We start from the raw sequence: 57,308 nt of genomic DNA, 5'->3' as shown, positions 1-57,308 counted from the left end.
CCAGCCGGTCGGGGTGGCGCAGCAGCGTGTACGTGCCGAGCGCGATGAGCCCGACGGTGGTCTCGTAGCCGGCGACGAGCAGCAGGAACAGCATCGACAGCAGCTCGTCCTCGCTCATCCGGTCACCGTCCACGGCCGCCGCGGCGACGGCGCCGATCACGTCGTCGCCCGGCGCCTTGAGCTTGGCGGCCACCAGTTCGCGCGCGTATGCGGCCAGCTCCCGCATCGCGGCCGGTCTGGCCTCCCGCTCCCCCGGCTCGGACGACACCACGGCCGTCGTCCACCTCCGGAAGTCCGTACGGTCGCCAGGAGGGATGCCGAGCACGTCGCAGATGACGCCCGCCTGCAGCGGTGAGGCGAAGGCGGCGACCAGGTCGTCCCCCGGGGTCAGGCCGAGGGCGAGGGTGCGGGCCCGGGCCTCGATGCCCTCGCGCAGGCCGGCCAGCCGCCGGGCGGTGAAGTAGCGGGAGACCAGGCGGCGCAGGCGGGTGTGCTCGGGCGGGTCTGAGGTGAGCAGGTGGGTGCCCAGCCCCGACCGGTCTTCGAGCGGCCGGCCGCGCCCCGCCTCCTGCCAGTCGCGGGGCGCGTTCCTGGGGTCCTTGCTCAGCCGGGGGTCGGCCAGCGCGGCGCGGGCGTCGTCGTACCGGGTGACGAGCCACCCGTACAGGCCGCTGCGCAACCGCACGAGCCGCGGCGCGCCCTCCTCCCGCATCCGGGCATAGGCGGGGTACGGGTCGGGCGTCGACGCCCAGCTCTCCGGCGCCTCGGGTGTCGGTCGTCGCTCGATCATGCGGCCCCCCGGGTCGAGGTACGTCCCCCATCCTGCCGCCGGACGGGCCTACTTGCCGAGCTGGCCGAGGATCCAGTCGGCCAGGGCGCCGGTCACCTGGCCGTGTTCGGTGTCGTGGGCGTCGCAGTGGTAGTCGTCGAGCTGGCTGTGCTCGGGCGACAGCGAGGTGATGTCCGTGTACAGGTCCACCGGCCACTCCACCGGGTCGTACTGCAGGGCGACGGCGCTCACCGACGGCACGAAGCAGGCCGAGCGGAAGCGGGCGTCGATGGGCGTTCCGAGGCGCCGGGCCGGATGCGGGCCGCCGGGCGAGCTCGACGTCGATTCTCGCCGCCCCTCGTGTCGCCAGGATTCACACCTTTTCTCGCGGGTTTACCGGACGTCACCCCCGATCTCTCACCCTCCGTTTCCGAACGGCTGGATCTCCGTTTTCAGATTCAACTTTCCGGCCGGTCAAGGCCAGGCTGATACCTCCACCTCACCTCGCATTTCACGACAAAGCAAGCCATTCCTCCGACCACCGGTCAAGGAAAAGCAGAAACGCTGTCCGGCGATTGTCAGGCGGCGACGGAGTTACGGCGCGGCAGCAGGGCGAGAGCGCCGAGGTAGAGCACGGCGGCCACGATGAGCAGGCCCTTGTAGCCGACGACGAGCGCCACGTATTCGAGGCAGCCGCCGACCATGGCGCCCAGCAGGTTCGCGCCGAAGGAGGTGGTGGCGTCGGCGGTGTCGGCGAAGCGCTTGGCGAAGACCACGTTCGCGGCGAAGATCGGCAGGAACGCCACTGTGACGGCGGCCACCGCGCGCAGCGGCACCGGCAGCGCCAGCAGCCATTCGTTGGGCACCAGCCAGGCCAGCAGCAGGCCGGCGAAGAGCACGGCGTACATGACGGGCAGCGGCGGGGTGCGGAAGCGGCGGGTCACCTCGACGGCGGCGAGCACCGCGACGAGCACGCCGGCGAAGACGATCGCGTTGACCACCCACGTGGTGCCGAACAGCAGCGCGAACCCGGTGACGCTCTTGGTCTCCAGCAGCATGAAGCCGACGCCGAGCAGGAACAGGTCGGCGTACGGCCGCATCCGCCGGTACGGCCCCGCCACGGCGCGCACGGCGAGCAGGCTGACGACGAGGATCAGGCCGAGCGTGATCACGTAGATCGGCGGGATCGTGGCGTCCTTGAGGTAGAGGAACGGCCGGTCGTCGCCGGCGGGCTCGGGCGTGCCCGGCGCGGCGCCCGGCCACTCGCTCGCGCAGCGCTGGTCGGCGGCGGTCACCCCGGCGGTGATGACGGCCTGCTGCCCGGCGGTGCTGACGACGTCGACGCACGGCCGGTGGCCGAAGGCCCGCTGCATGGTGGCGGCCAGGCGGTCGACGAGCCAGCTCTCGCGGTAGTAGTTGTACATCGAGAACGTGCCGCCCGGCTTGAGGTGGGCGCGGGCGGCCCGCATGGCCTCCTCGGTGAACAGGTAGCTCTCCAGCCGCAGCGAGCTGGCGCCGGAGACGAGGGTGAGCGAGTCGGGCAGCGCGAAGAGGATCAGGTCGTAGCGGTCGCCGCTGCGCTCCAGGAAGGCGCGGCCGTCGGTGACGTGGGTGGTCACGCGCGGGTCGTCGTAGGGGCGGTCGGGGTGGGTGGAGCCGCCCAGCTCGCGCAGCTTGGGGTCGATCTCGACGGCGTCGACGCGGGTGGCGCCCTTGGACAGCGCGATGGCCACGTCGGTGCCGCTGCCCGCGCCGACGATCAGCACGTCCTTCGGCGGCTTGGTGGTGCGCTCGTACGGCAGGCCGTACTGGGCCTCCCACTGCAGGCGGGCGGCGGCGGGCACGGCCTGCTGGTGGGGGATGCCGTTGACGGCGATGTCGGTGACGGGGATGCCGAGCTGCACGAGCTGCCTGGTGGTGACCTTGTAGTAGGGCGACCAGATGGCGCCGGCGGTGAGCGTCTCGGCCAGCAGCAGCCCGACGACGGCCACGGCGGGCACGACGACGAGGCCGGCGTAGAGGGCGGGCGGCTTGGGCACGAGCAGCACGGCGTAGCAGCCGGCCGCGATCAGCCCCCAGAAGACGGGCGGCGCGCTGACGAACGACAGCAGCGTGAACACCGCGATGCCGGTGAGGCTGCCGATGAGGTCGTAGCGGTAGGCCTCGAGGCGGGGCAGCTCGGGGAAGCACCGGCCGACGAGCTCGGCGGGGCCCATGAGGATGACCGCGGCGGCGCAGAAGATGACCGGCAGGATCGCCCAGGCGGGCGGCCCGCTGGTGGACAGGCTCGTCCAGTAGAGGACGCCCTCGGTGTTCCTGTCCACCGTGACGGGGAAGGCCAGCACGACGATGACCAGCAGGGCGAGCACGACGGGCGAGTAGTAGGGCTGGCGTTGTGATCGGCCGACGCGCAGGAAGCCGAGCCCGATGCCGAGGAAAGAGCCCAGCAGCACGAAATTGGTGAAATAGCTCAGATGGACGATGTTGGAGCCGGTCCACCGGATCAGTGCCAGTTCGAGGAAGAGCATGAAGGCGCTGGCGAGGACGAGCCTCGGCCGCACCGCCAGCCAGTGGGCTTTTTCACCGTCGTGAACGGGCTTTTGCGCCTGCAGCGTCATAAGCCCTCACCGTAGTGAACGGACTGGGAACACGGAAGCCTGACGCCGCCGGGGCGAAGTCTAGGGATATGCCCGGTATGCGGTGTTCGCGCAGGTCAAAAGCCGCAGAATGGCTGGGGTGCTTAAGGGGTGGAGCAGGAATGTTACGGCCTTCGTTTCATGTCACCGCTCGCCCCGAGTCCGCTCGCCCCGGGTCCGCTTGCTCTGAGCCCGCTCGCCCTGAGGCGGCTCACGCCTGCTCGCGGTTGAACACGCGGGTGCCGATCGTGAGGCCGAAGACGGCGAAGGCGACGGTGACCGCCGCGCCGGCCGCCACGGTGCCGGTCAGGTAGTGGCCGTGGAACAGGTCGCGCAGCGCCTCCAGGACGTACCTGAACGGGCTGACGTGCGAGAGCGCGTCGAGCCAGCCGGGCGCCATCGACATCGGCAGGAACGAGCCGGACAGCAGCACCAGCGGCACCACCGCCGTCGTCATGACGGGCGGGAACAGGTGCTCGTTGATGGTCAGCGCGATCGCGTACGAGAGCGCGGCGAGGCTCGCGCCCAGCACCACGACCAGCACGAACGAGCCGAGCACGCCGGCGAGCGGCGCCCGCAGGCCGAAGGCGTAGGCCACGGCGAGCAGCAGCACGGTCTGCAGGACCAGCGTCACCACGTTGTTGAGCACCCGCCCGAGCAGCAGCGCCAGCCGGCTGGCCGGCGTGACGCGCAGCCGTTCGAGCACGCCCCCGCGCTTGTCGAAGACGATCCCGAACCCGGCCATGCCCGCGCTCATCAGCCCGAGCTGCACGATCAGACCGGGGACCAGCGTCTCCCAGGTGCCGATGGTGACGAAGATGGGCCCGAACAGCACGAGGAACAGCAGCGGCTGGATCGCCCCGATGACGATGCCGATCCGCTGTCCCAGCGTCACGCCCAGCCCGTGGCGGAACAGCACCCAGGTGTCGCGCAGCATCATGCCCCCTGCCCGATCGTCGCGTTCTCCTCGCGCAGCGACCTGCCGGTGATGTCGAGGAAGACGTCGTCCAGCGTGCGGCCGCCGGTCTTGAGCTCGGCGGGCGCGCCCTGGGCGACGATGCGCCCCTGGTCGATGATCATGACGCGGTCGCAGAGCGCGTCGGCCTCGTCCAGGTAGTGGGTGGTCAGGAACACGGTCATGCCCTGCCGGTCGCGCAGGGAGCGGATGTGGTCCCAGAGGTTGGCGCGGCTCTGCGGGTCGAGGCCGGTGGTGGGCTCGTCGAGGAAGAGCAGCGCGGGGTCGTGCAGCAGGGCGAAGGCGATGTCGAAGCGGCGGCGCCGGCCGCCGGAGAGGGTGGCGGGCGCCCGGTCGGCGAGCCCGGCCAGGTCGAGCCGCTCCAGCACGCCGGGGATGCGGGCGGCGGCGTCGGCGCGGCTGAGGCCGTAGAGCATGCCCTGCAGCTCCAGCTCGCCCCTGACGGGGGTGACGGGCGGCAGGCCGCTGCCCTGGGCGACGTAGCCGATGCGGCGGCGCACCTCGCGCGGCTCGCGTACGAGGTCGTGGCCGGCCACGGTGGCGGTGCCCGCGGTGGGGCGCAGCAGGGTGGTCAGCATGCGCATGGTCGTGGTCTTGCCCGCGCCGTTGGGGCCGAGGAAGCCGACGATCTCACCCGGCCGCACGGTCATGTCCACGCCGTCGACGGCGTGGACGCCGTCGTCGAAGGTCTTGCTGAGACTTCTGGTTTCGATCACAAAATTTAAGTAACCACAATTTTGGTGTCACTGCAAACTTGGTACGATGGCGGCATGACGGAAGGGCTGCGGGAGCGGAAGAAGCGCGAGACGCGGGAGCGCATCTCCGACGTCGCGACGGGCCTGTTCATGGCCAGGGGGTTCGACAACGTGACGGTGGCCGAGGTGGCGCGGGCGGCCGACGTCTCGGTCAACACGGTCTTCAACTACTTCAGCACGAAGGAGGACCTGTTCGCCGACCGGCAGGACGTGGTGGTGGAGCTGCCGCCCACGGTGCTGCGCGAGCGGCGGCCGGGCGAGAGCGTCGTACGCGCGTTCCTGCGCGACTACCTCGACGCGATCGACAGCCGCCACTGGCGCCACGGGCTCAACGAGGGCGCCGACGTCTTCGCCAAGATCGTCGCGGACAGCCCGGCGCTGACGGCGCGCATGCGGCAGGTGCACGTCGAACGGGAGGAGGCGCTGGCGCGGGCGCTGGCCGACGAGCTCGACGCCGGCGCCGACGACCTCACGCCCCGCCTGGTGGCGGCGCACCTGCTCGGCACCACGCGCATACTCAGCGAGCGCGCGATGGCCATGATGACGGCGGGCGAGGAGTGGGAGCGCATCGCCCCCATGCTGCGCGAGCAGGCCGAGCTCGCCTTCGGCCTGCTGGAGAAGGGGCTGGAGCCCGTCGGCTCAGGGCCGCGGGGATGACGAGAGCCCGGCGCGGCAGGCGGTGACCTGCGCGGCCGGGCTCCGGACGAACGTCAGTAGCTGCTGAAGCTCGCGACGAGCCCGAGGGTGAGGGCGAGGCCGAAGAGCACGACGAGGAGGATGAGCCAGATCGAGCCGATGATGCCGCAGATGCGCCCGGCCTGGATCTGGCCGCGGTTCTCGTAGACGTAGCCGCTGGAGTCGATCTCCTGGAGCGCCTTGTTGCCCATCACCCACGCGAACGGGCCCAGGACGCCGCACACCACCAGGCTGAGGATGCCCAGCACGAGGATGGTCGTGCCGTTGGGGTGGCTCTGCGGCGGCGGGCCGTAATAGCCGGGGCCGTAATCGCTGTAGGACATGCTGGTATTGGTCCCCTCACGTGGACAAGGTCAGGTGGGTTTATACCACAGTCCGCCTCTTGATCATGTTGCGTCATCATGGTGAGGCACATGTCCACCCCTGAGGAGTCTCCCCCGTGCGTGACAGCATTCGCGCCTTCCTCGCGCACCCGTATTTCCAGCGCTTCATCGTCGGCGTCATCCTGATCAACGCCGCCACCCTGGGTCTGGAGACCGTCCCCGCCGTGGTCGAGAGCTACGGAACGCTGCTGACCGTGGTCGACCACGTCGCGCTGTACATCTTCGCCGCCGAGCTGGCCGGCAAGCTCTACGTGGAGCGCACCGCCTTCGCGCGCGACCCCTGGAACATCTTCGACACCGTCATCGTCGCCATCGCCTTCGCCAGCACCAACGGCGGCCTGTCGGTGCTGCGCTCGCTGCGCATCCTGCGGGTGCTGCGGCTGCTGTCGGTCGTGCCGAGCCTGCGCCGGGTGGTCTCGGCGCTGCTGCGAGCGATGCCCGGCATGAGCTCGATCGTGGTGCTGCTCTCCCTCGTCCTGTACGTGGCCGCCGTGATGGCCACCAAACTCTACGGAGAGACCGCCCCCGACCGCTTCGGCAGCCTGCCGGACTCGCTGTTCACCCTCTACCAGACGATGACGGGCGACGACTGGGGCAACATCGCCCGCGAGGTGATGACCCGCCACCCCACGGCGTGGATCTTCTTCGCCTCGTTCATCCTGGTGTGCACCTTCGTGGTGCTGAACCTGTTCCTCGCCGTCGTGGTGAGCGCCATGGACGAGGAGAACGCCGAGGAGCGGGCGGCCCTGGAGCAGGACGCGACCGCGCAGTCCGAGCGCATCCTGGCCGAGCTGGCCGCGCTGCGCCAGGAGGTCGCGCAGCTGCGGGCGCTCCAGACGGCGGTGCCGGCGGGCGCCGCGCCGCCCAAGGCCAGCAGCCAGAACGGCAACGGCCACCGCACCAAGAAGGGCCGCCGGTGACCCCGGCGGCCCTCGTGTGAAGCCCGGTCAACGGGAGTAGAACTCCACCACGAGCTGCTCGTCCACGGGAACCGCGATCTGCTCGCGCTCCGGCCGGTGGGTGAGGGTGAAGCGCAGGTCGGGCAGCTCGACCGACAGGTACGCCGCGGTGCGCTCGTCGGCGTACACGCCTTCGGCGGCGGCCACGAAGGGCTGCATCCTGCGGGAGCGCTCGCGTACCGAGACGACCTGGCCGGGCCTGACCAGGTAACTGGGGATGTCCACCTTGCGGCCGTCCACGGCGATGTGCCCGTGGGCGATGTACTGGCGGGCCGCGTAGATCGACGGGGCGAGGCCAGCGCGCAGCACGAGCGAGGCGAGGCGGCTCTCCAGCAGCGTCACCAGCTCGGTGCCCGACGCGCCCGGCTTGCGCACGGCGAGGTCCCAGTAGCGGCGGAGCTGGCGTTCCGAGACGTCGTAGTACCAGCGCAGCTTCTGCTTCTCCATCAGCCGCAGCCCGTAGTCGCCGGTGGTGCGGCGGTTGGTCTTGCGGCCGTGCTCGCCCGGCGGGTAGGGGCGCTGCTCGAAGTAGCGGACGGCTTTCCTGGTCAGCGGGACGCCCGCGCGACGCGACAGTCGCACCTTCGGGCCGGTGTAGCGCACGTTCACCTCAATGTGGTTAGGTAGTCCTTACTTAGGTAAGGCTAACCTATAGACGTTGCTGCCCTCAAGGAGGCGCCCATGCTCCCGATCCCCGAGCGGGTCCGCACCCTCGCCGCGACCTCGAACGTCGCCAAGCTGTCCGTGGACGGCGCCCCCTCGCCGGCGCGCGGCGGCGTGGACGAGCGCGGGCGTCCTGTGCTGCTGGTGCTGCCCGGCGAGCCGCTGCACGGGGTGCGGGAGGACGCCGTCGCCGCGGTGAACCTGACGGCGATGCGGCAGCTCGGCACGGTGACGCATCCGCGCGGGCTGATCGAGGTGCAGGGATGGGCGGAGCCGGTGCCGCGGGACGAGGCCCGCGCGGCGGCCATCGCCGTCGCGGCGCTCTGCCCTGATGAGAACCTGTTCGACGCGCTCGAACGCTTCGGCGCGCCCGACGCGGCCCGGCTGCTGCGGCTCGACGTGGGCCAGGTCGTCTACCTGACCGGGCAGGAGTCGGGGCTGCTCGACGCCGACGACTACCTGGGGGCCGCGCCCGACCCGCTCACCGACGTCGCCGAGCGGGTGCTCGCCCACGTCAACTCCTCCCACCGGGCCCAGCTCGCCGCGGGCGTGTCCCGCCAGCTCGGCGAGCCGGCCGGGGACGTGTGGCTGTGGGAGCTGGACAGCCACGGCGCGACCGTACGGGCGGACGATTCGCTGATCCGCTTCCCCTGGCCGACGCCCGCGCGCTCCGGGGTGTGCCTGGAGACCGCGCTGCGCGGTCTGCTCTGCACCTGCTGAAATCAGGACATGCCGGCGAGCAGGTAGCCGAGACCCTCCTCGAACGTCGTGTCCCAGTCGTGCTCCAGCCCGTGCGCGGCCAGGGCGGGATAGTCGCCGGCCCGCTCGCGCAGGTAGCCGCCGGTGCCGGCGTCACTCCGCGCCCAGGTCACCTGCATGATGACCGACCCCATCACGTAGTTGGACAGGCTGTACGCGGCCGTCGTCGGCGCGGCGAACCCGGCCGCGATCAGCGTCTCGTACAGGAACTCCGTGCGCGAGAGCGCGTTCGGCCCGAGCAGCGGGCGGTCGAGCAGCGTGGCCGACCACGGATGCCGCAGCAGCGCCGCCCGCCAGCCGCCCATGAGCGCGCGCACCCGCGCCCGCCAGTCCTCCCCCGCGCCGCCGTCAGGCAGGGCGACCTCGCCGAAGACCGCGTCCATGGCCAGGTCGAGGACGTCGTCCTTGGTCTTGACGTGCCAGTAGAGGGTGGTCGAGCCGGTGCCCAGGCGCTCGGCGAGCCGGCGCATGGTGAGGCGGGCGACGCCCTCCTCGTCCAGCAGGGCGAGCGCCTCCGCCACGATCCTGTCGAGGGTGAGCCGCGGCTTGGGCTCGGCCCTGCGGCGTGACCACACGGTGTCCATCCGGCGATAATACGTTGTACGAGAACCGGATCGTTGGTCTAGTAGAGGAACAACGATCGAGCGGGAGGTCTCGTGGGGCACGTGGACGTGAGCGGGGTGACGTACCTGCTGCCCGATGGGCGGCCGCTGCTGCTGGAGGTGTCGTTCAAGGCCGGCCCGGGCGCCAAGGCGGCGCTGGTGGGGCCGAACGGGGCCGGCAAGAGCACCCTGCTGCGGCTGATCGCCGGCGAGCTGACGCCCGCCGACGGCCGCGTGACGACCGGCGGCGGGGTGGGCGTGATGCGGCAGTTCCTGGGCGCGGGAACCGTACGCGACCTGCTGCTCGGCGTCGCGCCGCAGCGCGTCCGTGCGGCGGTCGCCGCCGTCGAGGAGGCCGAGGCGGCGCTGGCCGGGCACGACGACGAGCCCCAACAGCTCGCCTACGCGCAGGCCGTCGCCGACCACGCCGAGGCGGGCGGCTACGACCTCGAAGTGGTGTGGGACGTGTGCGCCACCGAGGCGCTCGGCCTTCCGTACGACGAGGTGAAGGGGCGAAGCCTGGCCACGCTGTCCGGCGGCGAGCAGAAGCGGCTGATGCTGGAGGCGCTGCTGCGCGGCCCCGACGAGGTTCTGCTGCTCGACGAGCCGGACAACTTCCTCGACGTTCGGGGCAAGCAGTGGCTCGAACGCGCGATCAGCACATCGGGCAAGACCGTGCTGCTCGTCTCGCACGACCGGCGGCTGCTGGCCGAGACCGCCGACCGGATCGTCACCGTCGAGGGGCGGAGGGTGTGGGTGCACGGCGGCGGGTTCGCCGGCTACGCCGAGGCCCGCGCGCGGCGCAGGGAACGCCTGGAGGAACGCCGGCAGCGCTGGGAGGAGGAGCGCGACCGGCTGCGGCGGCTGGTGCACACCCTGCGGCAGCGCTCGGCGCACAACGACGCGCTGGCGGGGGCGTACAGGTCGGCGGTGACCCGGCTTGAGCGGTTCGAACGCGAGGGGCCGCCGCAGCGGGCGCCGAAGGAGCAGAACGTCCGCATGCGGCTGCGCGGCGGGCGCACCGGCAAGCGGGCGGTGGTGTGCGAGGAGTTGGAGCTGACCGGGCTGCTGCGGCCGTTCTCGACGGAGATCCACTACGGGGAGCGGGTCGGCGTGCTCGGCATGAACGGCACCGGCAAGTCCCACTTCCTGCGCCTGCTCGCCGGGGAGCCGATCGCGCACACGGGCCTGGCCCGCCTGGGCGCGCGGGTGCGTCCCGGTGCGTTCGCCCAGACGCATCTGCGGCCCGACCTGCGCGGACGCCCGGCGGCCGAGGTGGTCATGGCCGCCCGCCCGATGACGCGGAACGAGGCCATGGCCGCCCTCGCCAGGTACGAGCTGGCGCCGGCCGGCGGTCAGCCCTTCGAGACGCTGTCGGGCGGCCAGCAGGCCAGGCTGCAGATCCTGCTGCTGGAGCTGTCGGGAGCGACGCTGCTGCTGCTCGACGAGCCGACCGACAACCTCGACCTGCACAGTGCGGAGGCGTTGCAGCGCGGGCTGGCCGGGTTCGAGGGGACGGTGCTGACCGTCACGCACGACCGCTGGTTCGCCGACGACCTCGACCGGTATCTGATCTTCGGCGCGGACGGCCTCGTACGGGAGAGCGCCGAGCCGCGGTGGGATCTGTGATCAGCCTGCGGTCGCGGTGGCGCGGTCGCGGCGCAGGGAGGTGAGCGTCATGGTCTCGTCCACGGCCTCGGGCGCGAGCACGTGGTCGAGCACCATCACCGCGCACCCGCTGATGCCGGCCCCGGCGCCGAGCCTGCTGGGCTCGATGCGCAGGCGGCGGGTGGCCAGGGCGGTGGAGCGGCGGTAGACGACCTCGCGGATGCTGGAGACCAGGGGCCCGAACGCCTCCGCGACGTCGCCGCCGAGCACCACGACCGACGGGTTGAGTATGTTGACCGCGCCCGCCAGGACCTCGCCGATGCGCCGGCCCGCCTCGCGCACGGTGGCCATGGTCTCGGCGTCGCCGGCCCGCACCAGCGCCGTGACGTCGGCGATGGCCGCGACGTCCTTGCCGATGGCGCGCAGGTCGCGCAGCAGGGCGGTGCCGCTCGCGACGGAGTCGACGCAGTCGTGGTTGCCGCAGCGGCACAGTACGCCGCCGCCGTCGATGACCGGGATGTGGCCGATCTCGCCGGCCGCGCCGAGCGCGCCGCGCAGGATGCCGCCGCCGGCGATCACACCCGCGCCGATCCTGGTGGAGATCTTGACGAACATCAGGTCGTCGAGGTCGGGGTAGACCCCGCGGTGCTCGCCGATGGCCAGCACGTTCACGTCGTTGTCCACGAGCACGGGCACAGGAAAGCGCTCGCGGATGATCGGCGGGATGACCACGCCGGTCCACGAGGCCATGACGCGGGCGCTCTCGGTGCGGCCCTGCGCGAACTCGACGGTGGCGGGCACGCCCATGCCGACACCGCGGATCATCGAGCGCGGCCGGTCGCCGAGCAGGTCGTCCCAGGTGTCCATGAGCAGCGGCAGCACGGTGTCGGGCCCCTGCTCGACGTCCATGGCGAACTCGCGCCCCGCCAGCTCCTCGCCGGCGAGGTCGCAGACGGCGACCCTGGTGCGGCTGGCGCCGAGCGCCGCCACCAGCACGACGCCGCCCGAGGCGTTGAACTCCAGCCGGACCGGCGGGCGCCCGCCGGTGGAGGGGGCGTCGGTGCGCTCGACGACGAGCCCGCGTTCGAGCAGCTCGCCGACGCGCAACTGCACCGCGGGCCGCGACAGGCCGGTCACCCTGCCGAGGTCGGCCCGTGTCACGGCCTCTCCGGTGCGGATGAGGCGGAGCACCTCACCGCTCGTGGCGAGGGCGGAGGCGGTACGTCGAGGCATCGCCCAAGTGAACCACACAGGGTTCTGTCATGAAAAGTCGTGACTTTTTTATCTCAAATGCCAAAACTCCGCTTGTGTACGACCCAAACTCTCGTTAGTGTCCGTTCTGTCCCTGCTTGGTAGATCGTTCGGAGCCCCTACCGTGTCCCCCTCCGTCCCAGAAGCCCTCGCGCCTGCGGAAGCCACCGCCTACACCGCCGATCTCGTCGTGTTCGGCGGCACCGGCGACCTGTCCATGCGCAAACTGATCCCCGCGCTCTACCACAGCGACCGTGACGGCCGCCTGGCCCCGGAGACCCGGATCATCGCCATGTCCAGGGGCGGGCTGACCGACGCCGACTTCCGCGGCAAGGTGGACGCCGAGGTACGCGGCCAGGTGCCCGACGACGACCCCGACGGCTGGCAGCGCTTCCTGGGCCGCCTGCACCACGTCTCGGTGGACGTCGGCGGCCAGAACCGCTCCGGCTGGAGCGCGCTGAGCCGCCTGCTCGCCGGGTACGAGCAGCGCGACCGCGTCTTCTACCTGGCCAGCCCGCCGCGCACGTTCGGCCCCTTCTGCCGCGAGCTGCAGGACGCCGGCCTGGTGACGCCGCGCTCGCGGGTGGTGCTGGAGAAGCCGCTCGGCAACGACCTGGCCAGCGCCCAGCGCATCAACGACGAGGTCGGCGCCATCTTCGACGAGCACCAGATCTTCCGCATCGACCACTACCTGGGCAAGGAGACGGTGCAGAACCTGCTGGTGCTGCGCTTCGCCAACGCCTTCCTGGAGCCGATCTGGAACTCGCTGTGGATCGACCACGTCCAGATCACCGCCGCCGAGACCGTCGGCACGCCGGGCCGGCGCGGCTACTACGACCACGCGGGCGCGCTGCGCGACATGGTGCAGAATCACCTGCTCCAGCTCCTCACGCTGACCGCGATGGAGCCGCCGGCCCGCAACGACCGCGAGGCCATCCGCGACGAGAAGGTCAAGGTGCTGCAGTCGCTGCGGCCGATCGCGGGCGGCGAAGTGGACCGTTTCACCGTGCGCGGGCAGTACACCGGCGCCGGTGACATGCCGGGCTACCTGGACGAGCCCGCCTCCACGCCGCCGAGCGAGGAGTCGCGCAGGGTGGAGACGTTCACCGCGATCAGGGCCGAGATCAAGAACTGGCGCTGGGCCGGGGTGCCGTTCTACCTGCGCACCGGCAAGCGCATGCCGTACCGGCGCTCGGAGATCGTGGTGCAGTTCAAGGACGTGCCGCACTCCATCTTCCCCGGCGGCTCGCCGAACCGGCTGGTGCTGCGGCTGCAGCCGGAAGAGGGCATCGAGCTGCACATCATGGCCAAGGAGCCGGGCGCGGGCGAGGTGACGCTCAAGCCGGTGCCGATGTCGCTGAGCTTCGGCGAGACGTTCACGGCGCGGGTGCCGGAGGCGTACGAGCGGCTGCTGACCGACGTGCTGGCCGGCAACCCGACGCTGTTCATGCGGCGCGACGAGGTCGAGGCGGCCTGGCGCTGGATCGATCCGATCCTGGAGGCGTGGAAGGCCGGCCCGGCGCTGCCCGAGCCCTACCCCGCAGGAACCACCGGCCCCGCCGGAGCCCACGAACTGCTCGGCCGCAGCGGTCGTGCCTGGCACGAGGAGGAACTGTGAACCCCGTCATTCAGGAGATCACCGACCGCATCGCCGCGCGGAGCGCCGCCAGCCGGGCCGCCTACCTGGAGCGGATCCGCCGCGACGGCGAGGCCGCGCGCGCCAAGGGCCCGGCGCGGGCCCACCTCGGCTGCGCGAACCTCGCGCACGGCTTCGCCGGCGCATCCGCCGAGGACAAGCCGGCCCTGCGCGGCACGGCCAAGCCGGGCGTGGCCATCGTGACCAGCTACAACGACATGCTGTCCGCGCACCAGCCGTACGAGACGTACCCGCCCGAGCTGAAGCGGGCCGTGCGCCAGGCGGGCGGCGTCGCGCAGGTAGCGGGCGGCGTCCCGGCCATGTGCGACGGCATCACGCAGGGCCGCGCGGGCATGGAGCTGTCGCTCTACAGCCGTGACGTGATCGCCATGGCGACCGCGATCGCGCTGTCGCACGACATGTTCGACGCCACGCTGCTGCTGGGCGTGTGCGACAAGATCGTGCCGGGCCTGTTCATCGGCGCGCTGCACTTCGGGCACCTGCCGGCGATCTTCGTGCCGGCCGGGCCGATGACCTCGGGCCTGCCGAACAAGGTCAAGGCGCGCACCCGGCAGCTGTTCGCCGAGGGCAAGGTCGGCAGGGACGAGCTGCTGGACGCCGAGGCGAAGTCGTACCACTCCCCCGGCACCTGCACCTTCTACGGCACCGCCAACTCCAACCAGGCGCTGATGGAGGTCATGGGCCTGCACCTGCCGGGCTCGACGTTCGTCAACCCGCACACCGAGCTGCGGCACGCGCTCACCGAGGCGGCCGGGCGGCGGGCGGTGGAGATCACCGCGCACGGCGCGGCGTACACGCCGATCGGTGAGCTGGTGGACGAGAAGACGATCGTGAACGCCTGCGTGGCACTGCTGGCCACCGGCGGCTCCACGAACCACACGCTGCACCTGGTGGCCATGGCCGCCGCCGCGGGCATCATGCTGACCTGGGACGACCTGGCCTGCCTGTCGAAGGTCGTGCCGTCGCTCACCAAGATCTACCCCAACGGCCAGGCGGACGTGAACCACTTCCGCGAGGCCGGCGGCATGCAGGTGCTCATCGGCGACCTGCTGGACGAGGGCCTGCTGCACGGTGACGTGATGACCGTGGCGGGCCCCGGCCTCGACCGCTACCGCGAGGCGCCCGAACTGGTGGACGGTGAGCTGGTGTGGGCGCCGGTCACCGGCGGCAGCAAGGACCGCGACGTGCTGCGCCCGGTCGCCGACCCGTTCTCCGCCGACGGCGGCATCCACATGCTGGAGGGCAACCTGGGCCGCGCGGTCAGCAAGGTGTCCGCGGTCAAGCCGGAGCACCTGGTGATCGAGGCGCCGGCCAAGGTGTTCGACGACCAGCTCGACCTGCTGAAGGCGTTCGAGGCCGGCGAGCTGGACGGCCAGGACTTCGTGGCGGTCATCCGCTACCAGGGCCCGAGCGCGAACGGCATGCCGGAGCTGCACAAGCTCACCCCGCCGCTGGCGGTGCTGCTCGACAGGGGGCAGCGGGTGGCGATCGTCACCGACGGCCGCATGTCGGGAGCGTCCGGCAAGGTGCCCGCCGCCATCCACCTGTCGCCCGAGGCCGCCGACGGCGGGCCGATCGCGCTGGTCCGCGACGGCGACGTGATCAGGCTGGACTCCGCGCAGGGCACGCTGGAGCTGCTGGTGCCGGCCGAGGAGCTGGCCAGGCGGACGCCCGAGGGCCGGCCGCTGAGCGACGCGCAGTGGGTCGGCACCGGCCGCGAGCTGTTCGCCACGTTCCGCCGCATGGCGGGCCACGCCGAGCAGGGCGCCGGCATTTTCGGCGTCAGCGGCGCCGAGTCGCCCGACCACGGCCCCGGGCTGGGCTTCCCCGCCCAGGCGGGCTCCTCGCACCTGGAGACGGGCGCGCCGGTCGGCGCGCGGCCCGCTGGACTGGCCCGGTGACCGTTCTTCCCGCTGTCCGCCGGTGCGCTCACGGCCCCCTCTGGGGCGCCGTGAGCTCCCGTGGCATCCTTCGGGGGAACGGCTGCGATCTTGACGCCGCCCTGAACGCCGGAGGTATGCGTGAGTGCCTTTGACCTTCCGTGGCTCGTCGCCGACATCGGGGGGACCAACGCCAGGTTCGGCCTGGTCACCTCGCTCGGAGCAGGCCCGTCGCACGTGGCGGTGCTGGCCGGCGCCGACCACCCGACGCTGCCCGACGCCGTGACGGCCTACCTCGCCCAGCATGCGGGCAGGGTGCGGCCCGGCGCGGCGTGCCTGGCGCTGGCGGGGCCGATCGAGGGCGAGCACTACCGGCTCACGAACTCCGCGTGGGCCGGCTCCGTCCGCGATCTCGGCATCCCGTACGTCCGGCTGCTCAACGACTTCGAGGCGCTGGCCGTGTCGCTGCCCCACCTGGAGGGCGACGACCTGGTCTCGCTGGGCGGCCCGCCGCCGGGCGACGGCGTCAAGGCGGTGCTCGGCCCTGGAACGGGGCTCGGCGTGGGCGCGCTCGCGCCGTCCGAGCACGGCTGGGTCCCGGTCCCCGGCGAGGGCGGGCACGTCACGGTGCCGGTCGTGGAGCCGCGCGAGTTCGAGGTGGTCCGCGCGCTGCGCTCGCAGGGAGTGCCGCACGTCGTGGCCGAGCACCTGCTGTCGGGGCCTGGGCTGGTGCGGCTGCACCGGGCGCTGGCCCTGGTGAACGGCGTCACCGCGCCCGATCTGACCGCCGCCGACATCGTGGCCAGGGTGGACGACTCGCTGTGCGCCGAGACGATCGAGATGTTCTGCGCCCTGCTGGGCGGCTTCGCCGGGAACGTGGCGCTGACGCTCGGCGCCCGGGGAGGGGTCTACCTCGCCGGGGGCGTGCTGCCCCGTATCGTGGAGCGCGTGTGCGGCAGCGCCTTCCGCGCGCGGTTCGAGGCCAACCCCGACATGGCCGCCTACCTGGCCGGCATCGGGACGTCGCTCATCGTGGCCGCCCAGCCGGGCATGACCGGCGCGGCCGCCTGGCTGAGTCAGCGGGCCACGCAGGAGTCCGGCGGACTGACCACGGCGGCCGTCACCGGCCACTAGGACGCCAGCCTCCTTCCTGGAGTGCCGAATGAGGAGAGAAAATCCCATGAGTCTGCTCGATCTCGCCCCCGTGATCCCCGTCGTGGTGATCGACGACGCGGCGACCGCCGTCCCGCTGGCGCGGGCGCTGGTCGCCGGCGGGCTGCCGGTCATCGAGGTGACCCTGCGCACGCCCGCCGCCCGCGAGGCCATCGCGCGCATCGCGGCCGAGGTGCCCGACGCCACGGTGGGCGCGGGGACGGTCAGGACGACCGACGACATCGCGGCCTCGGTGTCGGCCGGCGCGAAGTTCCTCGTCTCGCCCGGCACCACGTTGTCGCTGGTGGAGGCGCTCGACTCGAGCGGGGTGCCGTACCTGCCGGGCGCGGCCACCGTCTCCGAGGTGATGGCGCTGGCCGAGCGCGGCATCAGGGAGCTGAAGTTCTTCCCCGCCGAGGCGGCGGGCGGCGTGCCGTACCTCAAGGCGATCGGCGGGCCGCTGCCCGACGTGCGGTTCTGCCCGACCGGCGGCATCCGCCTGGCCACCGCCCCCGACTACCTGGCGCTGCCCAACGTGGGCTGCGTCGGCGGGACCTGGCTCACCCCGGCCGACGCGCTCGCGGCCGGCGACTGGGGCCGCGTCGAGAAGCTGGCCGCGGAGGCCGCCGCGCTCCGCTGACCCGGCTTTCCCGGGGCGAGATCACCGGGATAATGGCCGGGTGGCTTTGGAGACGGCCGCCCTGAAGGTGGGCACGGCGGTCGGCGAGCGTGCCGTGCGCGCCTGGCTGACCGCCCGATCGACCGGCGAGAGCAGCCGCCTGCCGCTCGTCGAGCTGATGCGTACGCACTTTCCCGACCAGCTCGTCCGCCGCAAGGCGCGACGGCAGATCGACGACATCGCCGACGCCGTGACCGCACGCGTCACCAAGCTGTGCGGTCACGAGTTCCCCGGGCTCGGCGACGACGACCGGCTGGTCGTGCTGGCCGAGGTGACGGACGCGCTGGCGCGGGCCGACCTGTCCGACCGTGCCCTGTTCGCCGCCGACGCCGACCCCGTACGCCTGGCGCGCGAGCTGCGCGGGGCGCTGCCCGCGTCCAGGGACCTGGGTGAGGCGCAGGCACGGCTGTACGAGGTCGTGCTCGACGAGTGCTGCGACTGCCTGGTCAGGGTGGTGCGGCACCTGCCCGAGTTCCAGCCGCGCGCCGCGGCCGAGACGCTGTCCCGGCTGACCGGGCTCGGCGACCAGCTCGCCGCGATGCTGGACCGGTTACCCGCGCGCACGCTGCTGGCCCCGGAAGGGTCCGACCTCGACGCCGCCTTCCGCCGCCGCTACCTCGAACACGTCGCCCGCACGCTCGACAACCTTGAGCTGCTGGGCGTACGGGTCGAGCGGTTCCGGCCCAGGATGTCCCTCAGCGTCGCCTACATCAGCCTGTCGGTGAGCGCGTCCCGGGCCGCGAGCGGCCTGCACGCCGCCTGGCACGACGTCCCCGACGAGCCCGCCGCCATGCGTGTGGAGAGCGCGCTCGGGCAGGGCCGCCGCATCCTGCTGCGCGGCGAGGCCGGCGGCGGCAAGAGCACGCTGCTGCGCTGGCTCGCGATCACCGCCGCCAAGAGCGGGTTCGAGGGTGAGCTGGCCGGCTGGAACGGCTGCGTGCCGTTCCTGGTGAAGCTGCGCAGCTACGCCGACCGGGAGCTGCCGCGGCCCGAGCAGTTCCTCGACCTGACCGCGGGAGCGCTGGCCGGGCTGATGCCGGCCGGCTGGGCGCACCGGCAGCTCGCCTCCGGCCAGGCGCTGCTGCTCATCGACGGCGTGGACGAGCTGACCGGCGCGCAGCGCAGGGCGATCAAACCGTGGCTGAGCGGGCTGCTCGCCGAGTTCCCCGCCGTCCGGGTCCTCGTCACCAGCCGCCCTTCGGCCGCGTCGGCGTCGTGGCTGGAGGAGGACGGCTTCGCGCCCGCGTTCCTCGAACGCATGACGCCCGCCGACACACGGGCGCTGGTCGAGCACTGGCACGAGGCCATCAGGAGCAGCGCCGACCTGCCCTGCCCGCCCGAGCAGCTGCCCGTGGTGCGCGAGCGGCTGCTGTCCCACCTGGAGAACGCGCCCCACCTGCGCGCCCTCGCCGCCACCCCGCTGCTCGCCTCCATGCTCTGCGCGCTCAGCCTCGACCGCACCTCCCAGCTGCCGCCCGACCGCATGGGCCTGTACGCGGCGGCGCTGGAGATGCTGCTCGAACGCAGGGACGCCGAGCGGGTCATCCCCAGCTACGGCGAGATCCACCTCAACCGGGCCCAGAAGCTCCAGGTGCTGCAGGAACTGGCCTGGCAGCTGTCCGTGACGAACCGGGTCGAGCTCCCCAAGCCGGCGGCCCGCGCCTGGGTGGACCGCGTCGTGGCCACGATGCCCCGGGTGCGCGCCGACGGCGGCCAGGTGCTCGACTACCTGCTCGCCCGCAGCGGCGTCCTCCGCGAACCCGTCGAGGGCCGCATCGACTTCGTGCACCGGACCGTCCAGGAATACCTGACGGCCCGCGCGGCGGCCGAGGTCGGCGACGTCGAGCCCCTCGTCTCGAACGCCCACCGCGACCAGTGGCGCGAGGTCGTGGTCATGGCCGCCGGCCACGCCAACGGCCCCACCCGCCAAGCCCTCCTGGACGGCCTGCTCTCCCGCATCACCCAGGAACCCCGCCGCGCCCGCCGCCTCAGAATCTTGGTCTGCGCCTGCCTGGAGACCCTGCCTTCGGTGCCGGAACGGTTGCGCAAGGCTGTGGACAAGTGCCTGGACGACCTCATTCCGCCAAGGGACGCCACTGCGGCACGGTCATTGTCCCTGGCCGGTCAGGTGGTCCTAGACCGCCTCCCGAGGGACCTCAGCGGCCTCTCCCCTGCCGTCGCAAGAGCCTGCGCCACAACCGCCCAAATGATCAATGGACTCGATGCTCTGAACCTACTGGCAGGGTATGCCGGCGATGAGCGGGTTCAGTATGAACTGGTACACAGCTGGCGATACTTCGAGCCACACACCTACGCCCAGCGAGTGCTCTCCGCCATGAAGAGACCACCGCATCTCTACGTGAGCACGACAGGACAGCTAGAAGCCGTGCACGCGCTGCCGTCGCAGCGCCAGATGGACATCGTCGTGTCAGCGGCGAACGACCTCAACCCGCTGCTCACCCATCGCGCGACCCTGACAGACCTCTTCGTGCACGGGCCCATCTCAGAGCCAGGGCTCTCTGTCTTGCGTCAGCTCAGCGCTCTCACACAACTCAGCGTGGGTGGCGTCGATTCCCTTGAATTCCTTACAGGTCTGCCACACCTCTCCACCCTCGGCCTGGGCAAGGTGCCTAGGATCTCGGATTTCACTCCCCTCGCCAGTCTCACCGAGCTCCGAGATCTGTTCATATTGGACGCCGCTTCCCTGACCGCGTGGGAGCGCATGCCTCCGCTGAATCGGCTGCGAAGGCTGGCTCTATACATCACGCCGCTGGTCTCCTCGATGCGCGATGTGGTCGAGCGTGCCCCCAAACTCGAGTTCTTGTCGATAGGAGGCCAGGATCACATCACCGGTCTAGATGCGCTCAGCGAGGTCGGCATCGAATCGCTCGTCTTCTACCGCATTCCCTTGCTCGCAGACCTTTCACCGCTCGCAGGTTGCCGAAGCCTACGAAACCTGCAACTCGTGAGAACCGCCGTGGAAGACCTCTCGCCCCTGGCGGAGCTGCCCGAGCTGCAGGAGCTGTGGTTGGCGGAGTGCCCTTCGGGCCTCGACCTCGCTCCACTGGCCGGAAACACCCGTCTCAAGGTGCATTTGCTCGGAGGTCAGGAGGCGAAGAACGGGGAACTGTTCGGCAAGCGGCTGTACTACTGATCAGCTCCAGATGGATACGTGGACGGCCGGGCGGAAACGGCTCTTAGGGATGCCTTCGTCTGGGGTGCGCATGACCTGGGTGGCCGGCGGGGTGGTCAGGAAGTGGAGGAAGGTGTCGGCGGCTGTGGAGCGGGTCGCCTGGTCGAGGGTGGTGGCGTACCAATAGGTGGCCAGTGGGGTGGCGGGGGTGTCTATGGTGGTCAGTTCGCCCTTGCGTAACGCCGCCGCCACCAGGTGAGCGGTCGCGGGGGCGACGCCGGCGCCTTCCGCGGCGGCCTTCCAGGCGGCGGTCTGGTTGGCGAAGACGCGTACCTGGGACTCCTGGACGCGGAGGAGGCGCAGCAGGCGGCTGGTGTCGCTGGCCGGGTCGGCGGCCGAGGGGCCGACCAGCCAGTGGTCGCGGCGGCCGCGCGGCGAGCCGACCACGATGAGGCGGCAGCGCAGCACCGGCCGGCAGGTCAGGCCGTCGCCGGTGACCTGGGCGCCGAGCGCGACGTCGGCGAGCCGGCTGGTGAGCAGCAGCGGGATCTCGGCGGTGTCGGCGACGCCGGTGGTGGCGTCCACGGGCTTGCGCTGGGTGAACAGGCAGAGCAGGGGACCGGCGACGTACTCGGCGAGTCCTGCGTCCATGACGACATCCAGGCGGGCCGGGCGGCCCGGCTGGACGGCGGCGACGGCCTCGGCGCCGAGCGCGACGATCCTGGCGGCGATGCCGAGCAGCCGCCTGCCGCCCTCGGTGAGCTCCATGCGGTCGCCGCTGCGGGTGACGAGGGGGTCGCCGAGGTGCCGGCGGAGCTGGGCGAGCGACTGGGAGACGGCGGGCTCGCTGACGCCCAGGGCACGCGCGGCGGCTTTGACCGAGCCGAGGCGGGCGACGAAGACGAACGCGCCGAGCTGGCTGAGTGTCACCTCCTCTTCATAGTTCGCACCCCCGCATTAAGGAATCCCTTATTTAGCGATTGATGCGACAAATCGGTAACAGCACTGTGCTCTCATGCAGGTTCCCGCGACGTTCGAATACGAGAGAGCCGACAGCGTCACGCACGCGCTCGAACTTCTGGCGCGCTACGGCCCCGAGGCCAGGATCGTGGCGGGCGGCCACAGCCTGATCCCCATGATGAAACTGCGCCTGGCCCAGCCCGAGGCGCTGATCGACGTCAACGGCCTGGCCGCTGAGCTGGGGCGGATCGCGGTCGAGGGCGACGAGCTGGCGATCGGGGCGCTGGTGCGGCACACAGAGTTGCTGGAGAGCGGCACCGCCACCGACCTTTTCCCGATATTTCGGGATGCGGAGCGGGTTATCGCCGACCCGATCGTGCGAAATAGGGGGACCGTTGGCGGCTCCCTTTGTCAGGGAGATCCGTCGGAGGATTTGTCGGCGGTGTTCACCGCGTTGCGCGCGACGGCCGTCATCCAGGGCCCTGGCGGCACCCGTACGGTGCCGGTCAGGGAATTCCACCGGGGTCCTTACGAGACCGCCGTCGAACCCTGCGAACTCCTCGTCCAGCTCCGCGTGCCGATCACGGCGGGCACCGGCAGCGCGTACGAGAAGGTCGAGCGGCGCGTCGGCGACTGGCCGGTCGCGGCGGCGGGCGCGGTGCTCACCGTCGCGGACGGCGTCATCAGGCAGGCCGGGATCGGGCTGACCGCCGTCGGAGCCGAGCACTTCTGCGCCCCGGAGGCCGAGCGGTCCCTCATCGGCAGGCAACCCGGCGACGAGGCGTTCGCCGAGGCGGGCCGGATCGCCGCCGAGCACTGCGAGCCGCACGCCGACCAGCGCGGGCCCGCCGACTACAAGCGCCATCTGGCCGCCGAGCTGACCAGGCGCGCGCTGGCCGCCGCCGCGGGGAGGATCTGACATGCGGATCACGGTCACGGTGAACGGGCAGCCGTACACCAGGGACGTCGAGCCGAGGCTGCTGCTCGTGCACTTCCTGCGCGACGAGCTGGATCTGACCGGCACCCACTGGGGCTGCGACACCTCCAACTGCGGCGTCTGCACGGTGCGGCTCGACGGCGTGCCGGTCAAGTCGTGCACGGTGCTGGCCGTCATGGCCGACGGCCACGAGGTGACCACCGTCGAGGGCCTGGAGCGGGACGGCGAGCTGGACGTCGTGCAGAAGGGCTTCGTGGAGTGCCACGGGCTGCAGTGCGGGTTCTGCACGCCGGGCATGCTGCTGACCGCCCGCGCGCTGCTCGACCGCGACCCCGACCCGGACGAGGGCCGGATCAGGGAGGCCATCTCGGGCCAGCTGTGCCGGTGCACGGGCTACGAGAACATCGTCCGCTCGATCAGGTGGGCCGCCGAGAGGGAGGCGAAATCATGAGCTACGGGCGCATGCACCGCAAGGAGGACGCCAGGTTCATCCGGGGGCGCGGCAACTACACCGACGACGTGCGGCTGCCCGGCATGCTGTACGGCGCGATCCTGCGCAGCCCGCACGCCCACGCGCGCATCGTCTCGGTGGACACGAGCGCGGCCGAGGCGCATCCGAAGGTGAAGGCGGTCATCACCGGCGAGACGCTGGCGGGGCTGAACCTGGCCTGGATGCCGACGCTGTCGCAGGACACGCAGGCCGTGCTGGCCACCGACAAGGTGCGCTTCCAGGGGCAGGAGGTGGCGTTCGTGGTGGCGGAGGACGCGTACTCGGCCCGCGACGCGCTGGAGCTCATCGACGTCGAGTACGACCCGCTCGACGCGGTCATCGACGCCAGGAAGGCGCTCGACGCGGCCGCCCCGGTGATCAGGGACGACCTCGAAGGGCGTACCGACAACCACATCTTCGACTGGGAGGCGGGGGACCGGGCGCGTACGGAGGAGATCTTCGCCGGCGCGGAGGTCGCGGTCGCGCAGGACATGCTCTACCCGCGCGTGCATCCGGCGCCGCTGGAGACGTGCGGCGCGGTGGCGGACTTCGACAAGGTGACGGGCAAGCTGACGGTCTGGTGCCCGACGCAGGCGCCGCACGCGCACCGCACGCTGTACGCGATGGTGGCGGGCCTGCCCGAGCACAAGATCCGGGTGATCTCGCCGGACATCGGCGGCGGCTTCGGCGGCAAGGTCGGCATCTATCCGGGATATGTCTGCGCGATCGTCGGCTCGATCGTCACCGGCCGCCCGGTCAAGTGGATGGAGGACCGCTCAGAGAACCTCATGAGCACCGCCTTCGCCCGCGACTACCACATGCGCGGCGAGATCGCCGCGACCCGCGACGGGCGGATCCAGGCGATCCGCGTCAAGGTGCTCGCCGACCACGGCGCCTTCAACGGCACCGCGCAGCCGACCAAGTTCCCGGCCGGCTTCTTCCACGTCTTCTCCGGCTCGTACGACATCGAGGCCGCCCACTGCGAGGTCACCGGCGTCTACACCAACAAGGCGCCAGGCGGCGTCGCCTACGCCTGCTCCTTCCGCATCACCGAGGCCGTCTACCTGGTCGAGCGCCTGGTGGACGTGCTGGCCGCCGAGCTCGGCCTGGACCCCGCCGAGCTGCGCATGCGCAACCTGCTCAAACCCGAGCAGTTCCCGTACCACTCCCCCACCGGCTGGGAGTACGACTCGGGCGACTACCCGAAGGCGCTGCGCCTGGCGATGGACCTGGCCGGCTACGACAAGCTGCGCGCCGAGCAGGCCGACCGGCGGGCCAGGGGCGAGCTGATGGGCATCGGCATCAGCTTCTTCACCGAGGCGGTCGGCGCGGGCCCGCGCAAGCACATGGACATCCTCGGCCTCGGCATGGCCGACGGCGCCGAGCTGCGCGTGCACCCGACCGGCAAGGCGGTGCTGCGGGTGTCGTGCCAGTCGCAGGGCCAGGGCCACGAGACGACGTTCGCGCAGATCGTCGGGCAGGAGCTGGGCATCCCGGCCGACGACGTGGAGGTGGTGCACGGCGACACCGACCAGACGCCGTTCGGCCTCGGCACGTACGGCTCCCGCTCCACCCCCGTCTCCGGCGCCGCCACCGCGATCGTGGCGCGCAAGGTGCGCGACCGGGCCAAGATCGTCGCGGCGGCCATGCTGGAGGCGTCGCCGGACGACCTGGAGTGGGCCGGCGGGAAGTGGTCGGTGGTGGGCGACCCGTCCACCGGCAGGTCGATGGCCGAGATCGCGCTGGCCGCCCACTCGAACCTGGAGCTGCCCGACGGCGTCGAAGGCCACCTGGACGCCGTCACCGTCTACAACCCGCCCAACCTGACGTATCCGTTCGGCGCCTACATCTGCGTCGTGGACGTCGATCATGGCACCGGGCAGGTGAAGGTGCGCAGGTTCGTGGCCGTGGACGACTGCGGGGTGCGGATCAACCCGATGATCGTCGAGGGGCAGATCCACGGCGGCCTGGCCGACGGGGTCGGCATGGCGCTCATGCAGGTGATGGCGTTCGACGAGGACGGCAACCACCTGGGCGCCTCGTTCATGGACTATCTGCTGCCGACCTCGATGGAGTGCCCGTCGTGGGAGCTGGGCGAGACCGTGACGCCGTCGCCGACGCACCCGATCGGCGCGAAGGGCGTCGGCGAGTCGGCCACGGTGGGCTCGCCCGCCGCCGTGGTCAACGCCGTGGTGGACGCGCTGCGCCCGTACGGGGTGCGGCACGCCGACATGCCGCTGACCCCGGCGAACGTGTGGCGGGTCACCAGGGGCGAGCCGTTCCGCACCGACCTGGCGATCCCGTGAGCGAGTTCCTCGGCATGCCGGCGCCCCCGCCCCGGTCTGGGACCTCGCGGGCGCCGGCGGCCACGGATCTCGACGCGCGGGTGGCCGGGCTGCGGTCGGAGCGGGAGCCGTACGTGCTGGCCACCGTCGTCCGCGCGCAGCGGCCGACCAGCGCCAAGGCGGGCGACCGCGCGGTGGTGCTGCCCGACGGGACGATCGAGGGGTTCGTGGGCGGGGTGTGCGCGACCGGCACCGTACGCGCCCAGAGCCTGCGCCTGCTGAGCGCCGGCGGCACGACCCTGCTGCGCATCTCTCCGGAGCAGGCCGAGCCGCACGAGGAGGAGGGGCTGGTCGCGGTCGGCCAGCCCTGCCTGTCGGGCGGCACGCTGGAGATCTTCCTGGAGGCGGTGCTGCCGCCCGCGCTCGTCCGCGTGCACGGCGACGGCCCCATCGCGCGGGCGCTCGCCGCCGTGGGGACGGCGATGGGCTGCAACGTGGACACCGGCTCCGGGCCGCTCGCCGAGGACACCACGGCGGTGCTGGTCGCCTCGCACGGCGTGGGCGAGGAGCCGGTGCTGCGGGAGGCGCTGCGGCGCGGGGTGCCGTACGTCGGGCTGATCGCCAGCCGCAGGCGCGGCGCGGCGGTGCTGGCCGGGCTGGAGGGAGGCGAGCGCGTGCACGCCCCCGCCGGCCTGGACATCGGCGCGCGGACGCCGGGCGAGGTGGCGGTCTCCGTGTACGCGGAGATCATCGCTCTTCACTGAGCGTGGTATCACCGGGCGGCGGCCGGGTAGGTCAGCGGTTGGAAACAGCAGCCCCAACAGCAGCCCAATCCCAGCCCCAGCCCCAACCGCAGCCCCCCGGGAAGCCCCTTCCGCTCCTCGGAGAGCGAAAGGGACATCGATGCCGACGGAAACGATCAGTCAAGCGCGCATGGTGCGGCGCGAGCGGCCCGCGTCCCAGCCGGGCAGCCTGGAGCGGGGCATCGACATCCTGCTCGCGCTCAGCGCGGCCACCGGGCCCGTCACGCTGTCGCAGCTGTGCCGCAGCACCGGCCTGCCGAAGTCGACGGCCCACCGCATACTCGGCGTGCTCTGCTCGCGGGAGCTGGCCAGGCGGGTGGGGAGCGCGTACCTGCCTGGTGAGCTGCTGGCGTCGATGGCCGGGGTGACCAGGCCGCGCATCCCGGGCTCCCGCAGGCGCGTGCTGCCCTACCTCCTCCACCTGTACGAGGCCACCCGGCAGACGGTCAACCTCGCCGTGCCCGCCGGGCCCGAGGTCCGTTACGTCGAGCGCGTCTACGGCCACGACCGGGTCCGCTCGCGCTCCGACGGCGACGACCGGGCGCCGCTGCACTGCACGGCGGCGGGCAAGGCGCTGCTGGCCTTCGACCCCAAGCTGCGTCACGACCTGCCGGCGCACGGCCCGTTCGAGCGGCTGACCCGCCGCACGGTCACGAGCCTCGCGGCGCTCGACCGCGAGCTGGCCCAGGTGCGCAGGCAGGGCCTGGCCTGCTCGCAGGAGGAGTACACCGAGGGTGTGGCCTGCGTGGCGGCGCCGGTGTTCGGGCCGGGCGGGCGGGTGTGCATGGCGGTGTCGGTGGCGGCGCCGGCCCAGGTGGTGCCGCTGGGGCCGCTCGGCATCTCCGTACGCGGCGCCGCCCAGGCCATCTCCGCCGCCCTCCTCGGCCGGTGAGCGTTCCGGTCACCGGAACACCGACCGATCGTGCGGCCGGAAGTGTTCCATTGGCCGAAACCCCGCATTGCGGCGCCGCCCCGGGGGCGATCACATCGATCCATGACCTACCCACCCGCTCCGCGGCAGGCAGCGCGTGCCTAGGGGGCTGCCCAGGACGACCGTGCTGGAGAGCCTGCGCCTGACCGCCCTGCTCCTCCCCCCGGGCAGCATCCCGCACGTCACGCACGGCCGCGACCTGCTGCGCTCCCGCCCGCTGCTGGCCGCCCTCGAGTCCCGCTACGGCGGCCGTCCCGTCCTCGTCCGCCGGCCGCGCCGCCCCGCGCTGCTGGTGCTGTCCAAGCGCGACGCGGTGCGCGTGCTGGCCGCGGACGACGCCTCCTACGCGCCCGCGCTCGACGAGCGCCCCTTCGGCCTGCCCACCGACGTGCTGCGGCCGCGCTTCATCGAGATCGCCAAGGAGGAGGCCGCTGACCTGGCCAGCGGCGTGGTCGACCACTCCAGGCTCAACGCCTGCTGGCAGCGGGTGGCCAGGCGCTGCGTCTACGGCGACGGCGCCGCCCGGGACGAGGAGCTGACCCGGCTGCTGGAGGGACTCACGCGGGCCGGGCGGTGGCGGGCGAGCCGCCGGCAGGAGATCCTGTCCGGCCGCTACGACGCCCGCATCATCGACCACCTGCGCAGGGCCGAGCCGGGCAGCCTGGCCGGGCTCATCGCCGAGACCCCCGAGCCGGAGGCGCGCGGGCTCATGCAGGCGGCGTACTGGCTCATGGGGTTCGGCTGCGCCGCCGCCGGGCTGACGCAGACGCTGGCGCTGCTCGCCGCCCACCCCGGCCACCGCAAGACCGCCCGCTCCGACCCCGACCACCTGCGGGCCTGCCTGCGCGAGGGCCTGCGCCTGTGGCCGTCCGTGCCCGCGCTCGCGCGGGTCACGACCACCGAGACCTCCTGGTACGGCAGCGCCGTCCCCGCCGGCACCCCCGTCCTCGTGCCGGTCGCCGCCCACCAGCGCAGCCCGCGCCTGCCGTACGCCGACACCTTCGCGCCCGAGATCTGGCTGGACGGCACCGCCGCCTCCGAGTGGTGGGCCCGGCCCGGCTGCGACGGCGTGAACCTGACGCTCGCCGTCGGCACCGCCTTCCTCGGCGCCATCCTGCGCACCGCCCGTCCCAAGCCCGTCGGCCGGCTGCTGTCGCCCCACCGGCCGCTGCCGCACGCCATCGATCTCGCCCGGCTGCGGGTCTCCATGCGTCCCCTGCGCCGCGACCCCGCCAGGGGCTGACGACGGGCTAGCCCGATGCGGCCATGCGCGGACTACTCGCCACCGGGCATCGCCTTCCTCCGTTAGAGTCTGGGGTACAAACGGGATGCCGGGCGCGGGACAGTTCGGGTTGTCACACGAAACGAACCGGCGGGAGGAACGGTTCGGGTTGCGACGGGATGACGACGGCGAGAGGACGGCGACGTTGGGGCGCTCCGCAGGCACTCCTCTTGAGCCGGAAGACCCGCCGGCGATCGGCCCCTATGAGCTGATCAGCCGTCTCGGTTCCGGCGGCATGGGCGTGGTCTACCTCGCCAGGGCCGCCGACGGCTCCAAGGTCGCGGTCAAGGCGATCCGGCGTGACTACACCGCCGACCCCGTCTACCGCGCGCGCTTCCACGAAGAGGTGTCCAACGCGCGCAAGGTCGCCTCGTTCTGCACCGCCCGGGTGCTCGACCACGGCGAGGACCGCGGGCGGCTCTACCTCGTCACCGAGTACATCGACGGCATCTCGCTCGAAGACCACCTCATCGAGCACGGCGCGCTGTCGCCGTCCGTGCTCCACGCCGCCGCCGTCGGCGTGGCCGCCGCGCTCACCGCCATCCACGCCGCCGGGCTCGTCCACCGCGACCTCAAGCCGGCCAACGTGATGCTGACGCTGGCCGGGCCGCGGGTGATCGACTTCGGGCTGGCCCGCTCCACCGACGTGCACTCCCGCCACACCAACGCCGGCATGGTCATGGGCACGCCCGGCTGGATCGCTCCCGAGCAGGTCTTCGAGGGCCAGACCAGCCCGGCGGGCGACGTTTTCGCGTGGGGGTCGCTCATCGCGTACGCGGGGCTCGGCGGGCATCCGTTCGGCGAGGGCGACGCGTACGTGATGGCGGCCAGGGCCCGGCAGGCGCCGCCCGATCTGCGGGGGCTCCCCGCGCCGCTCGACCGGCTGGTCGCCGCGGCCATCCACCCCGACCCCGCGCGGCGGCCCGCCGCCCGGCAGCTGCTGCTGGAGCTCGTGGGGGCGGCCGACGAGCCGGCCGCGCAGCTCGCCGCCACCAAGCACCTGACCAGCGCGTGGAACCCGTCGGAGTTCGGCCCCCTCATGCCGCCCCGGCCCGACCGCGCGGGCCCGGCGCCCCACGGCGCTCCCGGCCCCGGGCATGCGCCGCAGCCGGCCCCCGGTTCCTCGCACGCCGGCCCAGGTCCCGCACACGCACCCCATCCAGGACCGAATGCCGCGCGGGCGCCCCAGCCCGGACCCGGCTCCTCGCACGCGCCGCAGCCCGAGGTGGCGCGGGCGCCGCAGCAGGTCGTGCCGGGAGGCGCGCACGGGGCGCCGCAACCGCCGCCGGCCGAACGCACCGGACCGCGTCCCGGCGTCTCGCCGCAGCCGTCGCCCGCCGAACGCACGGGGCCCCGGCCTGGATCGTCACATCAACCACAGCCGGGGGGCGCGCAACTGCCGCCGCCGGCCGAGCGCACCGGGCCCCGCCCTGGCTCGTCACATCAGCCGCCGCCGGCCGAACGCACCGGGCCCCGCCCTGGCTCGTCACATCAAGCGCAACCGCAGGGTGCTCAACTGCCGCCGCCGGCCGAACGCACCGGGCCCCGCCCTGGGTCGTCACATCAGCCGCAGCCGCAGGGTGCGCAGTTGCCGCCGCTGGTCGAGCGGACCGGGCCGATGCCGCGGGTGCCCATGCCGCCTCAGGGCGGGCAGGGACCGATGCCTCATCAGGCGGGGCCGCACCACTCGACGACCGGGCAGGGCCCGCTCCCCGGCTACCCGGCGCGGCCCAAGCGCGGGGTGCTGTCCGGCTGCCTGATGGCCGCGGTGATCGTCATCGTGCTGCTGGTGCTGCTGGTGACAGCGGTGTCGTGGTTCCTCCGCTCGCCGGGCGTCGGCGCGGACGGACCGGTGCAGGACGGCAAGCTGCGGTTCGCGGTGACCAGCACGAAGTGCCCCAAGCCGGGCAGAGCGGCGACCATGCGCACGTGCGAGGTCGGCGTCCAGGTCAGGAACGTCGGCCAGGAGGCCCGCGTCCTCGACCCCGGCCGGCAGAAGCTGATCGACGAGGACGAGGCCCTGCACGACGGCGCCAGGCTGCTCGACGCCGACGGCAAGGAGATCACTCCGGCCCGCATCGAGGCGGGCCGGACGTTCATGGGCTCGCTGGTGTTCGAGCTGCCGAAGAACCTCGATCCGCTGGGCCTGGAGGTGCACGACTCCGGCCAGAGCGGGGGCGCCCGCCTCAACCTCGACTGAGGGCCCTCTAGCAGAAGGTCAGAAGCCCTGCTTGGGAGAGGCCACGCCGTCGAGGGGCTCGCCGGCGCCGAAGTGGCGGACGTTGGCGGTGACCCGGTCGGCCAGGCCGCGCCAGTAAGCGGGGCGGGGGTTGGCGCTGTGGGGGGTGATGAGGACGTTGTCCATGGTCCACAGCGGGTGGCCGGCGGGCAGCGGCTCGGGGTCGGTGACGTCGAGTGCGGCGCCGCCGATGACGTCCGCGCGCAGCGCCTCGACCAGCTCGCCGGTGACGACGAGGCCGCCTCTGGCGACGTTCACCAGCCAGGCGTCCTTCTCCATCAGCTCGAACTCGCGCGTACCGAACATGCCCCTGGTCTCGGGGGTGGCGGGCGCGGCGACGACGACATGGTCGGCGCCGGGCAGCGCCTCGCGGTAGCGGGCGCGCGGCAGGATGGCGTCGGCGCCCGGCACCTCGCCGCGGTCGCTGACCGCCACCACCCGGCAGCCGAACGGTTCGAGCAGCCGGGTCAGCGCCCGCCCGATGCCGCCGGCGCCGACGATGGCGACCGTCGAGCCGGCCAGCATCCGGGAGTCGTTGCGGCCCCAGGTGGTGGCCCTGGCGTGGCGGTGCAGGTCGCGGGCGGCAGCCAGCATGAGGGCCAGCGCCTGCTCGGCGACGGCGGGGCCGTACGAGCCGGTGGCGGCGGTGAAGACGGGGTGCTCGGTGATGACGCCGGCGTCGGCCCACCGCTCGATGCCGGCGTGCGGCAGCTGCACCCAGCGGATGCCCTCGTGCAGCATGCCGCGCAGCTCGGCGGGGTCGTCGCTGCCGAAGTAGACGATCGCCTCGGCCTGCTCAAGAGGCACGACCCGGCCGCCGCCGCGTTCGACGGCGTCGATGAGCGCGGGGACGGGTTCGGGACCGACGTGAACGGCAACGGTCATCGGGGCAGCCTCCCGGAGGTACGCAAGGACACGCAAGGTCAGGGCCACGAGCCTATCCGCCCCCGTTCGCCGCCTCGCTCCCGCCATCGCACAATTCCTGACTTATGGGCTTTCGGGCGCATAAGTGGCGTGATCATCTGACTTATCGGACTATGGCTCTCAAAAGGGGGCGCTTGACCATAAGGCACCCATGAGCAACGCTGAAGCGACAACCGTTGCCGGGGGCATCGCGTGAGGCGTCCATTCATCACCTTCCTGGCCGCCAACGCCTTATCCGTCACCGGCAACATGCTCTCCATCCTCGCCGTCCCCTGGTTCGTGCTGGAGACGACCGGGAGCGCGGTGCTGACGGGGCTGGCCTCGTTCGCGACCACGTTCCCGATCGTGATCTCCGCGGCCTTCGGCGGCACGCTGGTGGACCGGTTCGGCTACCGGCTGACGAGCGTGCTGTCCGACCTGGTCAGCGGGCTGATCGCGCTGGCCGTCCCGGCGTTGTTCCTGACGACAGGGCTCAGCTATCCGCTGCTGCTGCTGATGCTCTTCCTGCGCTGGCTGGTGACCACGCCCGGCGAGACCGCGCGCAAGGCCATGCTGCCCGACCTGTCGCTGGCGGCCGGGGTGCGCATCGAGCGGGCCACGGCCGCGTACGACGGCGTCTACCGGGGTGCGGCCATGGTCGGTGCGCCGCTGGCCGGGGTGCTGATCCTGTGGATCGGCCCGCACCTGCTGCTGTTCGTGGACGGCGTGTCGTTCCTGCTGTCGGCGCTGCTCATCGGGGCGGGCGTGCCGCGCGTACGGCGGAACGCCCGCGACTCGACCGGCTACCTCGGCGACCTGCGGGCCGGGCTGAGCTTCCTCTGGCAGGACCGGCTGCAGCTCAGCGCCACCACCATGGTCGTCGTGGTCAACCTGCTCGACACGGGCGTCACGCAGGTGCTGCTCGCGCTCTACGCGCGCGAGGTGGTGGGCGACCCGCGCGCCTTCGGCCTGCTCACGGGCGTGCTGGGGGCGGGCGCGGTGGCCGGGACCATCGTGTACGGGGCGGCCGGCGAACGATTACCGATGCGGCTGACGTACGGGCTGTGCTTCCTGCTGGCCGGGGTGCCGAGGGTGCTGGTGCTGGCCCTGGACGCGCCGTTCCCGGTGGCGCTGGCGGTGACGGCGCTGTCGGGGTTCGCCGCGGGCGCGATCAACCCCATCCTGGGCATCCTGCAGTACGACAGGATCCCCGCCCGGCTGCGGGCCAGGGTGATCGGCGCGATGACGGCCGCCGCGTACGCGGGCATGCCGGTCGGCGGCCTGCTGGCGGGCTCGCTGAGCACGCTGACCGGCCTGGACGTGACGCTGCTCATGTTCACCAGCGTCTACGTGCTGATCTCGGCGCCGCCCTTCGTCTTCCGCGCCTGGCGCGAGCTGGACCGCTCACGGTGAGCGGGCGAGCAGCACCGCCTCGGTGATCGGGGACTCGTGGGTGCCCGGCACGGTGCAGGCGTGGGCTCCTGCGACGGCGCCGAGGCGGACGCACTCCTCCAGGGGCCTGTCGCGCAGGGTGCCGTACAGGAAGCCGGAGACGAACGCGTCGCCGGCGCCGTTGGTGTCGGCGATCGGCCCCGGCAGCGGCGCGGCGGGGAAGGCGCGGACGGCGGAGCCGCGCGTCAGCACCAGGCAGCCGAGCGCCCCGCGCGTGCACACGACGGTGTGGGCCCGCCCGCGCTCGATGATCTCGCGCATGGTGGCGGCCGGGTCGGGCAGCGCGGCGGCGGACAGGAACACGAGGTCGGCCTGGCGGGCGAAGTCGCGGTGGTGGTCGTTGACGCCGTCCCAGTCGTGCAGGTCGGTGGAGACGGGCACGCCGCCGAGATCGGCGAAGACGTCGCGGCAGGCGTCGATGATCGACACGTGCGCGTGCCTGACCGGCACGCCGGCGTACAGCTCGCGGGGCAGCCGCTCGCCGGGCATGGCCCGCGCGTCGTGCAGCGAGGTGCGGCGGCCGTCTGGGCCCACGAGCAGGACGCTGCGCCGGCTGCCCGCCGCGGCGCGGCCGAAGCGGCAGTCGAGGTCGCGCAGCGCGTCACGGATGAGCGCGCCCTGCGGGTCGTCGCCGATGAGGTCGGCGAAGACGACGCCGAGGCCGAGCGCGTGGCAGCCGAGCGCGACGCCGGCGCCGGTGTTGCCGATGCGGTCGGTGACGGGCGGCACGTGGTGGGTGTCGCGGTAGGGTAGCGGCAGCTCGGGGACGTAGACGGTGGTGTCGACGCCGGAGCCGCCGAGCACGAGCAGGTCGCTCACCGGTTGACCAGCGGGCCTGATCCGGTGGAGCCGCGCACGACCAGCTCGGGCTGGAAGATCAGCTCGACGTTCTTCGCGGGCGCGCCGTTGACCTCTTCGAGCAGCGTCTGCACGGCGGCCGACGCCATGGCGCCGATGGGCTTGCGTACGGTGGTCAGCGGCGGATCGGTGAAGGCGATGAGCGGCGAGTCGTCGAACCCGACCACCGACACCTCCCCCGGCACCGACAGCCCCTTCTCCCTGCACGCCCTGATCGCGCCGAGCGCCATGAGGTCGCTGGCGCACACGATGCCGGTGCAGCCCCGGCTGAGCAGCTGCGCGGCTGCGGCCTGGCCGCCCTCGACGGAGAACAGCGAGTGGGCGATCAGCTCTTCGACGTCCGCCGAGCCGAGCAGCTGCGCCATGGCCTGCCGGTAGCCCTCGATCTTCCTGATCACGGGGACGAACCTGCGCGGCCCGAGCGCGAGGCCGATGCGCTCGTGGCCGAGGTCGACGAGGTGCTGCACGGCGAGCCTGGCGGCCAGGCGGTCGTCGGGCGAGATGAAGGGCGCGTCGATGTGCTCGCTGTAGCCGTCGACCAGCACGATCGGCAGGCCGCGGTCGGTCAGCCGGGTGTAGCGGTCCATGCGGGCGGTGGTGTCGGCGTGCAGCCCCGAGACGAACACGATGCCGCTCACGCCGCGGTCGACGAGCAGCTCGGTGAACTCGTCCTCCGGCGCGCCGCCGGGCAGCTGGGTGCAGAGCACGGGGGTGTAGCCGTGTTGCGTCAGCGCCTTCTCGATGGCCTGGGCGAAGGCGGGGAAGATCGGGTTGTCCAGCTCGGGCGTCACCAGGCCGACCAGCCCGTTGCTGCGCTGCCGCAGGCGGGGCGGGCGTTCGTAGCCCATGAGGTCGAGTGCGGCCATCACCGCCTGCCGGGTGCTCGCCGAGACGCCCGGCTTGCCGTTGAGCACCCTGCTGACGGTGGCCTCGCTCACCCCGGCCTGGGCGGCGATGTCGGCGAGGCGAGCGTGACCGTTCATGGCTGACACTTTACTTTCCACCAGGCCGCGGAATCCCCTGCTCCAGGGACATCCGAGGCGATGAGCAGCGTGCCGTCCACGCCGAAGTCGACGGGCTCGGCGGTGAGGTTGACGACGCACACGACCGGCCCCCTGGAGAACATCAGCGTGCCCTCCGGAGAGTCGTGCCAGACCAGGTCGCCGGTGAGGTCGCGGCGCAGCCGCAGCGCCGTACGGTACAGCTCCAAGGTCGAGCCGGGCACGCCCTCCTGGGCCTGCACGCTGAGCTCCGCCCAGCCGGCGGGGATGGGCAGCCAGGGGTCGCGCCAGCCGCCGTCGCGCGTCCAGGGCAGCGGGACGCGGCAGCCGTCGCGGCCGCTGTCGGGGTCGCGCAGCCGCTGCGGGTCCTGGCACAGCTCGGGCGGCAGGTCGAGCACCTCGGGCAGGCCCAGTTCCTCGCCGTTGTAGACGTAGGCCGAGCCGGGCAGCGCGAGCGTGAGCAGCGCGGCGGCGCGCGCCCTCGCCAGGCTGCCGTAGCGGGTGACGTGCCGCTTGACGTCGTGGTTCGACAGCACCCAGGTGGTGGGGGCGCCGACCGAGGCGGACGTCGCGAGCGAGGCGTCGATCACCTCGCGCAGCCCGGCGGCGTCCCAGGGGGCGAACAGGTAGTGGAAGTTGAACGCCTGGTGCAGCTCGTCGGGACGGACGTAGTTCGCCAGCCGCTCGGGTGTGGGCGCCCACGCCTCGGCCACCCCGACGCGCTCTCCCGGGTACGAGTCGAGCACCCGCCGCCAGGAGCGGTGTATCTCGTGCACCTCGTCGTTGTCGAAGAACGGCACCGGCTCTGCGCCGACCATCGTGGCCTGGTTGCCGCGCCCGACGTCGGGCAGGCCGCGCGGCTTGACCATGCCGTGCGCGACGTCCACCCGGAAGCCGTCCACGCCCAGGTCGAGCCAGAAGCGCAGGATCGACTCGAACTCGCCGCGCACCTCCTGGTCGTCCCAGTTGAGGTCGGGCTGGGAGGGGTCGAACAGGTGGAGGTACCACTGGCCGTCCGCTACCTGCGTCCAGGCGGAGCCGCCGAAGATCGACTCCCAGTCGTTGGGCGTGTCGCGGAAGATGTAGCGCTCGCGGCGCTCGCCGCGCAGCGCCTGCTGGAACCAGGGGTGGGCGGCGGAGGTGTGGTTGGGGACGATGTCGACGATGATCCGCAGCCCGTGGCCGTGCGCCTCGTCGATGAGCGCCTTGGCGTCGGCGAGGGTGCCGAACAGCGGGTCGACGTCGCGGTGGTCGGCCACGTCGTAGCCGAAGTCGGCCATCGGCGAGGGATAGAAGGGCGTCAGCCAGAGGGCGTCGACGCCGAGACCGGTGAGGTACGGCAGGCGATCGCGAACGCCGATCAGATCGCCCACGCCGTCGCCGTTCCCGTCGGCGAAGCTGCGCACGTAGACCTGGTAGATCACGGCATTTCGCCACCAGTCGGTCATCAGTCTCCCCCGAGGTCTCCCCAGCACGTTTGGACTATGAAATCCCTTTCCGCAAGTTTACGCAACTCCTTCCACGCCCATCAGATCCGGAAATCTAGGCGTTCGGATGCCCAAAACTCCCGTCCGAAACGCCCGCCGAATGAGATTCTTTATGTCAAGGGTGGACATGTACCGTTAAGGCGCGATGTACTACCTCTCCAATAAAGCCCCGTCACAGGTGACACGCGCGCAAGGTGTGGGCCCATGAGCTCGGTCGTTCTCGACAAAGTGTCAAAGGTGTATCCGGGTGACTATCTCGCGGTCGACCGGCTGAGCCTTCAAGCGCAAGACGGTGAGTTCCTAGTGCTGCTCGGCCCATCGGGCTGCGGCAAATCCACCCTCCTCCGCATGATCGCGGGACTGGAGGACATCACCGAGGGCGACCTGTGGCTGGACGGCGAGCTGGCCAACCACCTCGCGCCGCGCGACCGCGACGTGGCGATGGTCTTCCAGAACGGCGCCCTCTACCCGCACCGGACGGTCAGGGGGAACATCGCCTTCCCCTTGGAGATCGCCAAGGCCGACCCCGCGATGGTCCGCGAGCGCGTCACCGAGCTGTCCAAGGCGCTGCACATCGACGAGACGCTCGAACGCCGCCCCGGCACCCTGTCCGGCGGCCAGCGGCAGCGGGTGGCCATGGGACGGGCCATCGTCCGCCAGCCCAAGCTGTTCCTCATGGACGAGCCGCTGTCGAACCTCGACGCCGGCATGCGCACCGAGCTGCGCATGGAGATCTCCGCGCTGGTCAGGTCGCTCGGCGTCACCACCATCTACGTCACCCACGACCAGGTCGAGGCGCTCACCCTGGCCGACCGCATCGCGATCCTGAACCGCGGGGTCCTCCAGGACGTCGGCACCCCGGCCCAGATTTACAACGATCCAGCGACCGCGTTCGTGGCCGCGTTCCTCAACTCCCAGCAGTTGAACCTGTTGGCGGCCGGTGTCAGGACGCCGCAGAACCAGTACGTCATGCTCGACTTCGGGCCGCACCGGCTGACGATGCCGTGGAGCGATCCCAGGGCGTACGCGATCTCACAGCACACCGGCGGGCAGGTGCTCGTCGGGCTGCGGCCGGACGGGCTCGCGCCGGTGCCGGAGTCGTACGAGGGGCCGGCCTTCTACGGGCGGGTGCGGGCGCTGGAGTACCACGGGCACGAGTGGCTGGCGTACCTGGAGTGCGGGATGCCGGCCGTACCGGTGCCTGAGCCGCCCGACCCGCGGCAGCGGCGGCGCTCCGGCGGCGGCGCGAACGGCACGGGCAAGCTAACCGGGCTGGTGCGGCGGCTGTTCTCCCGCGAGGAAGAGGAGTGGCAGGAGCAGGAGCAGGTGGGGCAGCACCCCAACGGCAGCGGCATCCACCGCCGCTCCGACCTGATCGTCCGCCTGGGCAACCGGCCGATCTGGCGCCAGGGGGACGCGGCCAAGGTGGCCGTCGACCTCTCCCGCATCATGATCTTCACCTCGGACGGCGCCCGCATCGACCCGCCCCGCCGCTGACCCGCACGCCCCCCGAAGGCGGATACCCCGCCTTTGCCGAGCCCGCGTGCCGGCGGCGGCTGCACGGCCACGCGTGTCGGCCGTCGTCACCCGTGTTCTAGGCGAGGCTCCAGCGGGAGCCCTCGGGGGTGTCCTCGACGGCGACGCCGCCGCTGACCAGGGCCGCGCGCAGGGCGTCGGCGACGTCGTACCGGCCGCTCTCCCGCAGCGAGGCCCGCAACTCGAGTAGCGGCTCCACCAGGGCGGTCAGGCCCTCCGAGCGCCGGCCGGACGCGGCGGCCAGCTCGCCGAGCCGGGCGATCAGCAGCCGCACCAGCTCCCTGGCCTGCTCCACGCCGCCCGCGTCCTCCTCGGTGTCGGCCGCCCACTTGACCATCTCCGCCTCCAGGTCGAGCACCGCCCCGGCGGCCGCCACCGGATCGTGCCTGCGCACGGCCGCGTTGAACGCCTCCTCGCACGACCGGATCGACTCCTCCAGCGTCACCTCGGCGGGCGCGGCCCGCGGCTCAGGTGCGGCGGGGGCGGGTGCGGCGCCCGCCGTCTTCCCCTCGGCCAGGCGGCGCAGCCCGGCCAGGTCCGTACGGGCGCCGGCCGGCAGCACCGTCACCGACCCGGGCAGCCGCACGGTCAGCCCGCCGCGCCCCGCCACCCGCACCTCCTCGCTGTGCAGGTCGATGACCAGCGCGGTGTGCTCGTCGATGCCGAGCACGGCGGTGCCGGGCGGCAGCTCGCGTTCCATGCGGGACAGCCGCCGCTCCCCCAGGTAGCAGAAGCGGGTGTCGTGGGTGCCGCCCTCGGCGTTGTCGAAGTGCGGGATCAGCACCGCCCGCAGCCCCAGCGGCTCCAGCAGGTCGAGCCCCTCGCGCCAGTGCGGCTCCGCGCCCACCTTGTAGATCTCGTAGACCGGCACGGTGGCCAGGCCCGCCGTGCAGGCCGCCGCCGAAGCCAGCACGGTCACACCCGAACGCGCACGTACGCGGGCCCGCAGATCACCCGCGACACCCGAGCCGGCCCAGCGGTCGAGCGCGTACGTGGGACTGCCGGGCCCCGAGAACACCCAGTCGGCGCCCGTGATCGCCGGCGAGACCTCCACCTCCAGCCCGACGCTGCGGGCGAAGTAGCGGCGCGCGCGGACGGAGATGTCGGCGCAGTTCTCCTGGAAGGCGTAGGGAGTGTCGAGCAGCACCGCCCGCGCCCCCGAGCGCAGCGTCCGCGCCGCGGCGCGGTGGACCTCGACCATAGTCGGGCTCGTCTCGCCCGACCCCATCAACACCAGCAAACCGGGCATGACCGTCGGCCTCTCTCTCGCACGCCCTCGATCACAACCCGGCCGCCCCGCTGTTTCAAGAGCGCAAAGGGACATGCCCATGGGACGCACCTGCATATGACTGGCAGTAAGTTGGGGACGGTGACGGCAGGACACGTGATCTCGGTCGAGACGCTCATGCTACGGGTGGACGCCCGGCGCCGCTGGTCGTACCGGTCGGCCTTGACCAGCCCACGACCCGGCGAGAGCCCCGACGCGGCGGCCCGGCGGCTGGCCGGCGTGGCCGCCGGCGACTCGGGCACCGTCGTCCACTCCACGAGCTGGCGCTACGAACCCGACGGAAGAGTCGTCCTCACCTACGCGATCTGCCCCGACCCCGAGCCGTGGCTGCCCGCCGTCGAGGTGCCGGTGCTGGAGATCGCCCGCGGCCGGGCTCCGGCGGCGCCGTCACCCGACCGCCTCGCCCTGGCCAACGTGGTCGCCCACGCCGTGCGGCACCTGGCGTTCCTGATGGCCGAGGACCCGGTCGTCGCCCGCGTCCTCGCGCGGCACCCGCGCCTCGCCGCCGCCCTGGAGCCCGCCGCGGCACCGGCGTGAGACCCGCCGGCCGAGGTCCTGCATCGGCTTCTCCACGAACCGGTACGTCAGCGCGCTCGCCCCGATGATCACTGCCAGCGCCAAGGCGGTCATCAGCAGCTGGTACGGCAGCGCCGCCTGCCGCAGATCCCCGCTGACCTGCACGAAGTACTTCAGCAGCGGATGGTGCACCAGGTAGAGCGAGTAACTGATCAGCCCGAACCACACGAGCACCCTCGGCAGCCGCCGCCCCCGCAACGCCATCCCGCCCGCGAACGTGGCCGCCGCCAGCGCGATCGTCGTCAGCCAGACGTCGGCCCGCACCCACCACCAGCCGCTCTCGATGGCCCAGACGGGCGCGATCACCACCAGCGCCGCCGTCACCGCCACCGGCCACAGCGGCCCCGTGCCGCGCTCCCACCGGTAGATCGCCGTCCCCGCGAACATCACCGCCAGCACCGCCGCCCCCAGCCACGGCACCCGGCTGCTCAGCAGCAGGCAGGCCACCGCCATCACGCCCAGCAGGCACGCCGAGACCGTGCGCAGGCGGCCCAGCACCACGCCCGTCAGGCCGAGGACGAACACCGCGCACGACACGTACGCCGGCCACCCACCCCCGAACACCGCCCCCGACGCCACCAGCCCCACCAGCACCGCCGCCACCGCGAATACGATCGCCCACGTCCCGCTGCGCTCATGCCCGCGCGTCAGGAACAGCGCCGTGACCACCAGGTAGAACACCATCTCGTACGACAGCGTCCACATCGTGTCGGCCACCCCGCCGATGCCCACGACGTCGAGCAGCATCGTCGCGTGCGCCGCCACCGCGCTGCCGTCCCGCACCACCGCCTCCCGCACCGGCACCCACCAGGCGAGCGCCAGCACGAGCACGATGATCGCGAGGTAGAGCGGGTAGAGCCGGAAGAACCGGCTGATCCAGAACGCCCGAACATCACCGTGCCGCTCCAGCGACGCCGGGATGATGTAGCCGCTGACCAGGAAGAACACGAGAATCCCGTAGACGCCCAGACTGAACCAGTAGGGCCTCAGACTGGGCACGAACCACGGCAACATGTGCTCGGCCACCACCGCGAGCGCACCGATCCCCCGCAGAGCGTCGAGCCAGGCGAGCCTGGAGGATGAGGTGAGGGCGGCCGGGGACGCGGGGGGTGAAACGGCTGCGGACACCCGCCCCAACCTACCCGTATCGCAACGACCGATGCGCCAAGGTCACCCAAACCCCACCCCACAATCCATCCACCCCGGACCAGGCCCCCCGGCACCACGTGGCGACCACCCAGCCCCTTGATGCCCGATGCGGCGGGCCGGCGGCGGCGGGTCAGTGGGGGCGGTGGGTGGTGAGGGTGGCGTGGTGGTCGGCGTCGGCGGGGCCGTCGGGGTCGGTGTGGACGGTGGCGGCTCGTAGGCGTGGGAGTTCGTGGATGAGGCGGTGTTCGGCCTCGACCGCGACATCATGTGCGGTGATGACGGACATGTCGTGGGGGACGAGGATGTCCACCTCGGCGTGCAGGGCGTGGCCGATCCAGCGCAGACGTACGGAGCCCACGCGGCGGACGCCGTTCACCGAGGCGAGGATGCGTTCCGCGGCGTCCACGAGGGCGGGGTCGACGGCGTCCATGAGGCGGTGGTAGATCTCGCGGGCCGCGTCGCGCAGCACGAAGCAGATGGCGACGGTGATGAGCAGGCCCACGACGGGGTCCGCCAGGGGCAGGCCGAGTGCGGCGCCGCCGGCGCCCAGGAGGACGGCCAGGGAGGTGAAGCCGTCGGTCCTGGCGTGCAGGCCGTCGGCGACGAGGGCGGCCGAGCCGATCTCCTTGCCGACCCTGATGCGGTAGCGGGCGACCCACTCGTTCCCCGCGAACCCGATCAGCGCCGCCCCGGCCACCCAGCCGACCGCCCTGATCTCCTGGGGGTCGAGGAGGCGGGTGACGGCCTCGTACCCGGCGAGGGCGGCGGAGAGGGCGATGAGCGCGACGATGACGATGCCCGCGAGGTCCTCGGCCCTGCCGTAGCCGTAGGTGTAGCGGCGGGTGGCGGCGCGGCGGCCGAGCGAGAACGCGATGGCCAGCGGGACGGCGGTGAGGGCGTCGGCCAGGTTGTGCAGCGTGTCGCCGAGCAGCGCGACCGAGCCGGAGGCCGCCACGATGACGGCCTGGACGGCGGCGGTGACCATGAGGACGGCGAACGAGACGGCCAGCACGCGCATGCCCCTGCTGCTGGTCTCCAGGGCGGTGTCGGTCTTGCCGGCGGTGTCGTGGCTGTGCGGGGTGACGGCGTGCGTGATCCGCGCCATCACACCCCGGATCCCCCGCCACCGGTTCGAACGCCCGTGCCCGTGCCCATGCCCGTGCCCATGCCCGTGCCCTTGCCCGTGCTCGTGCTCGTGGGCGGTGTCCTCGTCGTCGGACATGGTGTTCCTCGCTCCCGCAGTCCCTCCGCGCCCAGGATAAGCAGCGGCCTCGGGAGCGGCGGGGTCACCAGCCGACCTTGCCCTTTCCCGAGATGAGCGCGCGCGCGATGACCATGCGCTGCACGTCGTTGGTGCCCTCGCCGATCGCCATGAGCGGCGCGTCGCGGTAGAGCCGCTCGACCACGTACTCCTGGGAGTACCCGTACCCGCCGTGGATGCGCATCGCCTCGAGGGACGCCTTCAGCGCCACCTCGGAGGCGAAGTACTTGGCCATGCCGGCCTCCATGTCCACCCGCCGGCCCCCGTCGGCCTGGGAGGCCGCCCAGTACGTGAGCAGCCGCGCCGCCTGGATCTCGGTCGCCATGTCGGCCAGCTTGAGCTGGATGGCCTGGAAGTCGGCGATGGGCTGCCCGAAGGCGGTGCGGTCGCGGGAGTAGGCGAGCGCGGCGTCGTACGCGGCCTGGGCGACCCCGACGGCGCGGGCGGCGATGTTGACGCGGCCCATCTCCAGCCCGCCGAGCACCTGCTGCATGCCGCGCCCCTCGACGCCGCCGAGCAGGCACGAGACCGGCACCCGCACCTCGTCGAGCGCGACCTCGCAGGTCTCGGTGCCCTTGTAGCCGAGTTTGGGCAGGTCGCGGCTGACGGAGAAGCCGCGCAGGTCGGGGTCGACGAGCAGCACGGACATGCCCTTGTGGGCGGGCTCCTCGATGGAGGTCTTGACCAGGACGGGCAGCGGGTCGGCGTGGCGGGCGTTGGTGATCCAGGTCTTGGTGCCGGTGACGACGTAGTGGTCGCCGTCGCGGACCGCGCGGGTCTGGATGCCCTGCAGGTCGGTGCCGGCGCCTGGCTCGGTCAGGGCGATGGCGGTGCGCCGCGCGCCGGTGGCGAGGTCGGGCAGGTGGCGGCGTTTCTGCTCGTCGGTGCCGTGGCGGGCGATCATCCAGCAGGCCAGGGAGTGGGAGCCGATCGTGCCGGCGACGCCCATCCAGCCGCGCGCGATCTCCTCGAAGACGAGCGCGAAGGAGACCATGTCGGCGGCGAGCCCGCCGTACTCCTCGGGGACGGACAGCCCGAACAGCCCCATCTGCTTCATCTTGTCGATGATCTCGGCCGGGTAGCGCCCGGAGTGTTCCCATTCGGTGGCGACCGGCACGATCTCCTTGTCCACGAACGCGCGCAGGGTCTCGCGGAACGCCTTCTGCTCGTCGGTCAGCTCGAAGTCCATGTGACTCAACTCCTCAGAGCGGGCCGGTCCTGGCCTGGGGGAAGTAGCCCTTGTCGTGGGGCGCGTCGCGTTTGTAGACCATGACGGTGCGGGTCCAGGACATGATCTCGTCGCCGTCCTGGTTGAGCCCGCGCGTGTACGCGGTGACGATCCCGGCGTACGGCCGCGACTTCGACTCCCGCTTGGCGGTCACCTTCGACTCGGCGTAGAGGGTGTCGCCGGCGAAGACGGGGTGGGTGAGCTTGATGTCGGTCCAGCCCAGGTTCATGATCGCGGTCTGGCTGACGTCGATGACGGACAGGCCGAGCACGATGGCCACGGTCAGCCCCGAGTTCACGATGATCTTCCCGGTGGGGGCCTTGGCGGCGAAGTGGGCGTTGAAGTGGTTCTGGTTCGTGTTCATCGTCAGGAGCGTGAACCAGGTGTTGTCCGCCTCGCTGATGGTGCGGCCCATGGGGTGCTGGTAGACGTCCCCGACGGTGAAGTCCTCGTAGTAGCGGCCGATGGCGGGCTCGTGGACGGTCAAGGGCGGCTCCTGTTCACACCGTCGTGACCGCCCACGTTAGTGACCAGATCATTGTTCGGTCAACGGTTACGCGCGGGCCGCCAGCTTGGACACCACGTCCACGATGCGGGCGGCGCGCTCCACCTCGGCGCGGTGGAAGTCGGGCCCGTCGGCCCGCGCCACCACCACGTGCAGTCCGGCGGTGACGACGGGCAGCAGCATGAGGCGCAGCTTCTCGGCGTCCCTGGCGACCGCCCTCGGGGGCGGCTCCGGCAGGTCGAACGAGGCGGGCGCGGCGTGCGAGGCGTGCCGGACGACGCCGTCGGCCACCGCCAGTGACCACTCGGCCCCGCACAGGCCCGGCAGCGCGTCCACGAGCGTGGCGAAGCCCCGGGCGGGCTCGCTGGCGACGTGCATGAGCAGGTCGTAGTCGAGGGCGGAGCCGGGCACCTCCTTGGTGGGCCACACCCCTTCGACCCGGACCCCCGGCAGGGCGGAGAGCCGCTCGCGCGCCTCTTCTGTGGTCACCGGCGCGGGCCAGGAGACGGTGAAGTCGTCCACCGCCCGCCCCGCCTCGCGTTCGAGCACGGTGACCTGCAGGATGTCGGCGCCCAAAGTACCCAGGGCCTTGGCCACCTGGCCGAGTCCGCCGGGCCTGTCGGGCAGTGACACCCTCAGACGCAGCAGCATGTCCGCCCCCTTTCCGCAGAGGCTCTCACAGTGCCGTGGACATGTTTCGAGCATGTTCCACGGATATGTCGTGCACGCTGCGGTTATATCCAACATTGCAGTGTTAAGTCCGGATTGTCGATAAAGGGACTGTCCGCCCCACCGCATCCCCGGACAAAGCGCTGCTCGAAACGCTCAGGCGAACACGTCCTGCTGATAGCGGCCCCGCTCCTCCAGCTCCGCCAGCCACGCGGCCCCGTCCTCGCCGGTCCTGTCACGGTGGAGGTCGAGCAGGGCCTGACGGACGGCGGGCGCCATCCGGAGGCCGTCGCCGCAGACGTACACGTGCGCGCCCTGCTCCAGCAGCTCCCCCACCTCCTCGGCGTGCGCCGCGACGGCGTCCTGCACGAACCGGTACGGATGCCCCGCCACCGCCGAGTACGCCCGATGCACGCGCACCCCGCCGCCCCGCTCCCAGGCGGCCAGCTCGCTTCCGTAGAGCAGGTCGTGCTCGGGATGCCGGCAACCGGTGAACACCAGGGCGGGCCCGCTCGCCCCGCTCAGCGCCCGCTCCTCCAGGAAGCCGCGCAGCGGCGCGAACCCGGTGCCGGGCCCGACGAGGATCACCGGCGTGGCGGGATCGGCGGGCAGCCGGAACGGCGGCGCGGGCACCCGGACGTACCCGTAGAAGACGTCCCCGTCCTTCAGCCCGGCCAGGTACGCCGAGCACATGCCCTGGTACGTCCCGCTGCCCGACAGTGCGGGCCCCTCGACCAGGCCGACGGTGAGCCGGACCAGCCGGGGGTCGGCCAGCGGCGAGGACGAGACCGAGTAGTAGCGCGGCCTGATGGGCCCGGCCATCTCCAGGAAGACGGGCAGCGGCAACTCGATGGCGGGGAAGCGGTCGAGCAGCGCGAGCGGCGAGACCCGCTTGGCGAGGATCTCGTCGGCGTAGGAGGCGGTCAGCTCGGCGAGCTGCCGCGTGGTCCACGGGCAGGCGGTGTGCGCGGCGAGCAGCTCCAGGTCGGCCCTGGTGGCGACCTCCTGCAGCTCGGCGAACTCGGTCAGCAGCAGCCCGGCGGTGACCGGCGTGCCGACGGGCAGGTGGGTGGCGCTCTCGGCGCGCAGCCTGACGACCTGCTCGCGCGGCACCCGCAGGCAGCGCAGCGCCCACTCCACCAGCTCCGGGTCGTTCTTGGCGAAGACGGCCACGTGGTCGCCCGCCTCGTACGTGACGCCCTCGGGCAGCCTGGCCACGATCGAGCGCACGCCGGGGCGCGGCGGCTCGGCGGAGAAGTCCCAGAGCCCGGCCGGGTCGCCGGTCAGCTCCTCGGTGGCGACCACGGTGAACGGCGCGGCCCGCTCCGACACCACCGACGGCCTGACCTCGGCCTCGGTGAGCACCTCCATCTCATAGCGGGGCCCTGCGCCCCCGGCGGCGGCGCTGTACTCCTCGGCCAGCGCCGCCCACAGGCGGGTGGTCCAGGCGGTGACGTCGCCGTCGAAGTCGCCGTCGGTGTCGGCCTCGCCCCGCTCGACGATGGGCACGGCTCCGGCGGCGGTCAGCTTCTCGTACGCGCGCCGCGGGAAGTCCTGGTACGTCGGCCACTGCGTGTTCCCGCAGCCCAGCACGGCCAGCCGCACCCCCGACAGGTCGGGCAGGGCCTCCAGGGCGTCGAAGCGCTGGGCGTTGTCGGGCGCCTTGCCGTTGTAGGAGGAGGCGACCACGATCAGCAGGCCCTCGCCGGGCGGGGTCAGCTCGTCGAGCGTGGTGAGCGTGGTGGCGAAGCCGGCCCGGCCGGCCCGCTCGGCCAGCCGCTCGGCGAGGTCGGCGCTGGTGCCGAGGTTGGAGCCGTAGGCGACGGTGAGCGGCACCCCGGTCACCGCGACGTCCTGCTGCTCGCTCCGCTCGGCGGGCCGCGAGGTCACGGTGGCCCGCTCGTGGGCGCGGCGCTCGCGGACCCGCAGCGTGAAGCCGTCGGGCTTGAGGGTGAGCGTCTGCTTGATCCGCATCCGGTACGCGGCGGGGTCGGACAGCGCGAAGCGGCGCAGGATCATCGCGAGCGCGAGCCTGGCCTCGGTGAGCGCGAACTGGCGGCCGATGCAGGCCCGCTCGCCGTTGCCGAACGGCTTGTACGCGGCGGGGTGGTGGTGCTTCCTGTTCTCGGGAAGCCAGCGGTCGATGTCGAACTCGTCGGGCCGCTCCCACGCCTTGGGGCTGCGGTGCAGCAGCGGCAGCAGCACGCCGACGCCCTGGTCCGCGGGGATCGGGTAGTCGCCGATCATGGTGTCGCGGACGGCGCTGACGTTGAAGAGCGGGATGGGCGACCAGATGCGCAGCGTCTCGTCCAGGATGCGCGGGATGACGTCCAGCTTCATGATCGTCTCGTACGCGGGCGGCTCGTCGCCGGGCAGCAGCCGGTCCACCTCGTCGTACGCGCGGGCCAGGGTGTGCGGCTCGCGCAGCAGGTTGTACAGGGCGAAGGAGAGCAGCCCGCTGGTGGTCTCGTGGCCGGCGATGAGGAAGGTGAGCACCTGGTCGCGGATGTTCTCATCCGGCAGCCGGGCGCCGGTGCGCGGGTCGGCGGCCTCCATCATGAGCCCCAGCAGGTCTTTCGCGTCCCCGGAGCCCTCGGCCCTGCGCCGCTTGATCACGTCGTCCACCAGCGACTGCATGGTGGCGATGTCGCGCCGGTAGGAGCGCTCGTCCGCCTTCCTGAGCCTGGTCACGACCGGCAGCCGCTGGTTGCGCAGCATGGCATGGGTCAGCGCGCCGCCCATGGCCGTCAGGAAGGGGTGCAGCTCGGGCGAGTCGAAGGAGCGGAAGCGGTAGCCGAAGCCGGTGAGCGAGATGATGTCGAGGGTGAGCCTGGTCATGTCGTCGGCGACGGGCAGGTCCTGACCCTGGCGGGCGGCCCACGAGGCGACGAGCTGCTCGGCGATCTCCAGCATCTGCGGGTAGTACGCCTTCATCGAGCGCTGGCTGAAGGCGGGCATCAGGATGCGGTGGGCGTGGCCCCACACGGGCTCGCCGGCGTCGGCGGTGAACAGCCCGTCGCCGCCGAAGTCGCGCACGATCGTCAGCGGCGGCTTGATGCGCTTGACGAAGCGGCTCTCGTCGCACACCTCGCTGACCAGGTCGGGGTCGTGGACGAAGACGGCCCGGCGGCCGGCGATCTCGAACTGGACGATGCCCTCGTCGTACTCGCCGGCCACCTTGACGAAGTGCTCGACCGGGGCGTGCGAGGGGATCTGCAGCGTGTTGCCGACGAACGGCAGGCCCTTCGGGGCCGGAATCCGCGCCATGGGGTGCTCCCTTCCTAGCCATACACCGTATGGCTGAAGCTACCATACGGTGTATGGCTGCGAGCGCGCGCAGGGGCACACCCCTGACCATCGAAGAGATCAGCACCACGGCGCTGCGCCTGGCGGAGGAGAACGGCGTGGAGGCGCTGTCCATGCGCAGGCTGGCGGCCGAGCTGCGGGTCAACCCCATGTCGCTCTACCACCACGTGGACAACAAGGAAGCGCTGATCAGGATGCTCTGCACGGCCGCGCAGCAGCGCATCGAGCTCCCGGCCGACGACGGCGCGCCGTGGCAGGACCAGCTCAGGCGGCTCGCGGTGGCCTACCACCAGCACACGCGCGCCTACCCGGCCATGTGGACCTACCTGCACCGGCACCCCGAGATCATCTCCGACCGCGAGCACGCGCTCTGGCAGGCGCTCTACCGCATCCTGCGCCTGGCCGGGGTGCCGGAGTCGGAGCTGCGGCGGACCAGCGACGTGCTGCACGCGTTCGTCACGGGCTTCGTCATGGCCGAGACCCAGGGCCATCTGCCCGACGATCCGGAGGAGATCGAGCGCGACTTCGACGTCGCGATCCGGCTGATCATTCACGGGCTCACGGGTTTTTCCTCGTAGGGGTTGCGTTGGATTTTCCAACTCACTTATGGTGGGTTGGAAAATCCAACCTAGGAGGAAGGTGCCGCGATGCGTGACGCCGGCGGCGCCCGTATCACCACCACCCTCGTCCACGCCATGCGCGAGCGTGGCGCCCGCTACGGCCTGCAGACCATGTGCGAGGCCGGCGGGCTCGCCAACGCACTCATCCTGGAGCGAACCTCATGAAGATCACCGACAGCGTCGCCCTCGTCACCGGCGCCAACCGCGGCCTGGGCGCCACGTTCGCCCGCGCCCTGCTGGAGCGCGGCGCGCGCAAGGTGTACGCCGCCGCCAGGAACCCCGCCTCGATCACCGACCCGGACCTGACGCCGATCGCGCTCGACGTGACCGACCAGGCCGCCGTGGCCGCCGCCGCCGAGCTCTGCGGCGACGTGAGCCTGCTGATCAACAACGCGGGCGTCTCCCACAGCCACGACCCGGGGCCGGCGGCGGCCAGGGCCGAGATGGAGGTCAACTACTTCGGCACGCTGGCCATGAGCGGCGCCTTCGCGCCCGTGCTGGCCCGCAACGGCGGCGGCGCGCTGGTCAACGTCCTGTCGGTGCTGTCGTACCTCACGTTCCCGCGCGTCACCACGTACGCGGCGTCGAAGGCGGCGGCCTGGTCGCTGACCAACGCGCTGCGGCTGGAGCTGCTGGAGCAGGGCACGCAGGTGGTGGGCGTGCACGCCGGCTACATCGACACCGACATGGCCGCGAACATCGACGGCCCCAAGATCTCCCCTGAGGACGTGGTCGGGGCCACGCTCGACGGGCTGGAGTCGGGGGCGTACGAGGTGCTGGCCGACGACGTCAGCAGGCAGGCCAGGTCGGGGCTGTCCGGCGGCCTGGAGCTGCTCTATCCGGCGCTGGCCGGCAAGTAGGTCACCCGGCGGCGGCCCAGACCGCCTCGAACGCCTCGGGGGTGATCTCGGTCAGCTCCCAGATCTCCAGCGGCTGGTCGGACAGGAAGCCCTGGCCGTCCTGGAGGTGGCGCCACCAGTAGCGCCGGGCGGCACGGGCGGCGCGGTCGGCGCGGTCGGCGCCGTCAGCACCGTGGGCGCGGTCGGCGCGGTCGGCGCCCACCTCGACCTGGCGGACCGCCCAGTGTTCGCCGTCGCCCTCGACGCTCTCGAACAGCCAGGCCCGCCCGTCCTCGTCCCCCAGGTGCCAGTAGTGCCTGGGGGCCTCGGACTCGGCGAGCCTCTTCACCAGCTCGCGGCGCGCTTCGAGGTGGTCGGAGTCGATGCTCACGGCGTCAGTGCTGGTAGGCGCCCGCGGTGGGCGCGGACGTGAGGACCTTGCCCGCGGCGTCCTTGAAGATCGCCTTGCCGCCGTACCACTTGGAGCTCAGCCGCACCCCGCGCCCGATCGCCGGAGAGCCGGGACGCAGCCGCAGGTCGGTGCGGGAGACGAACTTCGGGTCGGCCATGACCGTCTTCGGCCCCGGCTTGAAGCGGGCCCTGCGCCCCTTGTAGACACCGCCCGCGTCGTCGGCGCCCCTGCCGTCGGCGTAGCCGGCCTCGCCGCCGACGTGGACGGCGTTGTTGCGCAGCTTGAGTATCGACGGCGAGCACCCGTCATGGCAGGACCAGCCGACGGTGTTCCTGGCCGGCAGGTAGACGGAGTTGTGCACCGCGATCGTGCCCTTGACCGGGCCGACGATGTGGCGCGGGCCGCGGGTGATGAGGAACGAGCCGCGGCTGCGCTTGGAGGTGACGACGTTGAAGGCGAACACGTTGCCGGTCGCGGTCGTGCCCTTCTTCGCGCCGAGCTCGGTGAAGGTGTCGTTGTCGCGGGCGACGTTGTGGGTGACGCGGTTGCGGTCGCCGCCGAAGATCTCGACGGCGGCGCCGTCGGTGCCGTAGTCGCTGCTCTTGGCGTAGCTGCCGGTGATGGTGTTGCCGGTGACGAGGTTGTCGTCGCCGTTGAGCAGCACGCCGAAGGCGCCGGAGTCGTTGTCGCCGCCCGAGTCGTTGACGCTCATCCGGTTGTTGTCGGTCAGCACGCTGTCGCGGACGGTGTTGTGCGAGCCGGACGGCGTGACCAGCACGCCGGCGATGTTGCGGTCGGCCTGCACGCCCGACAGCTCGATGCGGCGGCCGGCGAGCTGGAAGCCGGCCCAGCGGCAGCCGGAGGCGCGCAGCCCGCTGATGCGCCAGTAGTCGCCCTTGACGATGACGCAGTCGTCCTCGGTGCCGCTGATCTTCGCGAGCGGGCCCTTGCCGTAGGCGCGGACCGCGATGGGCCGGGCGGCGGTGCCGTCGGTCTCGAGGGTGAGCGGGCCGGTGAAGCCGCTGCCGCGCTTGAAGGCGACCGTGTCGCCCGGCTTGAGCTCGGTGGCGCCGACCTTCTCCAGCGACTTCCACGCGGTGCGCTCGCTGGTGCCGTCGGCCGTGTCGTCCCCCGCCTTGGAGTCGACGTAGTAGGTGGTGCCCGCCCGCGCTCTGCTCTCCGCGTTCCGGGTCTCCGCCGCCGCGGCGGCCGGTACGGCGGGCAGGAGCGAAGCCATGACGGCTACGGACAGCAACCTCATACGGGGCACACCACTAACGAGCTGGGAGGTACGGAAAATCAGCAGAGGCCACCGTAGCGTGATCAGCCGCTGGTGCGCCATATGCTCAGCGAAGGTCCGTCACCCGGTATCACGTCGCCGTCGGGCGCGTGGTGGAGGCCGGTGAGGTGCTCGCCGAGGGTGAGCGGCTCGCCCGGCGCCCGCCGTACGCACACCACGATCGACTCCCCGTACGTCTCCCGCGCGAACACCAGGCAGTCGGCGTCGGCGTGCAGCCAGCGCAGGCCGCCGTGCCGCAGGGCGGGCTCGGCCCTGCGCAGCCCGAACAGCTCGCGGTAGGCGGCCAGTGTCGCCTGGTCCCGGTCGCCGGGGCGGTTCCACGGCATGGGGGTGCGGGAGTGCTCGCCGTTGACGCCGGTCAGGCCGAACTCGCTGCCCGCGAAGATCATCGGCGTGCCCGGCAGCGTGGCCTGCAGTCCGGCGGCCACCAGGTGGCGCTCGCGCGAGCCGGTGACCGTGCGCACGCGGGGCGAGTCGTGGGAGTCGAGCAGCTGCCAGGAGTGCACGTACGAGCGCCACGACATGTGCGCGGCGAACGACCGGAACGTGGCCAGCGTGGCCGGGCCGTCGCGCTCGGGGATGCCGCCCGGCACGCCGAGGAAGTGCTCCAGATCCGTCTCGGGGCCGCGCAGCCAGGCCCAGACCGGGCGGGTGAAGCCGCCGTAGTTCATGGTGCCGTGCCAGCCGTCGCGGTCGAGGTCGGGCGAGGCGTCGTGGTTGTGCTCGGCGATGAGCGCGGCGCCGGGGCCGAGCTCGGCCCGCAGCAGGGCGGCGACCTCGTGCAGGTGGTCGTCGGCCGCGCGGCGGCCGGTCATGTTGGCGACGTCGACCCGCCAGCCGTCGAGCGGGCCGAGCCACCGCTTCAGCACCGCCGTCATCCGTTCCCGCACCAGCTCGCTGCCCCAGTTGAGCTTGGGCAGCGTCTTGACGCCCCACCAGGACTCGTAGTCGCCGGTGGTGGGGTCGAAGTAGAACATCTCGCGCTCGGGGGCGCGCACGTCGGAGACGGCCGTGGTGAACCACTCGTGGGCGTCGCCGCAGTGGTTGGTGGTGATGTCGCTGATGAGCCGCATGCCGCGCGCGTGCAGCGCGCCCGACAGGCGGTGCAGCGCGGCGTCGCCGCCGAGCAGCGGGTCCACGTGCTCGAAGGTCGAGGCGTCGTAGCGGTGGTTGGAGCGGGCGGGGAAGAACGGCGTGAGGTAGACGGTGTCGGCGCCGAGTCCGCTGATGTGGTCGAGGCGCCGGGTGACGCCGTCGAGGTCGCCGCCGTAGAACTGGGTGGAGGTGCCGGGGCCGCTGGGGATGACGGGGTCGCGGTCCCAGTCGCGGGGCAGCGCCCAGCCGGGCGGCTCCTGCATGGCGCCGGAGCGGTCGAAGCGGTCGGGAAAAATCTGGTAGACGATCGCGCCGGCCAGCCACGACGGCGGCGGCTCGTGGCAGACGAGCCGGAAGTCGCCCGCGTCGGTGAGGTCGTGCGCGGCGAGCCCGGCCGCGGTCAGCCATTTCTGGCCCGTACGGGTGTGCAGCAGGAAGCGGTACGGGGTGACCGGGTTGACCGCGGTGATCTCGGCCCGCCACCACACGTCGGTGCGGCCGTAGCCGCCCGCGCCCCGGCGCGCGGGGTCCACGCGGGCCTCGGCGTAGCGGGGCTCGCCGTCGTGCACGGCGCGGACGTGCACGCCGGCGACCCCGGCGGCCAGCGGCGCGCGCAGCCAGAGCGTGACCCGCGCGCCGAGCCCGGGTCGCTGGTCGGAGACGTAGAGGGCGGACCCGTCGTGGTGAGGCTCCCCGAGGTGACGCACTGTGCTCATCTATCCCTTGACGGCGCCGGCGGTCAGGCCGGAGACGATGTACTTCTGCAACCACAGGAACACGCCGACCGTGGGCACGGCGGTGATCAGCGTGGCCGCGGCGAACATGCCGAAGTTCGTGTTCCGGTGATCCCCCGCGATCATGCCGTACATGCCGACCGCGAGCGTCTTGCTCTCCGGATCGCGCAGGAACACGCTCGCCATCAGGAACTCGCTCATCGTGCCGATGAACGCGAGCAGCGCGGTGACCGCGAGGATCGGCGTGACCAGCGGCATGATGATGCGCCAGAAGATCTGGGCGTGGGTGGCGCCGTCCATGGTGGCGGCCTCGTCCAGCTCCTTGGGGACGGTGTCGAGGAAGCCCTTCATCAGCCAGGTGTTCACGCCGAGCGCGCCGCCGAGGTAGAGCAGCAGCAGGCCCCACACGGTGTCGAAGCCGAAGGCCGGGTACAGCTCGGTCACCCTGGTGAAGATCATGAAGATCGTCACGATGGCCAGGAACTGCGGGAACATCTGGATGAGCAGCAGCGCCAGCAGCCCGGTCCTGCGGCCGGCGAAGCGCATGCGGCTGAAGGCGTACGCGGCCATCATCGACAGCACCAGGCTGGCGAACGACGAGGCGAGCGCGATGAACACCGAGTTGAAGAACCAGCGTTTGAAGGGGTAGGCGTCGGAGGTCAGCAGGTTCCCGAAGTTGTCCAGGCTTGCCCCGGTGGGGAGCAGCTCGGTCGAGGCCAGCGTGCCCAGCGGGTTGATCGCGGCCGAGAACACGAACAGGATCGGGAACACCGCGAACGCGCACACGGCCAGCACGAAGACGTGCCGCAGGGCGAGCTTCACGCGTAGACCTCCTCCTGCTTGCGGGTACGCCGGAAGGCCACGGCCGAGATGACGGCCACGATGGCGAAGATGAACACCGAGATCGCCGCCGCGAAGCCGAACTGCGCGCCGCTCGGCCCGAACGCCAGCCTGAAGGTGTAGGTGATGAGCAGGTCGGTGCCGCCGACCTGCGGGTTCTCCGCCGGGAACGGCCCGCCGTCGGTGGTCAGGGCGATGACGTTGAAGTTGTTGAAGTTGAAGGCGAACGACGAGATCAGCAGCGGCGTGAGCGCGATGAGCAGCAGCGGCAGCGTGACCCGGCGGAACGCCTTCCACGGGGTGGCGCCGTCGATCGCGGCGGCCTCGGTCAGCTCGCGCGGGATGGCCTGCAGCGCGCCGGTGGTGACGAGGAACATGTACGGGAAGCCGAGCCACAGGTTGACCAGCACGACGCCGAGCCGGGCGGTCCCCGTCTGGCCCAGCCAGTCGATCTCGGCCCCGAGCAGCTGGTTGATCAGGCCGAAGTCGCGGTTGAACATGTCGCGCCAGACCATCAGCATCGCGAAGGCGGGCATCGCGTACGGCAGGATCAGCACGATCCGGTAGATCTTGGTGCCGCGCATGCGCGGGTGGTGCAGCGCCAGGGCGACCGACATGCCGAGCGCGAACGTGCCGAGCACCGAGGCGAGGGCGAAGACGAGGTTCCAGCCCAGCACGCCGGCGAAATAGCCGGAGATGGTGGGGTTGGTGAGCACCCGCAGGAAGTTGTCCAGGCCGACGTTGACCTGCCAGCCCTGGGCCAGGTGCTCGCCCTCGGCGTTGACGAAGTAGCCCTGCGACTCGTCGGCCGTCCAGGGGCCGCCGTCGCCGCGTACGCAGTCGCAGGCGGCGTCGTACACCAGGGCGGCCTTGCCCTCGACGGCGCGGCTGAGCCCGTTCGCCTTGATGAGGCTGTCACCGGTGGGCACGGCCAGCGCCGTGATCTCGGGCCCGCGCGCGGCGGCCTCGGGCGCCCTGAGCACGGTGAGCCCCGGCGCGGCGAGCACCTTGCCGGCCACGCCGAGCCGCGCGCCGGCCAGCGGTTCGACGCCGGTCTGCGTGCCCAGCGAGACCTGCTTGGTGTCCGGGTCCACGAGCAGGAACACCAGCTCCTCGCCGCGCAGGGCGACGGTGAGCGTGTACTCCGGCGAGCCTGGCGCCTGGCGGACCGAGCCGGTCTGGACGGCCTCGATGGCGGCGGCCTTGTCGCCGCGGTGCCCGTCACCGAAGTTCGTGAACGCCGTGGTCACCGTGAAGAGCACGGGGAACACCTGGAAGGCGAGGAGGAAGACGGTGCCGGGGATGAGGTACTTGGCCGGGATGAAGCGCCGGGTCAGATAGAGGTAGGCGATGACCGCGGTGGCGGCGCCGAGCAGTGTCAGTGACACCCATGACCCGGCGGCCACCAGCGGCGGCACGGCGTAGAGCAGGATCGCGCCGGCCACGGCCAGCACCGCGATCCTGCTCACCACGAACGCCGTGCTCCGCTCCCCGCGCGGCCGTGCCGCCGCGCGCACGTGCGAAGGCATGAGCGGTCAGTTCTTGAGCGCGCCGTCGATGGCCTTCTGCGCCGACGCGGCGGCCTTGGCCGCGTCGCCGCCCTTGACCACGGCCGTCTCGGCGATGCCGAACGGCTCCCAGATGGCGGCCATCGCGGGGATGGCGGGCATCGGCAGGCCGTCCTTGCCGGCCTCCATGAACTTGGCGGCGTCGGGGTCGCTCGCCTGGACCTCCTCCAGCGCTGCGGTCAGCGCAGGAGGCCTGGGGTCGGCCTCGTACAGCGCCTTGGCGACGTCCTTGCTGGTCACGTAGTTGGCGACGAACTCCTGCGCCAGCGCCTTGCTCTTGCCCTTCGACGCGACGAAGAAGCTCTGCACGCCCACGAACGGGGTGGCCGGCTGCCCGCCCTCGAACGGCGGGACGGCGCTGATGTCGTACGTGACGCCGCCCTTCTTGATCTCGCTGATGGCCCACGGACCGGAGACGAGGAAGGCGCACTTGCCGGAGGCGAAGGTCGGGATGTAGTTCTCGTTGGTCAGGGACGTGCGCAGCGCGCCCTCGCCCTTCTCACCGAGGTCCTTCAGCTTGCCGAACGCCTTGACCGAGCCCTCCGAGCCGAGCAGCACCTGCTTGGGGTCGGGGTCGCCGGAGGCGGTCGTGCCGAACAGCGCGCCGCCGCCCGAGGCGAAGATCGGGTAGACGTGGAAGGCGTCGCCCTTCTGGCCGACCGGCAGGCAGAGCACCTCCTTGACCTTGCCGTCCTTCTTGAGCTCCTTGCCCTTGGCGATCATGTCCTCGATCGTCGCGGGGGCGTCGGGGGCGAGGTCGGTGTTGCGGATCAGGGCGATGTTCTCCACCGCGTACGGGGCTCCGTAGATCTGCCCGTCGAAGGTGACCGCCTGGATCGCCTTCGGGGAGAAGGCGGCCTTCTGCTCCTCGGTGAGCGTGACCGGGTCGATGGCGCCGTTCTGCACGAGGTTGCCGATCCAGTCGTGCGCGCCGATCATGATGTCCGGGCCGCTGCCCTGCTGCGAGGCCGTCAGGAAGGTCGTCTGGTTGTCCTTGCTGATCTCCTTGACCTCGACGGTCACGCCGTTCTCGGTGCCGAACTGCTCGGCGAACGGCTTGAGCGGCTCGACCCTGCTGGGGTCGGCCCAGATCACGAGCGTGCCGCCCGCACCCGCGGGGGCCGAAGAAGGCGCGGACGACGGCGCCGCCGTACCGTCGGCGGGGGTCTGCGGCGACGATCCGCCGCACGCGGTCGCCGCGAACGCGAGAGTCGCGAGAGCTGCCACACCCAGAGCCCGGATGTGCATGGGGGGACCTCCTGAGGTCACGGAGGAACGGCGATGCGTCGTTGCACCGCCGCCGAGATTGGCTCGACGTTTCCGGGACGTTAGCCGCTCTTTGCAAAAAGTGGAAGAACTTGCGCAAGAGCGTTACCTGATCAACACCCGCGCCGTCGGTCCTGACCTGCCCCACACCTGGCCACCACGCTGCAGGATGGGACTGCAAGTTTCCGAAACTTGCACTTGACCTCATCCCACGAATCGGACATCCTTCACCAGAACCACACCGATATCCGGATCATCCGGGAAGGACGCACATGCTCGGCAACGACGACTGGTGGCGGGACGCCGTCGTGTACCAGGTCTACCCCCGAAGCTTCGCCGACGCCGACGGTGACGGCGTCGGGGACCTCGCGGGCGTCCGCGAGCGCCTCGACTACCTGGCGGAGCTGGGCGTGGACGCCATCTGGCTGAGCCCGTTCTACACCTCCCCGATGGCCGACGGCGGCTACGACGTCGCCGACTACCGCGACGTGGACCCGATGTTCGGCACGCTCGCCGACTTCGACGCGCTGACGGCCGACGCGCACGCCAAGGGCATCAGGGTCATCGTGGACCTGGTCCCCAACCACTCCTCCGACCAGCACCCCTGGTTCAAGGCCGGGCTGCGCGACCGCTACATCTTCCGCGACGCGCCCAACGACTGGGAGTCGATCTTCGGCGGGCCCGCATGGACGCAGGTCGAGGACGGCTCGTGGTACCTCCACCTGTTCGCGCCCGAGCAGCCCGACCTCAACTGGGAGAACCCCGAGGTACGCGCCGAGTTCCGCGACATCCTGCGCTTCTGGCTCGACCGGGGCGTGGACGGCTTCCGCATCGACGTGGCGCACGGCATGATCAAGGCCGCCGGCCTGCCCGACGTGGGCAAGAAGGACGGCCCGCAGGCCGAGATGCTGGGCGACGAGCAGGTGCCGT

General features: G+C 71.9%; 48 protein-coding genes and 1 pseudogene (2 of these 49 running past the window's edge). 22 read left to right on the top strand and 27 right to left on the bottom strand.

Annotated elements, in window-relative coordinates; translation table 11 throughout:
• From AB0K18_RS16495 to AB0K18_RS16475, 5 genes are all read right to left on the bottom strand, one after another.
• Window positions 1-790 carry the 5' portion of a cytochrome P450 gene (locus tag AB0K18_RS16495; protein ID WP_364914844.1) on the bottom strand. It extends 422 nt beyond the left edge of the window, so the window shows 790 of its 1,212 coding nt (coding positions 1-790); its start codon is at window positions 788-790; the stop codon falls past the left edge of the window.
• 48 nt (window positions 791-838) lie between these two features.
• A complete protein-coding gene (locus AB0K18_RS16490; protein WP_364914843.1) occupies window positions 839-1,021 on the bottom strand; it encodes a hypothetical protein in 183 nt (60 codons plus the stop codon).
• A 326-nt stretch (window positions 1,022-1,347) separates the two neighbouring features.
• On the bottom strand, window positions 1,348-3,387 hold the full coding sequence (locus AB0K18_RS16485) for a spermidine synthase (RefSeq protein WP_364914842.1): 2,040 nt from the start codon (window positions 3,385-3,387) through the stop codon (window positions 1,348-1,350).
• Window positions 3,388-3,616: 229 nt separating this feature from the next.
• Entirely contained in the window at window positions 3,617-4,345 is a 729-nt protein-coding gene (locus AB0K18_RS16480; RefSeq protein ID WP_364914841.1) for an ABC transporter permease, read from the bottom strand.
• Window positions 4,342-5,097, bottom strand: a complete 756-nt coding sequence (locus tag AB0K18_RS16475; RefSeq protein WP_364914840.1) for an ABC transporter ATP-binding protein — start codon at window positions 5,095-5,097, stop codon at window positions 4,342-4,344. Before AB0K18_RS16475 ends, AB0K18_RS16480 begins: the two co-directional genes overlap by 4 nt.
• Before the next feature lie 54 nt (window positions 5,098-5,151).
• On the opposite strand from AB0K18_RS16475, the gene AB0K18_RS16470 reads away from it, so the two are divergent.
• A complete protein-coding gene (locus tag AB0K18_RS16470) occupies window positions 5,152-5,793 on the top strand; it encodes a TetR/AcrR family transcriptional regulator (RefSeq protein WP_364914839.1) in 642 nt (213 codons plus the stop codon).
• Between the two features lie 53 nt (window positions 5,794-5,846).
• Here the strand turns inward: AB0K18_RS16470 and AB0K18_RS16465 are convergent, their stop codons facing one another.
• Window positions 5,847-6,155, bottom strand: a complete 309-nt coding sequence (locus tag AB0K18_RS16465; protein ID WP_364914838.1) for a DUF4190 domain-containing protein — start codon at window positions 6,153-6,155, stop codon at window positions 5,847-5,849.
• A gap of 116 nt (window positions 6,156-6,271) precedes the next feature.
• On the opposite strand from AB0K18_RS16465, the gene AB0K18_RS16460 reads away from it, so the two are divergent.
• A complete protein-coding gene (locus AB0K18_RS16460; RefSeq protein ID WP_364914837.1) occupies window positions 6,272-7,135 on the top strand; it encodes an ion transporter in 864 nt (287 codons plus the stop codon).
• 27 nt (window positions 7,136-7,162) lie between these two features.
• On the opposite strand, the gene rpsD is transcribed toward AB0K18_RS16460, so the two are convergent.
• Window positions 7,163-7,777 (bottom strand): 30S ribosomal protein S4, encoded by a 615-nt coding sequence (rpsD, locus tag AB0K18_RS16455; protein WP_364914942.1) that lies wholly within the window; start codon window positions 7,775-7,777, stop codon window positions 7,163-7,165.
• 78 nt (window positions 7,778-7,855) lie between these two features.
• On the opposite strand from rpsD, the gene AB0K18_RS16450 reads away from it, so the two are divergent.
• Window positions 7,856-8,557, top strand: a complete 702-nt coding sequence (locus AB0K18_RS16450; RefSeq protein WP_364914836.1) for a DUF2470 domain-containing protein — start codon at window positions 7,856-7,858, stop codon at window positions 8,555-8,557.
• Window positions 8,558-8,559: 2 nt separating this feature from the next.
• On the opposite strand, the gene AB0K18_RS16445 is transcribed toward AB0K18_RS16450, so the two are convergent.
• Window positions 8,560-9,180 carry a TetR/AcrR family transcriptional regulator C-terminal domain-containing protein gene (locus AB0K18_RS16445; protein WP_364914835.1) on the bottom strand — a complete coding sequence of 207 codons (621 nt, stop codon included), beginning with the start codon at window positions 9,178-9,180 and terminating at the stop codon, window positions 8,560-8,562.
• Between the two features lie 72 nt (window positions 9,181-9,252).
• Between AB0K18_RS16445 and AB0K18_RS16440 the strand changes: the two genes are divergently transcribed.
• Window positions 9,253-10,827, top strand: a complete 1,575-nt coding sequence (locus AB0K18_RS16440; RefSeq protein WP_364914834.1) for an ATP-binding cassette domain-containing protein — start codon at window positions 9,253-9,255, stop codon at window positions 10,825-10,827.
• Here AB0K18_RS16440 and AB0K18_RS16435 read toward each other — a convergent pair whose 3' ends face one another.
• A complete protein-coding gene (locus tag AB0K18_RS16435) occupies window positions 10,828-12,039 on the bottom strand; it encodes an ROK family transcriptional regulator (protein WP_364914833.1) in 1,212 nt (403 codons plus the stop codon).
• Window positions 12,040-12,181: 142 nt separating this feature from the next.
• Between AB0K18_RS16435 and zwf the strand changes: the two genes are divergently transcribed.
• From zwf to AB0K18_RS16410, 5 genes are all read left to right on the top strand, one after another.
• On the top strand, window positions 12,182-13,675 hold the full coding sequence (gene zwf, locus AB0K18_RS16430) for a glucose-6-phosphate dehydrogenase (protein ID WP_364914832.1): 1,494 nt from the start codon (window positions 12,182-12,184) through the stop codon (window positions 13,673-13,675).
• Window positions 13,672-15,615 carry a phosphogluconate dehydratase gene (gene edd, locus AB0K18_RS16425; protein WP_364914831.1) on the top strand — a complete coding sequence of 648 codons (1,944 nt, stop codon included), beginning with the start codon at window positions 13,672-13,674 and terminating at the stop codon, window positions 15,613-15,615. Before zwf ends, edd begins: the two co-directional genes overlap by 4 nt.
• A 120-nt stretch (window positions 15,616-15,735) precedes the next feature.
• Complete coding sequence (gene glk / locus AB0K18_RS16420; protein WP_364914830.1) at window positions 15,736-16,728, top strand: glucokinase; 993 nt, start codon at window positions 15,736-15,738, stop codon at window positions 16,726-16,728.
• A 46-nt stretch (window positions 16,729-16,774) separates the two neighbouring features.
• Window positions 16,775-17,386: a bifunctional 4-hydroxy-2-oxoglutarate aldolase/2-dehydro-3-deoxy-phosphogluconate aldolase gene (gene eda, locus AB0K18_RS16415; RefSeq protein ID WP_364914829.1), complete on the top strand. Its 612-nt coding sequence runs from the start codon at window positions 16,775-16,777 to the stop codon at window positions 17,384-17,386.
• Window positions 17,387-17,426: 40 nt separating this feature from the next.
• Window positions 17,427-20,579: an NACHT domain-containing protein gene (locus AB0K18_RS16410; RefSeq protein ID WP_364914828.1), complete on the top strand. Its 3,153-nt coding sequence runs from the start codon at window positions 17,427-17,429 to the stop codon at window positions 20,577-20,579.
• Here the strand turns inward: AB0K18_RS16410 and AB0K18_RS16405 are convergent, their stop codons facing one another.
• Complete coding sequence (locus AB0K18_RS16405) at window positions 20,580-21,488, bottom strand: LysR family transcriptional regulator (RefSeq protein WP_364914827.1); 909 nt, start codon at window positions 21,486-21,488, stop codon at window positions 20,580-20,582. It abuts the gene before it with no gap.
• An 85-nt stretch (window positions 21,489-21,573) separates the two neighbouring features.
• On the opposite strand from AB0K18_RS16405, the gene AB0K18_RS16400 reads away from it, so the two are divergent.
• The 7 genes from AB0K18_RS16400 (at window position 21,574) to AB0K18_RS16370 (ending at window position 30,446) form a co-directional block, all read left to right on the top strand.
• Window positions 21,574-22,437 carry a xanthine dehydrogenase family protein subunit M gene (locus AB0K18_RS16400; protein WP_364914826.1) on the top strand — a complete coding sequence of 288 codons (864 nt, stop codon included), beginning with the start codon at window positions 21,574-21,576 and terminating at the stop codon, window positions 22,435-22,437.
• A 1-nt stretch (window position 22,438) separates the two neighbouring features.
• Window positions 22,439-22,906 carry a (2Fe-2S)-binding protein gene (locus AB0K18_RS16395; RefSeq protein WP_364914825.1) on the top strand — a complete coding sequence of 156 codons (468 nt, stop codon included), beginning with the start codon at window positions 22,439-22,441 and terminating at the stop codon, window positions 22,904-22,906.
• Window positions 22,903-25,251, top strand: a complete 2,349-nt coding sequence (locus AB0K18_RS16390) for an aerobic carbon-monoxide dehydrogenase large subunit (protein ID WP_364914824.1) — start codon at window positions 22,903-22,905, stop codon at window positions 25,249-25,251. Before AB0K18_RS16395 ends, AB0K18_RS16390 begins: the two co-directional genes overlap by 4 nt.
• Window positions 25,248-25,994 carry an XdhC family protein gene (locus AB0K18_RS16385; RefSeq protein ID WP_364914823.1) on the top strand — a complete coding sequence of 249 codons (747 nt, stop codon included), beginning with the start codon at window positions 25,248-25,250 and terminating at the stop codon, window positions 25,992-25,994. Before AB0K18_RS16390 ends, AB0K18_RS16385 begins: the two co-directional genes overlap by 4 nt.
• 139 nt (window positions 25,995-26,133) lie before the next feature.
• On the top strand, window positions 26,134-26,925 hold the full coding sequence (locus AB0K18_RS16380; RefSeq protein WP_364914822.1) for an IclR family transcriptional regulator: 792 nt from the start codon (window positions 26,134-26,136) through the stop codon (window positions 26,923-26,925).
• 136 nt (window positions 26,926-27,061) lie between these two features.
• Window positions 27,062-28,207 carry a cytochrome P450 gene (locus AB0K18_RS16375; RefSeq protein ID WP_364914821.1) on the top strand — a complete coding sequence of 382 codons (1,146 nt, stop codon included), beginning with the start codon at window positions 27,062-27,064 and terminating at the stop codon, window positions 28,205-28,207.
• Window positions 28,208-28,391: 184 nt separating this feature from the next.
• Window positions 28,392-30,446: a protein kinase gene (locus AB0K18_RS16370; RefSeq protein WP_364914820.1), complete on the top strand. Its 2,055-nt coding sequence runs from the start codon at window positions 28,392-28,394 to the stop codon at window positions 30,444-30,446.
• An 18-nt stretch (window positions 30,447-30,464) separates the two neighbouring features.
• Here AB0K18_RS16370 and AB0K18_RS16365 read toward each other — a convergent pair whose 3' ends face one another.
• The gene (locus tag AB0K18_RS16365; RefSeq protein WP_364914819.1) at window positions 30,465-31,370 is read right to left on the bottom strand and encodes a D-isomer specific 2-hydroxyacid dehydrogenase family protein; all 906 of its coding nucleotides are present in this window, start codon (window positions 31,368-31,370) and stop codon (window positions 30,465-30,467) included.
• 231 nt (window positions 31,371-31,601) lie between these two features.
• On the opposite strand from AB0K18_RS16365, the gene AB0K18_RS16360 reads away from it, so the two are divergent.
• Window positions 31,602-32,801: an MFS transporter gene (locus AB0K18_RS16360; protein ID WP_364914818.1), complete on the top strand. Its 1,200-nt coding sequence runs from the start codon at window positions 31,602-31,604 to the stop codon at window positions 32,799-32,801.
• Here the strand turns inward: AB0K18_RS16360 and AB0K18_RS16355 are convergent.
• Genes AB0K18_RS16355 through AB0K18_RS16345 form a run of 3 tightly spaced genes read right to left on the bottom strand, consistent with a single transcriptional unit; the run spans window position 32,793 to window position 36,147 of the window.
• Window positions 32,793-33,659: a PfkB family carbohydrate kinase gene (locus tag AB0K18_RS16355; protein WP_364914817.1), complete on the bottom strand. Its 867-nt coding sequence runs from the start codon at window positions 33,657-33,659 to the stop codon at window positions 32,793-32,795. The genes AB0K18_RS16360 and AB0K18_RS16355 overlap by 9 nt on opposite strands.
• Complete coding sequence (locus AB0K18_RS16350) at window positions 33,656-34,681, bottom strand: LacI family DNA-binding transcriptional regulator (protein ID WP_364914816.1); 1,026 nt, start codon at window positions 34,679-34,681, stop codon at window positions 33,656-33,658. The genes AB0K18_RS16355 and AB0K18_RS16350 overlap by 4 nt, the downstream gene beginning before the upstream one ends.
• Window positions 34,678-36,147 (bottom strand): glycoside hydrolase family 13 protein, encoded by a 1,470-nt coding sequence (locus tag AB0K18_RS16345; protein ID WP_364914815.1) that lies wholly within the window; start codon window positions 36,145-36,147, stop codon window positions 34,678-34,680. The genes AB0K18_RS16350 and AB0K18_RS16345 overlap by 4 nt, the downstream gene beginning before the upstream one ends.
• 243 nt (window positions 36,148-36,390) lie before the next feature.
• On the opposite strand from AB0K18_RS16345, the gene AB0K18_RS16340 reads away from it, so the two are divergent.
• Window positions 36,391-37,683, top strand: coding sequence for an ATP-binding cassette domain-containing protein (locus AB0K18_RS16340; RefSeq protein WP_364573183.1), 1,293 nt, complete (start codon window positions 36,391-36,393; stop codon window positions 37,681-37,683).
• A gap of 97 nt (window positions 37,684-37,780) precedes the next feature.
• Here AB0K18_RS16340 and AB0K18_RS16335 read toward each other — a convergent pair whose 3' ends face one another.
• The 7 genes from AB0K18_RS16335 to AB0K18_RS16305 form a co-directional block, all read right to left on the bottom strand.
• Entirely contained in the window at window positions 37,781-38,971 is a 1,191-nt protein-coding gene (locus tag AB0K18_RS16335; protein WP_364914814.1) for a hypothetical protein, read from the bottom strand.
• Between the two features lie 426 nt (window positions 38,972-39,397).
• Window positions 39,398-40,714 (bottom strand): acyltransferase, encoded by a 1,317-nt coding sequence (locus tag AB0K18_RS16330; RefSeq protein ID WP_364914813.1) that lies wholly within the window; start codon window positions 40,712-40,714, stop codon window positions 39,398-39,400.
• A 151-nt stretch (window positions 40,715-40,865) separates the two neighbouring features.
• Window positions 40,866-41,957: a cation diffusion facilitator family transporter gene (locus tag AB0K18_RS16325; RefSeq protein WP_364914812.1), complete on the bottom strand. Its 1,092-nt coding sequence runs from the start codon at window positions 41,955-41,957 to the stop codon at window positions 40,866-40,868.
• Window positions 41,958-42,021: 64 nt separating this feature from the next.
• Window positions 42,022-43,185, bottom strand: a complete 1,164-nt coding sequence (locus tag AB0K18_RS16320) for an acyl-CoA dehydrogenase family protein (protein ID WP_364914811.1) — start codon at window positions 43,183-43,185, stop codon at window positions 42,022-42,024.
• A 13-nt stretch (window positions 43,186-43,198) separates the two neighbouring features.
• Window positions 43,199-43,711, bottom strand: coding sequence for a MaoC family dehydratase (locus AB0K18_RS16315; protein ID WP_364914810.1), 513 nt, complete (start codon window positions 43,709-43,711; stop codon window positions 43,199-43,201).
• Between the two features lie 66 nt (window positions 43,712-43,777).
• The gene (locus AB0K18_RS16310) at window positions 43,778-44,380 is read right to left on the bottom strand and encodes an ACT domain-containing protein (protein ID WP_355432230.1); all 603 of its coding nucleotides are present in this window, start codon (window positions 44,378-44,380) and stop codon (window positions 43,778-43,780) included.
• Between the two features lie 174 nt (window positions 44,381-44,554).
• Entirely contained in the window at window positions 44,555-47,665 is a 3,111-nt protein-coding gene (locus AB0K18_RS16305) for a cytochrome P450 (protein ID WP_364914809.1), read from the bottom strand.
• A gap of 53 nt (window positions 47,666-47,718) precedes the next feature.
• Here AB0K18_RS16305 and AB0K18_RS16300 point away from each other — a divergent pair, with 53 nt between their 5' ends.
• The 3 genes and pseudogenes from AB0K18_RS16300 to AB0K18_RS16290 all read left to right on the top strand — a co-directional run bounded on the left by AB0K18_RS16300 (window position 47,719) and on the right by AB0K18_RS16290 (window position 49,184).
• Window positions 47,719-48,282, top strand: a complete 564-nt coding sequence (locus AB0K18_RS16300) for a TetR family transcriptional regulator (RefSeq protein ID WP_364914808.1) — start codon at window positions 47,719-47,721, stop codon at window positions 48,280-48,282.
• 78 nt (window positions 48,283-48,360) lie between these two features.
• Window positions 48,361-48,489, top strand: a pseudogene (locus tag AB0K18_RS16295) (steroid 3-ketoacyl-CoA thiolase); the annotation flags it as partial.
• Window positions 48,486-49,184: an SDR family oxidoreductase gene (locus tag AB0K18_RS16290; protein WP_364914807.1), complete on the top strand. Its 699-nt coding sequence runs from the start codon at window positions 48,486-48,488 to the stop codon at window positions 49,182-49,184. The pseudogene AB0K18_RS16295 and the gene AB0K18_RS16290, both read left to right, overlap by 4 nt.
• A 1-nt stretch (window position 49,185) precedes the next feature.
• On the opposite strand, the gene AB0K18_RS16285 is transcribed toward AB0K18_RS16290, so the two are convergent.
• The 6 genes from AB0K18_RS16285 to AB0K18_RS16260 form a co-directional block, all read right to left on the bottom strand.
• Window positions 49,186-49,554, bottom strand: coding sequence for a hypothetical protein (locus AB0K18_RS16285; RefSeq protein WP_364914806.1), 369 nt, complete (start codon window positions 49,552-49,554; stop codon window positions 49,186-49,188).
• Window positions 49,555-49,558: 4 nt separating this feature from the next.
• Window positions 49,559-50,812, bottom strand: coding sequence for a right-handed parallel beta-helix repeat-containing protein (locus AB0K18_RS16280; RefSeq protein WP_364914805.1), 1,254 nt, complete (start codon window positions 50,810-50,812; stop codon window positions 49,559-49,561).
• A gap of 86 nt (window positions 50,813-50,898) precedes the next feature.
• Window positions 50,899-52,686, bottom strand: a complete 1,788-nt coding sequence (locus AB0K18_RS16275) for a glycoside hydrolase family 13 protein (protein ID WP_364914804.1) — start codon at window positions 52,684-52,686, stop codon at window positions 50,899-50,901.
• On the bottom strand, window positions 52,687-53,526 hold the full coding sequence (locus AB0K18_RS16270) for a sugar ABC transporter permease (RefSeq protein WP_364914803.1): 840 nt from the start codon (window positions 53,524-53,526) through the stop codon (window positions 52,687-52,689).
• Window positions 53,523-55,073 carry an ABC transporter permease subunit gene (locus tag AB0K18_RS16265; RefSeq protein WP_364914802.1) on the bottom strand — a complete coding sequence of 517 codons (1,551 nt, stop codon included), beginning with the start codon at window positions 55,071-55,073 and terminating at the stop codon, window positions 53,523-53,525. Before AB0K18_RS16265 ends, AB0K18_RS16270 begins: the two co-directional genes overlap by 4 nt.
• A gap of 6 nt (window positions 55,074-55,079) precedes the next feature.
• Window positions 55,080-56,360 (bottom strand): maltose ABC transporter substrate-binding protein, encoded by a 1,281-nt coding sequence (locus AB0K18_RS16260; protein WP_364914801.1) that lies wholly within the window; start codon window positions 56,358-56,360, stop codon window positions 55,080-55,082.
• Window positions 56,361-56,650: 290 nt separating this feature from the next.
• Here AB0K18_RS16260 and AB0K18_RS16255 point away from each other — a divergent pair, with 290 nt between their 5' ends.
• Window positions 56,651-57,308, top strand: the 5' end (the start) of a protein-coding gene (locus AB0K18_RS16255) for a glycoside hydrolase family 13 protein (protein ID WP_364914800.1). The gene runs 836 nt beyond the window's last position; only the first 658 of its 1,494 coding nucleotides appear in the window; it begins with the start codon at window positions 56,651-56,653; the stop codon falls past the right edge of the window.

This window comes from Nonomuraea sp. NPDC049421 (assembly GCF_040677005.1).
Classification (GTDB): Bacteria; Actinomycetota; Actinomycetes; order Streptosporangiales; family Streptosporangiaceae; genus Nonomuraea; species Nonomuraea salmonea.
Note: the sequence above shows the minus strand (reverse complement) of the source record. Positions and strands in the feature narration are given on the sequence as shown.

Excerpts from the sequence above, each read along its gene's own strand:
- AB0K18_RS16470 (WP_364914839.1), top strand. The coding sequence starts at position 5,152 with ATGACGGAAGGGCTGCGGGAGCGGAAGAAGCGCGAGACGCGGGAGCGC.
- AB0K18_RS16485 (WP_364914842.1), bottom strand. The coding sequence starts at position 3,387 with ATGACGCTGCAGGCGCAAAAGCCCGTTCACGACGGTGAAAAAGCCCAC.
- AB0K18_RS16325 (WP_364914812.1), bottom strand. The coding sequence starts at position 41,957 with ATGTCCGACGACGAGGACACCGCCCACGAGCACGAGCACGGGCAAGGG.
- AB0K18_RS16290 (WP_364914807.1), top strand. The coding sequence starts at position 48,486 with ATGAAGATCACCGACAGCGTCGCCCTCGTCACCGGCGCCAACCGCGGC.
- AB0K18_RS16345 (WP_364914815.1), bottom strand. The coding sequence starts at position 36,147 with ATGACCGACTGGTGGCGAAATGCCGTGATCTACCAGGTCTACGTGCGC.
- AB0K18_RS16310 (WP_355432230.1), bottom strand. The coding sequence starts at position 44,380 with ATGCTGCTGCGTCTGAGGGTGTCACTGCCCGACAGGCCCGGCGGACTC.
- AB0K18_RS16395 (WP_364914825.1), top strand. The coding sequence starts at position 22,439 with ATGCGGATCACGGTCACGGTGAACGGGCAGCCGTACACCAGGGACGTC.
- AB0K18_RS16465 (WP_364914838.1), bottom strand. The coding sequence starts at position 6,155 with ATGTCCTACAGCGATTACGGCCCCGGCTATTACGGCCCGCCGCCGCAG.
- AB0K18_RS16390 (WP_364914824.1), top strand. The coding sequence starts at position 22,903 with ATGAGCTACGGGCGCATGCACCGCAAGGAGGACGCCAGGTTCATCCGG.
- AB0K18_RS16300 (WP_364914808.1), top strand. The coding sequence starts at position 47,719 with ATGGCTGCGAGCGCGCGCAGGGGCACACCCCTGACCATCGAAGAGATC.
- AB0K18_RS16400 (WP_364914826.1), top strand. The coding sequence starts at position 21,574 with ATGCAGGTTCCCGCGACGTTCGAATACGAGAGAGCCGACAGCGTCACG.
- AB0K18_RS16335 (WP_364914814.1), bottom strand. The coding sequence starts at position 38,971 with ATGCCCGGTTTGCTGGTGTTGATGGGGTCGGGCGAGACGAGCCCGACT.
- AB0K18_RS16480 (WP_364914841.1), bottom strand. The coding sequence starts at position 4,345 with ATGATGCTGCGCGACACCTGGGTGCTGTTCCGCCACGGGCTGGGCGTG.
- AB0K18_RS16260 (WP_364914801.1), bottom strand. The coding sequence starts at position 56,360 with ATGCACATCCGGGCTCTGGGTGTGGCAGCTCTCGCGACTCTCGCGTTC.
- AB0K18_RS16275 (WP_364914804.1), bottom strand. The coding sequence starts at position 52,686 with ATGAGCACAGTGCGTCACCTCGGGGAGCCTCACCACGACGGGTCCGCC.
- AB0K18_RS16340 (WP_364573183.1), top strand. The coding sequence starts at position 36,391 with ATGAGCTCGGTCGTTCTCGACAAAGTGTCAAAGGTGTATCCGGGTGAC.
- AB0K18_RS16450 (WP_364914836.1), top strand. The coding sequence starts at position 7,856 with ATGCTCCCGATCCCCGAGCGGGTCCGCACCCTCGCCGCGACCTCGAAC.
- AB0K18_RS16380 (WP_364914822.1), top strand. The coding sequence starts at position 26,134 with ATGCCGACGGAAACGATCAGTCAAGCGCGCATGGTGCGGCGCGAGCGG.
- AB0K18_RS16305 (WP_364914809.1), bottom strand. The coding sequence starts at position 47,665 with ATGGCGCGGATTCCGGCCCCGAAGGGCCTGCCGTTCGTCGGCAACACG.
- AB0K18_RS16435 (WP_364914833.1), bottom strand. The coding sequence starts at position 12,039 with ATGCCTCGACGTACCGCCTCCGCCCTCGCCACGAGCGGTGAGGTGCTC.
- AB0K18_RS16350 (WP_364914816.1), bottom strand. The coding sequence starts at position 34,681 with ATGAACGGTCACGCTCGCCTCGCCGACATCGCCGCCCAGGCCGGGGTG.
- eda (WP_364914829.1), top strand. The coding sequence starts at position 16,775 with ATGAGTCTGCTCGATCTCGCCCCCGTGATCCCCGTCGTGGTGATCGAC.
- AB0K18_RS16365 (WP_364914819.1), bottom strand. The coding sequence starts at position 31,370 with ATGACCGTTGCCGTTCACGTCGGTCCCGAACCCGTCCCCGCGCTCATC.
- AB0K18_RS16265 (WP_364914802.1), bottom strand. The coding sequence starts at position 55,073 with ATGCCTTCGCACGTGCGCGCGGCGGCACGGCCGCGCGGGGAGCGGAGC.
- AB0K18_RS16320 (WP_364914811.1), bottom strand. The coding sequence starts at position 43,185 with ATGGACTTCGAGCTGACCGACGAGCAGAAGGCGTTCCGCGAGACCCTG.
- AB0K18_RS16280 (WP_364914805.1), bottom strand. The coding sequence starts at position 50,812 with ATGGCTTCGCTCCTGCCCGCCGTACCGGCCGCCGCGGCGGCGGAGACC.
- AB0K18_RS16445 (WP_364914835.1), bottom strand. The coding sequence starts at position 9,180 with ATGGACACCGTGTGGTCACGCCGCAGGGCCGAGCCCAAGCCGCGGCTC.